48 protein-coding genes and 3 pseudogenes (1 of these 51 running past the window's edge) are annotated in these 57,671 nt (G+C 51.2%); 6 read left to right on the forward strand and 45 right to left on the reverse strand.

Annotation, left to right across the window (positions count from 1 at the left end; translation table 11 throughout):
* Nucleotides 1-110: 110 nt before the first annotated feature.
* From OCV69_RS08000 to OCV69_RS08090, 19 genes are all read right to left on the reverse strand, one after another.
* Complete coding sequence (locus tag OCV69_RS08000; RefSeq protein WP_158358584.1) at nt 111-1,127, reverse strand: ABC transporter ATP-binding protein; 1,017 nt, start codon at nt 1,125-1,127, stop codon at nt 111-113.
* Nucleotides 1,120-2,127 (reverse strand): ABC transporter ATP-binding protein, encoded by a 1,008-nt coding sequence (locus tag OCV69_RS08005; protein WP_158358583.1) that lies wholly within the window; start codon nt 2,125-2,127, stop codon nt 1,120-1,122. Before OCV69_RS08005 ends, OCV69_RS08000 begins: the two co-directional genes overlap by 8 nt.
* A gap of 10 nt (nt 2,128-2,137) precedes the next feature.
* On the reverse strand, nt 2,138-3,064 hold the full coding sequence (locus tag OCV69_RS08010; RefSeq protein ID WP_022273381.1) for an ABC transporter permease: 927 nt from the start codon (nt 3,062-3,064) through the stop codon (nt 2,138-2,140).
* A gap of 11 nt (nt 3,065-3,075) precedes the next feature.
* The gene (locus OCV69_RS08015; protein WP_022273380.1) at nt 3,076-3,999 is read right to left on the reverse strand and encodes an ABC transporter permease; all 924 of its coding nucleotides are present in this window, start codon (nt 3,997-3,999) and stop codon (nt 3,076-3,078) included.
* The gene (locus OCV69_RS08020) at nt 3,993-5,972 is read right to left on the reverse strand and encodes an alpha/beta hydrolase family protein (RefSeq protein WP_158358582.1); all 1,980 of its coding nucleotides are present in this window, start codon (nt 5,970-5,972) and stop codon (nt 3,993-3,995) included. Before OCV69_RS08020 ends, OCV69_RS08015 begins: the two co-directional genes overlap by 7 nt.
* Before the next feature lie 19 nt (nt 5,973-5,991).
* Nucleotides 5,992-7,698, reverse strand: coding sequence for a peptide ABC transporter substrate-binding protein (locus OCV69_RS08025; RefSeq protein WP_262563052.1), 1,707 nt, complete (start codon nt 7,696-7,698; stop codon nt 5,992-5,994).
* Nucleotides 7,699-7,859: 161 nt separating this feature from the next.
* A complete protein-coding gene (locus OCV69_RS08030; protein WP_022273377.1) occupies nt 7,860-8,300 on the reverse strand; it encodes an Lrp/AsnC family transcriptional regulator in 441 nt (146 codons plus the stop codon).
* The gene (gene dapF / locus OCV69_RS08035; protein ID WP_158358580.1) at nt 8,297-9,112 is read right to left on the reverse strand and encodes a diaminopimelate epimerase; all 816 of its coding nucleotides are present in this window, start codon (nt 9,110-9,112) and stop codon (nt 8,297-8,299) included. Before dapF ends, OCV69_RS08030 begins: the two co-directional genes overlap by 4 nt.
* Nucleotides 9,113-9,116: 4 nt before the next feature.
* Nucleotides 9,117-9,488: an ArsR/SmtB family transcription factor gene (locus tag OCV69_RS08040; protein ID WP_022273375.1), complete on the reverse strand. Its 372-nt coding sequence runs from the start codon at nt 9,486-9,488 to the stop codon at nt 9,117-9,119.
* Nucleotides 9,489-9,501: 13 nt separating this feature from the next.
* Nucleotides 9,502-10,479 carry a 6-phosphofructokinase gene (gene pfkA, locus OCV69_RS08045; protein ID WP_022273374.1) on the reverse strand — a complete coding sequence of 326 codons (978 nt, stop codon included), beginning with the start codon at nt 10,477-10,479 and terminating at the stop codon, nt 9,502-9,504.
* Nucleotides 10,480-10,530: 51 nt separating this feature from the next.
* On the reverse strand, nt 10,531-14,010 hold the full coding sequence (locus OCV69_RS08050; RefSeq protein WP_158358579.1) for a DNA polymerase III subunit alpha: 3,480 nt from the start codon (nt 14,008-14,010) through the stop codon (nt 10,531-10,533).
* A 57-nt stretch (nt 14,011-14,067) separates the two neighbouring features.
* Nucleotides 14,068-14,322, reverse strand: coding sequence for an HPr family phosphocarrier protein (locus OCV69_RS08055; RefSeq protein WP_022273372.1), 255 nt, complete (start codon nt 14,320-14,322; stop codon nt 14,068-14,070).
* 34 nt (nt 14,323-14,356) lie between these two features.
* Nucleotides 14,357-15,319, reverse strand: coding sequence for a DNA-binding protein WhiA (gene whiA / locus OCV69_RS08060; RefSeq protein ID WP_158358578.1), 963 nt, complete (start codon nt 15,317-15,319; stop codon nt 14,357-14,359).
* The gene (rapZ, locus tag OCV69_RS08065; protein ID WP_022273370.1) at nt 15,320-16,189 is read right to left on the reverse strand and encodes an RNase adapter RapZ; all 870 of its coding nucleotides are present in this window, start codon (nt 16,187-16,189) and stop codon (nt 15,320-15,322) included.
* Nucleotides 16,190-16,201: 12 nt separating this feature from the next.
* The gene (murB, locus tag OCV69_RS08070) at nt 16,202-17,065 is read right to left on the reverse strand and encodes a UDP-N-acetylmuramate dehydrogenase (protein ID WP_158358577.1); all 864 of its coding nucleotides are present in this window, start codon (nt 17,063-17,065) and stop codon (nt 16,202-16,204) included.
* 11 nt (nt 17,066-17,076) lie between these two features.
* A complete protein-coding gene (gene hprK / locus OCV69_RS08075) occupies nt 17,077-18,003 on the reverse strand; it encodes an HPr(Ser) kinase/phosphatase (RefSeq protein ID WP_022273368.1) in 927 nt (308 codons plus the stop codon).
* 1 nt (nt 18,004) lies between these two features.
* Nucleotides 18,005-19,966, reverse strand: a complete 1,962-nt coding sequence (uvrC, locus tag OCV69_RS08080) for an excinuclease ABC subunit UvrC (RefSeq protein ID WP_158358576.1) — start codon at nt 19,964-19,966, stop codon at nt 18,005-18,007.
* Entirely contained in the window at nt 19,963-20,493 is a 531-nt protein-coding gene (locus OCV69_RS08085; protein WP_158358575.1) for a DUF1653 domain-containing protein, read from the reverse strand. Before OCV69_RS08085 ends, uvrC begins: the two co-directional genes overlap by 4 nt.
* A gap of 10 nt (nt 20,494-20,503) precedes the next feature.
* The gene (locus tag OCV69_RS08090) at nt 20,504-21,754 is read right to left on the reverse strand and encodes a putative glycoside hydrolase (RefSeq protein ID WP_158358574.1); all 1,251 of its coding nucleotides are present in this window, start codon (nt 21,752-21,754) and stop codon (nt 20,504-20,506) included.
* 187 nt (nt 21,755-21,941) lie between these two features.
* On the opposite strand from OCV69_RS08090, the gene OCV69_RS08095 reads away from it, so the two are divergent.
* The 3 genes from OCV69_RS08095 (at nt 21,942) to OCV69_RS08105 (ending at nt 26,112) form a co-directional block, all read left to right on the forward strand.
* Nucleotides 21,942-23,414 (forward strand): DUF1846 domain-containing protein, encoded by a 1,473-nt coding sequence (locus OCV69_RS08095; RefSeq protein WP_158358573.1) that lies wholly within the window; start codon nt 21,942-21,944, stop codon nt 23,412-23,414.
* A 154-nt stretch (nt 23,415-23,568) separates the two neighbouring features.
* On the forward strand, nt 23,569-24,711 hold the full coding sequence (locus tag OCV69_RS08100) for a M20/M25/M40 family metallo-hydrolase (RefSeq protein ID WP_262563053.1): 1,143 nt from the start codon (nt 23,569-23,571) through the stop codon (nt 24,709-24,711).
* Nucleotides 24,712-24,726: 15 nt separating this feature from the next.
* Nucleotides 24,727-26,112, forward strand: a complete 1,386-nt coding sequence (locus OCV69_RS08105) for an NCS2 family permease (RefSeq protein ID WP_158358571.1) — start codon at nt 24,727-24,729, stop codon at nt 26,110-26,112.
* 267 nt (nt 26,113-26,379) lie between these two features.
* Here OCV69_RS08105 and OCV69_RS08110 read toward each other — a convergent pair whose 3' ends face one another.
* The 3 genes from OCV69_RS08110 to OCV69_RS08120 form a co-directional block, all read right to left on the reverse strand.
* Nucleotides 26,380-30,108 (reverse strand): AAA family ATPase, encoded by a 3,729-nt coding sequence (locus OCV69_RS08110; RefSeq protein ID WP_158358570.1) that lies wholly within the window; start codon nt 30,106-30,108, stop codon nt 26,380-26,382.
* Nucleotides 30,105-31,247 (reverse strand): exonuclease SbcCD subunit D, encoded by a 1,143-nt coding sequence (locus OCV69_RS08115; RefSeq protein ID WP_158358569.1) that lies wholly within the window; start codon nt 31,245-31,247, stop codon nt 30,105-30,107. Before OCV69_RS08115 ends, OCV69_RS08110 begins: the two co-directional genes overlap by 4 nt.
* A gap of 76 nt (nt 31,248-31,323) precedes the next feature.
* Complete coding sequence (locus tag OCV69_RS08120; RefSeq protein WP_022273358.1) at nt 31,324-31,800, reverse strand: low molecular weight protein-tyrosine-phosphatase; 477 nt, start codon at nt 31,798-31,800, stop codon at nt 31,324-31,326.
* 467 nt (nt 31,801-32,267) lie between these two features.
* Here OCV69_RS08120 and OCV69_RS08125 point away from each other — a divergent pair, with 467 nt between their 5' ends.
* Complete coding sequence (locus OCV69_RS08125; protein WP_262563054.1) at nt 32,268-33,368, forward strand: transposase; 1,101 nt, start codon at nt 32,268-32,270, stop codon at nt 33,366-33,368.
* Between the two features lie 45 nt (nt 33,369-33,413).
* Here OCV69_RS08125 and OCV69_RS08130 read toward each other — a convergent pair whose 3' ends face one another.
* The 4 genes and pseudogenes from OCV69_RS08130 to OCV69_RS08150 all read right to left on the reverse strand — a co-directional run bounded on the left by OCV69_RS08130 (nt 33,414) and on the right by OCV69_RS08150 (nt 37,375).
* Complete coding sequence (locus OCV69_RS08130; RefSeq protein ID WP_158358568.1) at nt 33,414-34,778, reverse strand: hypothetical protein; 1,365 nt, start codon at nt 34,776-34,778, stop codon at nt 33,414-33,416.
* 277 nt (nt 34,779-35,055) lie between these two features.
* Nucleotides 35,056-35,478, reverse strand: a complete 423-nt coding sequence (locus OCV69_RS08140; RefSeq protein ID WP_317258417.1) for a phage major capsid protein — start codon at nt 35,476-35,478, stop codon at nt 35,056-35,058.
* Nucleotides 35,479-35,564: 86 nt separating this feature from the next.
* Nucleotides 35,565-36,151, reverse strand: a pseudogene (locus OCV69_RS08145) (head maturation protease, ClpP-related); the annotation flags it as partial.
* A pseudogene (locus tag OCV69_RS08150) lies at nt 36,045-37,375 on the reverse strand (phage portal protein). The pseudogenes OCV69_RS08145 and OCV69_RS08150, both read right to left, overlap by 107 nt.
* A 335-nt stretch (nt 37,376-37,710) precedes the next feature.
* Between OCV69_RS08150 and OCV69_RS08155 the strand changes: the two are divergent.
* Nucleotides 37,711-38,322, forward strand: a complete 612-nt coding sequence (locus tag OCV69_RS08155; RefSeq protein ID WP_262563055.1) for a PBECR4 domain-containing protein — start codon at nt 37,711-37,713, stop codon at nt 38,320-38,322.
* A gap of 40 nt (nt 38,323-38,362) precedes the next feature.
* On the opposite strand, the pseudogene OCV69_RS08160 reads toward OCV69_RS08155, so the two are convergent.
* From OCV69_RS08160 to OCV69_RS08180, 5 genes and pseudogenes are all read right to left on the reverse strand, one after another.
* A pseudogene (locus OCV69_RS08160) lies at nt 38,363-38,938 on the reverse strand (terminase TerL endonuclease subunit); the annotation flags it as partial.
* Between the two features lie 274 nt (nt 38,939-39,212).
* Nucleotides 39,213-40,082 (reverse strand): SIR2 family NAD-dependent protein deacylase, encoded by an 870-nt coding sequence (locus tag OCV69_RS08165; RefSeq protein WP_158358567.1) that lies wholly within the window; start codon nt 40,080-40,082, stop codon nt 39,213-39,215.
* Nucleotides 40,033-40,812 (reverse strand): protein-ADP-ribose hydrolase, encoded by a 780-nt coding sequence (locus tag OCV69_RS08170; protein WP_158358566.1) that lies wholly within the window; start codon nt 40,810-40,812, stop codon nt 40,033-40,035. The genes OCV69_RS08165 and OCV69_RS08170 overlap by 50 nt, the downstream gene beginning before the upstream one ends.
* A complete protein-coding gene (locus tag OCV69_RS08175) occupies nt 40,809-41,441 on the reverse strand; it encodes a 4Fe-4S binding protein (protein ID WP_158358565.1) in 633 nt (210 codons plus the stop codon). Before OCV69_RS08175 ends, OCV69_RS08170 begins: the two co-directional genes overlap by 4 nt.
* 62 nt (nt 41,442-41,503) lie before the next feature.
* A complete protein-coding gene (locus tag OCV69_RS08180; protein ID WP_158358564.1) occupies nt 41,504-41,905 on the reverse strand; it encodes a pyridoxamine 5'-phosphate oxidase family protein in 402 nt (133 codons plus the stop codon).
* A 148-nt stretch (nt 41,906-42,053) separates the two neighbouring features.
* On the opposite strand from OCV69_RS08180, the gene OCV69_RS08185 reads away from it, so the two are divergent.
* Nucleotides 42,054-42,380, forward strand: a complete 327-nt coding sequence (locus OCV69_RS08185) for a winged helix-turn-helix transcriptional regulator (RefSeq protein ID WP_158358563.1) — start codon at nt 42,054-42,056, stop codon at nt 42,378-42,380.
* Between the two features lie 459 nt (nt 42,381-42,839).
* On the opposite strand, the gene OCV69_RS08190 is transcribed toward OCV69_RS08185, so the two are convergent.
* The 14 genes from OCV69_RS08190 to brxL all read right to left on the reverse strand — a co-directional run.
* Nucleotides 42,840-43,205, reverse strand: coding sequence for a VOC family protein (locus OCV69_RS08190; protein WP_262563057.1), 366 nt, complete (start codon nt 43,203-43,205; stop codon nt 42,840-42,842).
* A gap of 37 nt (nt 43,206-43,242) precedes the next feature.
* A complete protein-coding gene (locus tag OCV69_RS08195; RefSeq protein WP_158358561.1) occupies nt 43,243-43,953 on the reverse strand; it encodes a nucleotidyltransferase family protein in 711 nt (236 codons plus the stop codon).
* A complete protein-coding gene (locus tag OCV69_RS08200) occupies nt 43,950-46,292 on the reverse strand; it encodes a xanthine dehydrogenase family protein molybdopterin-binding subunit (RefSeq protein ID WP_158358560.1) in 2,343 nt (780 codons plus the stop codon). Before OCV69_RS08200 ends, OCV69_RS08195 begins: the two co-directional genes overlap by 4 nt.
* Nucleotides 46,289-46,756 (reverse strand): (2Fe-2S)-binding protein, encoded by a 468-nt coding sequence (locus OCV69_RS08205; protein WP_022272981.1) that lies wholly within the window; start codon nt 46,754-46,756, stop codon nt 46,289-46,291. The genes OCV69_RS08200 and OCV69_RS08205 overlap by 4 nt, the downstream gene beginning before the upstream one ends.
* The gene (locus OCV69_RS08210; protein ID WP_158358559.1) at nt 46,753-47,643 is read right to left on the reverse strand and encodes an FAD binding domain-containing protein; all 891 of its coding nucleotides are present in this window, start codon (nt 47,641-47,643) and stop codon (nt 46,753-46,755) included. Before OCV69_RS08210 ends, OCV69_RS08205 begins: the two co-directional genes overlap by 4 nt.
* A complete protein-coding gene (locus OCV69_RS08215; protein ID WP_262563058.1) occupies nt 47,636-47,791 on the reverse strand; it encodes a hypothetical protein in 156 nt (51 codons plus the stop codon). The genes OCV69_RS08210 and OCV69_RS08215 overlap by 8 nt, the downstream gene beginning before the upstream one ends.
* Nucleotides 47,792-47,946: 155 nt before the next feature.
* A complete protein-coding gene (locus OCV69_RS08220) occupies nt 47,947-49,344 on the reverse strand; it encodes a uracil-xanthine permease family protein (RefSeq protein WP_158358558.1) in 1,398 nt (465 codons plus the stop codon).
* Nucleotides 49,345-49,443: 99 nt separating this feature from the next.
* On the reverse strand, nt 49,444-50,595 hold the full coding sequence (locus OCV69_RS08225; RefSeq protein ID WP_158358557.1) for a glycosyl hydrolase family 18 protein: 1,152 nt from the start codon (nt 50,593-50,595) through the stop codon (nt 49,444-49,446).
* 268 nt (nt 50,596-50,863) lie between these two features.
* The gene (gene clpB / locus OCV69_RS08230) at nt 50,864-53,452 is read right to left on the reverse strand and encodes an ATP-dependent chaperone ClpB (protein WP_158358556.1); all 2,589 of its coding nucleotides are present in this window, start codon (nt 53,450-53,452) and stop codon (nt 50,864-50,866) included.
* A 310-nt stretch (nt 53,453-53,762) separates the two neighbouring features.
* A complete protein-coding gene (locus OCV69_RS17110; protein ID WP_262563060.1) occupies nt 53,763-53,873 on the reverse strand; it encodes a tyrosine-type recombinase/integrase in 111 nt (36 codons plus the stop codon).
* Complete coding sequence (locus tag OCV69_RS17115; protein ID WP_331485675.1) at nt 53,873-54,268, reverse strand: hypothetical protein; 396 nt, start codon at nt 54,266-54,268, stop codon at nt 53,873-53,875. The genes OCV69_RS17110 and OCV69_RS17115 overlap by 1 nt, the downstream gene beginning before the upstream one ends.
* Nucleotides 54,269-54,467: 199 nt before the next feature.
* On the reverse strand, nt 54,468-55,547 hold the full coding sequence (locus OCV69_RS08245; protein ID WP_158358555.1) for a UvrD-helicase domain-containing protein: 1,080 nt from the start codon (nt 55,545-55,547) through the stop codon (nt 54,468-54,470).
* Nucleotides 55,540-57,180: an ATP-dependent nuclease gene (locus tag OCV69_RS08250; protein ID WP_158358554.1), complete on the reverse strand. Its 1,641-nt coding sequence runs from the start codon at nt 57,178-57,180 to the stop codon at nt 55,540-55,542. Before OCV69_RS08250 ends, OCV69_RS08245 begins: the two co-directional genes overlap by 8 nt.
* Before the next feature lie 22 nt (nt 57,181-57,202).
* On the reverse strand, nt 57,203-57,671 hold the final stretch of the coding sequence (brxL, locus tag OCV69_RS08255; protein ID WP_158358553.1) for a protease Lon-related BREX system protein BrxL. The gene runs 1,649 nt beyond the window's last position; only the last 469 of its 2,118 coding nucleotides appear in the window; the start codon falls outside the window, past its right edge — the gene reads right to left on this strand; it ends in the stop codon at nt 57,203-57,205.

A 57,671-nucleotide genomic window follows, 5' to 3' on the forward strand; every position in this document is an offset into this window, starting at 1 on the left:
AGAAAACCATAGCCCTGAAAAAGCCAGGAGTTCTGCGGACTGTCTCATTCTTTTGTTATCCGGGGAAAAAATCGGTATTAACCGACAGCCCCATTTTTAACTATCTTTCTCTACTTCCCAGCCTCCGCATAAAAGCATGCCGCCTTATGTCCGCCAAAGTCCCGCATTTCCGGCCGGGACTTTCCGCACTCCTCTGTGGCCATGGGACAGCGCCCCTTGAAGGGACAGCCCGCCGGGGGATTGATGGGCGTGGGCAGCTCGCCCTCCAGCTTGATCCGGGACCGAGACTTGGCCACGTCAGGATCCGGAATGGGAATTGCCGACAGAAGGGCCTTTGTATACGGATGGATCGGATGCTCGTATACCTGGTCTGCCGGCCCCTCCTCCACCAGATGGCCCAGATACATGACGCCGATCCGATGGGAAATATAGTTGACCATGCTCAGATCATGGGCCACGAACAGGTAGGAGATCCCCAGCTCGTCCTGGATCTCCTTTAAGAGATTGATGATCTGGGCCTGGATGGAAACGTCCAGAGCCGAAATGGGCTCGTCACAGATGATGAATCTGGGATTCAGGGCCAGGGTCCTGGCAATGGAGATCCGCTGCCGTTGGCCTCCGGAAAACTCGTGGGGATACCGGCGGATATGGTCCGGCTTTAAGCCCACGGTTTTTAAAAGCTCCGCAGCCCGGTCCTCCCGGTCCTTGGAGGAATCTAAGATCCCGTGGATCTCCATGGGCTCTTTAATGATCTCGCCCACGGTCATTCTGGGATTTAAGGACGCGTAGGGATCCTGGAAGATCATCTGCACCTCTTTCCGGAAGTGCTTTTCCTCCTCCTTCCCCAGCCTTGCGATATCCTGGCCCTTATAAAGGACCTTCCCTCCGGTAGCCGGGTAGATCTTTACCAGGGTGCGGCCCAGGGTGGACTTTCCGCAGCCCGATTCTCCCACCAGGCCGTAGGTCTCTCCCTCGCCCACATAAAAGCTCACGTCGTCCACAGCCTTTACGATCTGCTTCGGGGAAAACAGGCCCTTGGTCACATCAAAATGCGTCTTTAAATGGTCAACCTGAAGAAGCGGGGCCTTCTCTCCTGCCGCTTCCTTTCTGATCTCTGCATCAGCCATGGTTCTCCCCCTTTCTCCTGTTGGCCTCCTCCAGCCAGCAGGCGCACTGGTGGGTGGCGGAATATGTAGTCACCTCCGGCATATAAAGCTTACATACCTTCATGGCCTCCGGGCACCGGTCCACAAAGGGACATCCGGCCGGCGGCTTTAAAAGATCCGGCGGAGAGCCTGCAATGGGCTTCAGCTTCTCCTTCTTTTCCGGATTGTGGACACACTGTAAAAGTCCCCTGGTATAGGGGTGCTTCGGATCGTAGAAGATCTCCCGGTCGCTGCCGGATTCCACGATCTTTCCTCCGTACATAATAAGGATCCGGTCACAGAGACTGGCCACCACACCCAGATCGTGGGTGATCATGATCACCGAGGAATTCATTTTTTCCTTCATATCCCGGATCAGATCCAGCACCTGGGCCTGGATAGTCACGTCCAGGGCCGTGGTGGGCTCGTCGGCAATGATGAGCTTCGGATTGTTGGCCAGGGCAATGGCAATGATGATCCTCTGGCGCATGCCGCCGGAAAATTCATGGGGATACTGGTTCAGCCGCTTTTCCGGAGACGGGATCCCCACCTGCCCCATAAGTTCAATGGCACGGGCACGGGCTTCGGCGTCCGTCACCTTCTGGTGGTTTTTAATGACCTCTGTGATCTGCTTTCCGATCTTCACCACAGGATTTAAAAAGGTCATGGGATCCTGGAAGATCATGGCCATCTGATTGCCGCGGATCTGATCCATGGCCGCCTCATAGGCCTTATGGTCCGGGAAGGCGCTTTCTGTGATCTCCTGTCCATTTAAGGAAACGCTGCCGCCAGTGATGGAGCCGTTTCCGGCCAGAAGGCCCATGACCGAATACATGGTCACGCTCTTTCCGCTTCCGGATTCACCTACAATGCCCACAGCCTCCGATTCTCCCACAGAGAAGCTGATGTCCCGCACCGCATGGACCGTACCCTGGTCGGTATGAAAGTCTACACACAAATTTTTTACGTCCAATAATGCCATGGTACACCTCCTAACGGTTCTTGGGATCCAGCGCTTCTCCCACGCCGTCGCCGATAAAGTTTAAGGAAAGCACGGTGAGGCAGATGGCAAGCACCGGCCACACGATCTGTAAGGGATAGCTCTGGATCACCGATCTGGCCTCGCTGGCCAGGGTTCCCCAGCTGGCCTGGGGCAGGGAGATGCCGATTCCGATGAAGGCCAGGAAGGACTCGGTGAAAATGGCCTCTGGCACCATTAAGGTGGTGGAAACGATGATGGGGCCCATACAGTTGATGATCAGATGCTTAAACAGGATCCGGAGCTTTCCGGCGCCGATGACATAGGCCGCCAGGGCAAACTCCTGCTGCTTTAAGGTCTGCACCTGGGTACGCACCTGCCTGGCCATTCCGATCCAGGAGGATACGCAGATGCCTAAAAGCACAGAGCCGATGTTGGAGCCGAATACCATCATGATAAGGATCACGTAGAGCATGGACGGGATGGAATAAATACAGTCGATGATCCGCATCATGACCATGTCCACCTTTCCTCCCACAAAGCCGGAGATGCCGCCGTATACCACGCCGATGATCAGGTTTAAAAATGCAGCCACAAAGCCCACAGCCAGGCTGATCCTGGCTCCGAACATCAGGCGTACCAGGATATCCCGGCCCAGCTTATCGGTCCCCAGAAGGTGGGACGCCGACGGAAGGGCGTTGCGCAGGTCCAGATCCTGGGCGTCATATGTATAAGGGGATACCATGGGTACAAAAATGGCCAGAAGGATCATGATGGATAAAAATACCAGACCTCCCAGGGCCAGCTTATTCTTTTTAAAGCACCGCCAGGCGTCCTGCAGATAGGTCTTGCTCTCCATGGCGATAAATTCCGTATTCTTCTCGCTGTCGTCCAGTTTTTCAAACATGGAATCGTCCAGGAGTACCTTTGTCTCTTCCATTTTACCGCCTCCTATCTGCCAAGCTTGATCCGCGGGTCGATCATCGCGTTGGCTATGTCTGTGATGATGTTTGCAATAATAATGAACGCTCCGTAAAGGATCGTCAGGGCCATGATCATGGTATAGTCACGGTTGGTGATGCTGGTGACGAACTCCGCGCCGATGCCGGGAATGGAATACAGGCTCTCAATAACGAAGCTGCCCGTAAGCAGGGTGGCGATCATGGGGCCCGCATAGGTGATAACCGGGAGCATGGCATTTTTTAAACCATGGCGCAGGATCACCAGCTTTTCCGGCGTGCCCTTGGACCGGGCCAGAACCATGTAGTCCTGCTTCATCACTTCACGCAGGCTGGAGCGCACCAGCCTGGCGATCATGGAGATGGGGGCAAAGGACATACCCACGGCCGGAAGGATATAGTGGAGGGGGCTGTCCAGGCCCACAAAGGGAAGCCACTGGAGCACCACGCCGAACAGAAGGAGCAGCAGCACCGACAGCAGGAAGCCGGGCATACTGACCCCCGCCGTGGCGATGACCAGTACCAGGTTCGCCAGCCATTTTTTCTTCGTAAACGCCGCCACGGTCCCCAGAAAGATCCCCGTCACCAGGGCAAAGGTGATGCTGACCGCGCCCAGGCGCATGGTATAGGGAAGGCCGTTTTTAATGATCTTATCGATGCTCTTTCCCTTTCTGTAAATGGATACGCCGAAATCGCCCTTGGCGGCATTTTTTAAATACATCACATACTGCTCGGACACAGGCTTATCCAGGCCGTATTTTTCATAAAGCCGCTCCTTCACCTTGGCCGGAAGCTTGCTGGTCTCTCCGGCAAAGGGAGAGCCGGGGATCACATGCATCAGGAAAAAGGTGACAGTGGCCAGAAGAAACAGGGTGAAAGCGCCCACTGCCAGGCGCTTTGCAATATACTTTAACATTCGCTTTTTTCTCCTTTAAGATACAGATCAAACCAGTCGTTCATCTCCTTCAGACGGTGCATCCGGTGCAGAGGCTTTCCGCTTCTGGAGAGCTCATGGTTCTCTCCCTCGAACAGCACGGCCTTCGAGGGTACTCCGTGATATTTGATGGCCGCGAACATCTGCATTCCCTCTGACAGGGGGCAGTTATAATCCTTTAAGGAATGGATGAACATGGTCGGAGTCTTTACCCGGTCTGCGTAAGCCACCGGAGAACGCTCCCACAGCTCCTTGGGAGCCGTCCACGGCGTCTTTCCTCCGTTTTCGTTGACGTCAAAGGAAAATCCGATCTCGCTGCAGCCAAAATCACTGAGCCAGTTGGAGAAGCTCCTCTGGCTTACAGCAGCCGCGAACCGGTCCGTGTGGCCGATGATCCAGTTGGTCATCCAGCCGCCGTAGCTGCCGCCGGTGACACCGATCCGGGCCGTATCGATGGCCGGATACTGTTCACATACGTGATCCACAAACTCCATGAAATCCTGGAAGTCGATGGTGCCGTATTTTTCTCTCAGGTCCGCGAACTCGTCGCCGCGGCCGTCGCCGCCCCTGGGGTTGCAGAGCATGACGAAATATCCATTGTTGGCGAATACCTGCATCTCATGGAACATGGTATTTCCAAAGGCCACTCTGGGGCCGCCGTGCATATCCAGGATCGCCGGGTACTTCTTTGAGGGATCGTAATCCTTGGGAAGGATCACCCAGCCGTCGATGTCCACGCCGTCGGAATCCGTAAAGCCCGCCGGATGGAGCTCACCCACATACCGGTCCTTTAAGGCCGCACCGTTAAGGTCAGAGATCTGGCGGTATGTATTGGAGGCAGAATCATAGAGGTAGATCTCCTGGAGCTTTCCGGGCGTTCTTCCCACCATGGCGAAACCGCCCTCCACCTGGCAGAAGCAGTCCACGGAACCGTCAAAATCCACTGCCGTGGAAACACAGCCGTCCTTTGCAGAAAGCACTGGTCCCCTGGTGCGGGCGCAGGAGGTAAAATACGGAACTCCTTCCTTCACCAGGAATTTTTTTCCTCCTCCCAGGGATATATCCCCAGTGGGAACAGAGCCCACGGAATTGCCGTGCTTTGCAAAAAGCGCTGCTTTTCCGTTTTCCCATACATAAAGATCCGGATACTGGCCGCTGCCGTATTTGTCCATGGTGCTTCCGGCAAAGAACACCTTCAAGTCCCGGCCTTCTCCGCAGCAGCCGAAAAGACCGATGTGCATGTCCCCGTCCTTCACGTATTCCGTAGTGGTCTTTGTCCGGCAGTCGTAGCCGTACATGCCGTTCTTCATGGGCAGCACCTGGTCGTAGGAAACGCCTGTGTACACAATGGTCTCCCCGGAAAGCTCAAAGCCGCTTACGGCAAACAGGGGAGCTGTCACCCGCTCACAGACTCCTTCTTCTTCCTGGTAAGTAAACAGGGTATTTCTGAACCTGGACACAAAATATGCGCCGTTCTCCCAGTAGGGAAGCTCCTCGATGATGTGGTAGTCCTGGTATTCCTTCAGGCCGTCCTCGTCCTCCGGCTTATTGAGATCCACTGTGGCGGAAAATACGTAGGAGCCGTCGGCCATTTTTTTCATGTCATTGACGGAATATGGGATCTCAAAGGCCCGTTCTGCCTCTCCTCCCTTTAAGGAAAGGCGGTAGAACACGGTCTTTTCCTTTCCGTCCTTTGCCTTGTCCTCGTGTTTTCTCACTGAGGAGAACAAAAGCGTATCCTCGCTGTCAAATAAAAGATGGGATTCCGCGCCAAAGGAAGTCAGTTTCCTGACTTCCCCTGTGCAAAAATCCGCGATATATGCCCATGAATCATAGCTGTTCTTTTCCTTATTGGCCTGCTTTGCCAGGAAAGCCGCCTTTTTCCCCGACGGGGATGCCACGATCCCCGACAGAAACTTATAATCCAGTAAATCGCTGATTTTTAACTTTTCCATGACCGTTTTTTAAGTCCTCCTATTCAAAATATCCGTAAGAGTAGACCGGAACATCGCCCGGCGTCATGTAAACGCCCTTCAGGTTCTCTTTCTTTAATGCCGGCTCGTTGAAATCAAATAACGGGATCACATATACCTGCTCCTCCACCAGATACGTTTCGATCTCATGGAGCTTGTTCATATATTCAGTCCTGTCAACGATCTTTGTCACGTCTGTCATCATCTGGTCGTAGGTATCGTCCGCCACGGCCGCCACCGGCTGCATGGCCTGGGTCCACTGGTTTAAGAACTCGGACGGATCGTTGGTGCACATAAGCGCATAACGGGCCATCTCAAAGTCGCCCTGGTCGATCTGGTCGTAGAACACGCCGGACTCAACCACTTCCAATTCCACATTGACGCCCACGGCCTTCCACATCTGCTCTAACATCTGGGCCACATCAGCGTGGATGGAGTTGTTGGAATATTTATACTTTAAAGTCAGAGGATTGGATTCGTCATAGCCGGCTTCCTTTAAGAGCTCCTTGGCCTTTTCCGGATCGTATGCCTGGTAAAGCTGCTTTGCATCTCCTTCTTTACGGAAATCGTCCTCTGCTCCCTTCATTCCAAAAGGAACGTATCCGTAAAGGGGCGTATAGAAGTTGCCGGCATTGATGGCCTTCACGATCTCATCCCGGTTAATGGAAATAGCCAGGGCGCGGCGCACATTCACATCCTTTAATGCCTCCGGTCCCTTTTCCCCGGAGTTTAAGTCGATGGAGTATACCGACTGCTGGGGACGGTTCCACAGCTCATTCTGATTTTCATAGGTGGAAACGATGGAGGCGCTGATGGCCAGGGCCGCATCCAGATCGCCGGTCTTGAAGGCTGCCGCCTGGGCATCCATATCGGGCATTACCTGGAAGGTGATCTCATCCACCGTCACATCCTCTGCATCGTAGAAGCTTTCATTTTTTGTAAGGACCACCTTCTCATTCTCATTGCAGTAGTCCAGCACATAGGCGCCAGTCACCGGGTATCCCGGCTCCACAGCCCACTCAGAAAATCCGGCCTCTGCCACATCCTCTCTTAAAGGAAGGAAGCCGCCGCCGCATAAAAGGCCTGTGAAGAATGCACAGGGTGTTTTTAAATGATACACCACTGTTGTATCATCCAGAGCCTCCACACCGGCAAAGGAGAAGGTCTCCAGATCCACCTCTGTATCTGCCAGATACTCCTCTGCGCCTTCCAGATAGCGGACCATCTTATCTGTAACGAAGCCGTTTTCTGCACCGTAGGTCAGGTTCCTGTTGATCCCAAAAACAAAATCGTGGGCTGTAATGGGCTCACCATCGCTCCATACCAGGCCGTCCTTTAATTTGATTGTATAGGTAAGGCCGTCCTCGCTGACCTCCGGCTCTCCGGCTGCCAGATCCGGCACCACGCTGCCGTCCTCTAATTTTTTATACAGACCGGCATACATATGAGCCAGGGCATACCGATTGACTGTCTCCGTGGAAAGGCCCGGATCCAGAGTCGTAAACTGCTGGCCAACGCCGACGGTAATGGAAACCGGCTCGCCGTCTCCCTTTTCTGCCGCAGAGGTATCTGCCTCTTTGGATGCTTCTTTTGATGTCTCTCCGGACTGGGAGCTTCCGGAATCACCGGAGCCGCTGTTTCCGCATCCGGCCAGAAAACTCATACACATGGAAGCCGCAAGAACGGCTGAAAGGACCTTCTTTTTCATATCTGCTCTCCTCCTTATGTCACTGTCTGAATGTTTATGCATGCTATTATACGACTATATGAATAAAAATGCAAGCACATTTTATAAATATAATAGCCCCGGAACAGTCTTTTCTGCATTTTCCTGCATAACTGACTGTTCCGGGGCTTAAAATATACGGATTATTCCTGGATCTGGATCCCTCTGGGACCTACATGAGTCGCAAATACGATCTGGGTACTGGTCTTTCCAAATTTCTGAAGCTGTCCCAGAAAGGTATCCAGCTTCATGGTACTTTCAAAGGCTGCTTTCATGATCACCGAATATTCACCGGTCACACTGCTGCATTCCAGTATATTCGGTATGGACTCTGCATATTTGTAAAATTTATTCTTGTCCTCCGGCTGGACGTTCAGATTGATGTACGCCAGGATATGGTATCCCATCCGGATAGGGCTCACCTTTGCCTCATAGCCCAGGATGATCCCGTCGTTCTCCATCCGCTCGATCCTGGCGGATACTGCCGGAGAGGATAAAAATGTTTTTTCTGCAATGGTCTTTAAGGAAAGCCGTCCATTCTGCTGCAGAAGCTTCAGGATCTCCTTATCTACACGGTCGATCATACGTTATTCTCCTTTAAACCGATCTCGCCATGGTACACCTCCACGGCCGGACCAGTCATATAGACCCGGTCGTTCTCCCGGTCCCAGCGGATATTTAAAACGCCTCCCAGAAGCTCCACATCCACCTGGCTTCCGGTCTTTCCGTTTAAGGCGCAGGCCACAGCCACGGCGCAGGCTCCGGTGCCGCAGGCCAGGGTCTCTCCCGAGCCCCGCTCCCAGACCCGCATGATCACATGGCCCTCATCCACTACCTGGACGAACTCTGTGTTAGTCCTTCCCGGAAAGCGCTCATGGGACTCAAAGGCCGGTCCGATCTCCTTCAGATCCATCTCCTTCACTCCGTCCATGAACACCACTGCGTGGGGATTTCCCATGGAAACTCCTGTAAACGCATATTCCTTTCCCAGGACCGTGATGGCTTCCCCGATCTCTGAGGTCTGCTCCGGACGGCCCATATCCACGGTCACCGTCTCCACTTTTCCGTCTCTGACATGAAGGCTTAAATGGCGGATCCCCGCCAGAGTTTCCACGTCGATCTCTGTTTTATCCACAATGCCATGATCGTAAACGTACTTCCCCACACAGCGGATGCCGTTGCCGCACATGGTCCCCTGGGAACCGTCCAGATTATACATATCCATCTGGCAGTCTGCCTTCTCTGACGGCTTTATGAGGATCAGTCCGTCAGAGCCGATCCCGAAATTCCGGCTGCTGACGAACCTGGCCGTCTCCTCCGGATGTTCCACTGTCTCCTCAAAGCAGTTTACATAGACATAGTCGTTTCCCAGTCCCTGCATTTTTGTAAATTTCATTTTTCTACTCTCCGATATGCTCCATCCCCTGGGCGAGGATTGTTTCTATGTGGCTGTCTGCCAGGGAATAAAGAACGCTCCGGCCATCCCTGCGGAATTTTACCAGACGCATCTGCTTCAGGATCCGGAGCTGGTGGGAGATCGCCGACTGGCCCATATTTAAAAGGCTGGCGATGTCGCAGACGCACAGCTCCGACTGGCTTAAGGCATAAAGGATCCGGATCCTGGTGGAATCCCCGAACACACGGAAAAATTCCGCCAGCTGCTGGAGCTCGTCTCCCTGGGGCATCACGTCCATGACCTGCTTTACCACCTGCTCGTGGACGTGGATAAAATCACAGTGGGGGGCTATTTTTTCGTCCTCTTTTCTTCCCATTCTCTTCCCTCTTTTAGCGGACCAGAAGCTTACTGATCTCGAACTGCTCCTCTGAGATATCCTTCGTCATGTTCAGCGCTTCCTGGATATCGTAATCCACAAACCGGCCGCCTCTGTACGCTACGATCCGGTTGCTCTTTCCTTCCCATAAAAGCTCCGCCGCCTTGGCTCCCATAATGGAGGCGTAGACACGATCCTTACAGGTAGGGGTGCCGCCCCGCTGGATGTGGCCGATGATGGTGGCCCGGGTCTCGATCCCTGTGGCCGCCTCGATCCGTCTTGCCATGGACGTGGAGTGGCCGATCCCCTCGGCGTTGATGATGATGTGGTGTTTTTTGCCGCGCTTTCTGTTTTCAATGATGCGGTTGATGAGATACTGCTCATTGCCATCATACCGCTCTGGAAGCAGGATATCCTCGGCTCCGTTGGCGATCCCGCACCACAAGGCAATGTATCCCGCACGGCGGCCCATTACCTCGATGATGCTGCACCGCTCATGGGAGGTGGACGTATCCCTTACCTTATCAATAGCCTCCATGGCTGTGTTGACAGCTGTATCAAAACCGATGGTATAATCGGTACATGCGATGTCAAGGTCAATGGTTCCCGGAAGTCCGATGGTATTGATCCCCAGGGCAGAAAGTTTTCCCGCTCCCCGGAAGGAACCGTCACCGCCGATGACAACGACTCCGTCGATGCCGTGCTTCCTGCAGATCTCTGCACCCATCTTCTGGCCTTCCTCCGTCTGGAACTCTTCACAACGCGCTGTATAAAGGATCGTGCCTCCCCGGTTGATGGTATCGGCAACGCTGACGCTGTCCATATCCACGATCTCTTCCTGGAGAAGTCCCGCATATCCTCTCATGATGCCCTTTACCTTGAGGCCTTTATTGATGGCCGTCCTTACGACTGCACGGATCGCCGCGTTCATTCCGGGCGCGTCGCCGCCGCTTGTCAGTACGCCGATGGTCTTAACCTCTTTTTTTGCCATATGTTCATTCCTCCAAATTACCTGCATGCTCATTGATGCCTAATCCCTAGTTTAATCTATTTTATCCCGCTTTTCAATGGTTTTTTGCACAACTTTGACATTTTTTTCACCAAGTAAAGTGTACAGTTCCTCCAAAAGCCTTCCCTGGGCGTTGATGGCCCAGCTGGGAGACAGCCGTCTGAGCTTTCTCTCCTTCTTCAGATACATGACCACCCGGTCCTTCCCCTCGGATTCCCGAAGGACCGCCATGACGCTGTCCACGGTCCTTTCATAAAACTCCTGGTCCTCAAACTGGAGCCACAGCTCGTTGGGAATGGCGGAAAACGGGATCACTTCCTCACATACCAGCTTTCCCACCGGATCGTCTCCAATGGAAGCCCGGCCCCGTAAAAAGACCTTGGAATCCTCCGTCAGATACTGCTTGTTTTTCTCATAGATCTTCGGAAAGACCAGGGCCTCCACGGTCCCCACCATGTCCTCCAGGGACACAAAGGCCATCAGCTGGCTGGTGCGGGTGGTCTTTACCTTTTTGGCCGTGATCATGCCTCCCACCACCACAATGGAATTATCCTCCACCACCGTATGGCCGTCCTCATCCACGATGAAATCTGAGGTCCGGGCCGTCACGTTCTTCTGCCACAGCTCCTGGTATGCCTCCATGGGATGGCCGCTGACGTAGATCCCCAGGGTCTCCTTTTCAAAGGCCAGAAGTGTCTCCTTATCAAATTCCCCCACATCCGGGAAGGACACCTGGAAATTGCCTTTGTCTTCCTCCGGCGCAATATCGAAGAAGCTCATCTGCCCCTCCATCACTGTCTTTTTCTCCCGTGCCTTGTTTTCCAGGAGCTCCGATGAAACGTACAGCTTCTGCTTCCTGGTGCCTGGAAGGGAATCCAGGGAACCGGATTTTATGAAGCTCTCCAGGGTCCTCTTATTGACCTCCCGGTTGGACATCCTGGATACAAAATCCTCCAGGGTGGAAAACGGCCCGCCCGTCTCCCGCTCGGAGATGATCACGTCCACCACAGCCCGGCCCACGCTCTTAATGGCCGAAAGCCCATAGCGGATGCTGTTCCCGGAAACGGAAAAGCCGCTCACGCCCTCGTTGATATCCGGAGGCAGGATCCCGATCCCCATGTTCCGGCAGGCCAGGATATATTCTGACACCTTTGTGACATTATCCATGATGGAGGTCATAAGGGCGGCCATGAATTCCCTGGGATAGTAGTATTTTAAATAGGCCGTCTGATAGGCCACCACGGCGTAGGCCGCCGCATGGGACTTATTGAAGGCGTATTTGGCGAAATCCGTCATGTCGTCAAAGATCTGGTTGGCCGTCTTTTCGTCAATGCCGTTGGCCGCACAGCCTTTTACTCCCTCTTCCTCATTGCCGTAAACGAAATTCTTCCGCTCCCTGGCCATGACATCCGCTTTTTTCTTGGACATGGCACGGCGCACCAGGTCGCTCCTTCCCAGGGTATACCCGGCCAGGTCTCGGACGATCTGCATGACCTGCTCCTGGTACACGATACAGCCGTAAGTGGGCTTTAAGATATGCTCCAGCTGGGGGCAGGTATAGGTGATGGCCGCCGGATCATTCTTTCCCTTTAAATATTTGGGGATGAAATCCATGGGGCCCGGGCGGTACAGGGAGATCCCGGCGATGATATCCTCAAGGCTCTCCGGCTTCAGCTCCTTCATGAAGCTCTTCATTCCGCCGCTCTCCAGCTGGAACACGCCGTCGTCCTTTCCTGTTCCGATGGACTCCATGACCTTTTTATCATTGAAATCAATGTGGTCCAGATCCAGCTTTACACCATGGTCCTTCTGGATCATGGCCACGGCATCCTGGAGCACGGTCAGGGTCCTGAGACCCAGGAAATCCATTTTCAAAAGTCCCAGCTCCTCCAGTGTGGTCATTGTAAACTGGGTGGTGATGGTGCCGTCGGAGCCTCGGGACAGGGGCACGTATTCGTCAATGTTCGTCCGGCTGATGACCACTCCGGCCGCATGCATGGACGTATGCCTGGGAAGCCCCTCCAGCCGTCTGGACATGTCGATGAGCTTATGGACCTGCTCGTCGGTATCGTAAAGGGCCTTGAGCTCCGGATTTTTCTTTAAGGCCAGGTCCAGGGTGATGTTCAACTCCGCCGGGACCATTTTGGAGACCTGGTCGCAGAGGCTGTACGGCAGGTCCATGACCCTTCCCACGTCCCGGATCACGCCCCGGGCCGCCAGGGTACCAAAGGTGACGATCTGGGCCACCTGGTCTTTTCCGTATTTCTCCACCACGTAGTCGATGACCTCCTGGCGGCGTTCATAGCAGAAATCCACGTCGATATCCGGCATGGACACCCGCTCCGGGTTCAGGAACCGCTCGAACAGAAGCTGGTAGCGGATGGGATCGATGTTGGTGATCTTTAAGCAGTAGGAAACGATGCTGCCGGCTGCGGAGCCGCGGCCAGGGCCCACGGCGATCCCATGGGATCTGGCAAAGTTTATGAAATCCCATACAATAAGGAAGTAATCCACATAGCCCATGCTCTTTATGACGCCCAGCTCATATTCCAGCCGCTCCTTTAAGGTCCCGTCGTCCTCCGGATACCGCTCCTTAAAGCCTTCGCTGCACAGATGGTTTAAATAGCCCCAGGAATCGTAGCCCTCCGGCACCTCATAGCGCGGCAGCTTTGTGACGCCGAACTCGATCTCCACGTTGCACCGCTCTGCGATCTTTGCCGTATTGTCAATGGCCTCGGGGATGTAGGAAAACAGCTCCCGCATCTCCTCCTCGGATTTCACATAATACTGGCCGCCCTCATACCGCATCCGGTTTTCATCGGCCACCTTTTTTCCCGTCTGGATACATAACAGGATATCGTGGGCCTCCCAGTCCTCGGCGTTGATATAGTGGCAGTCATTGGTGGCTGCCAGGGGGATATCCAGCTCTCTGGAAAGGCGGATGATCCCCTGGTTCACCTGGCGCTGCATGGGGATCCCGTGATCCTGGAGCTCCAGGAAATAATTTCCCCGGCCAAAGATCTCCTGGTATTTTAAGACGGCCTCCTTCGCCTCCTCGTAAAGCCCCCGTGCCAGGAACCTGGGCACCTCTCCGGCCAGACAGGCGCTTAAGGCAATGATCCCCTTATGGTACGTCTTAAGTACCTCCATATCCACCCGGGGCTTATAATAAAAGCCGTCCACATATCCCTTGGAAACGATCTTCATCAGATTCTGATAGCCTTCGTTATTTTCCGCAAGAAGCACCAGATGGTAATACCGGTCCTCGCCATGGACATTTTCCCGGTCAAACCTGGAGCCAGGGGCCACGTAGACCTCACAGCCTAAAATGGGCTTGATCCCCGCCTCCCTGGCTGCCCGGTAAAAATCAATGACGCCGTACATGGCCCCGTGGTCGGTGATGGCCATGCTGTCCATTCCCAGCTCCTTTGCCCTGACCGCCAGCTCTTTTATTTTACTGGAACCGTCCAGGAGACTGTACTCCGTATGGACGTGTAAGTGTGTAAAAGCCATCTGCTGCCTCCTCCGTTAAAAAGAGGCTGTTTCCTATGGGAAAACAGCCTCCTGGACTTAATTATTGCTCAGATATTTCTCAATATCGTTGATCGCCTTTTCTTCATCTGCTCCGTCAGCCGTAACGACCACCTGTTCACCAACCGGAAGGTCCAGTGTCATCATCCCCATGATGCTTTTGGCATTGACTTTTTTATTGTCGCTCTGAACATAAATCCTGCTTTCATAGCTGCTCGCAAGCTGAACCAGCATTGCAATCGGACGTGCCTCCAGACCGGAAGCCAATTCAATAGTAACGGTCCGTTTTGTCATAACAATCCTCCTCATAACACATGGACAGCAAACCTCACTGTCCAGCTCCCTGCTCCTCCCTCAGGCGTTCTGCCAGTTCGCAGAGCTTTCTCAGCCGGTGGTTGACCCCCGACTTTCCAACAGGCGGTTCCAGGTCTTCACCCAGTTCTTTCAGCGTCGCTTCTGGCTTTTCAAGCCGCGCCCTGGCGATCTGCGCCAGCCCTGGCGGCAGGCTCTCAAACCCGGCCGTATCCCGAATGAAAACAATATCGTTGATCTGCTTCACCGCAGCGGACACCGTTTTGTTGATGTTGGCCGTCTCACAGTTTACCTGGCGGTTGACGTTTCCTCTCATCTCCTTCAGGATCCGGATATTTTCCAGCTCCATAAGTGACAGGTGGGCTTCCATCACATTCAGCATGTCGACGATCTGACTTCCCTCTTTAATATATGCCACATAGTACCGTTTCCGCATGACAATTTTTGCCTCTATGTCAAAAGTCGCCATAATGGACTGGATCTGCCGGGCCTTGGGCTCCGTGGCACAGACGATCTCAAAGTGATAAAACTTTTCCGGATCGCTGATGGAGCCGGACGCCAGGAAGGCGCCTCTTAAAAACGCGCGGCGGCAGCATGGATTCTGTACCACCACGTTTCCCACCACCGACAGGTTTTCTCCGATCTCCCCATCTTCGGAAAGCAGCTTTGTGGCCTTCAATACCCGGAGCGCATCCTCGTGCTGTTTTACACAGACGGAATAGACCCGGTTCTTTCCCAGGTGCGCATTCCGGCGTATCGATATGTCAGTTTCTATATTAAATGTTTTTTTCAATAAAGTAAAGCACTTTCTTGCAACTGTTACATTTTCCGTATGGATCTTAATGGTATACCGGTCGTCCCCCGATATCTGGATCCCTCCGCAAAGGCTCAGGATCGCCGCGATCTCTGCGATCTGACAGTGCCTGGCAGGACTCATCTGCCGGGACAGCTCCTCCTTGATTCTGGCAGAAAATGACATCTATCTCACTCCATCCACATCTGCATCCCGGTGCTCCATGCGCACCTCGTACCGTTCCGCCTCTTTCAGGCGCTTAAATACCTCATGGGCAATGGCCACAGACCGGTGCTTCCCTCCGGTGCAGCCCACGGCGATCACTAACTGGTTCTTCCCCTCCTGCTCATACCTGGGGATCAGGAAGCGGAGAAGGTCCATGAGCTTTTCTAAAAATTCCGCGGCCGTACCGCCCTGCATCACATAGTCCCGCACCGGCTCCTCCATCCCCGTATGGAACCGCAGCTCCTCCACATAATAGGGGTTTGGCAGAAACCGCACGTCAAATACCAGGTCCGCGTCCGACGGGATCCCGTATTTAAAACCAAAGCTCAGGACTGTGATGAACAGGCTGCTCTTTTCCCGGTCCCTGGAAAAGAGCGTCCGGATCTCCTTTTTCAGCTCCTTTGTAAGGAGCTTGCTGGTATCCAGCACATAGTCAGCTTCGTCCTTTAAAAAGGCCAGCTTCTCCCTCTCCAGGCTGATGCCCTTTTCCACCCGGCCGGACCGGGACAGGGGATGGCTCCTCCTGGTCTCCTTATAGCGTTTTATGAGCACCTGGTCGCTGGACTCTAAAAACAGGATCTCAAAGGGATAGGAATTCTCCCGCCATTTATTGATGATGGTCTGCAGCTGGGGCAGCTCCCGCCCGCTGCGTATGTCGATGCCCAGGGCGATATCACTGGCGTTGTTCTCGTCCCTTAAGGTCAGCTCTGCAAATTTCTCTATGAGCAGGATGGGCAGGTTATCCACACAGTAGAACCCCATATCCTCAAAAAATTTCAGAGCCGTCGATTTGCCCGCGCCCGACATGCCTGTAACAATGATCAGTCTCACGGCCGTTTCCTCCTAAAATCCGCCCAGGAGCTTTACCTCCAGCTCCAGCTCCACTCCGGACTGCTCCTGCACCCGTCTTTTTACCTCCATGCAGAGTCCGTAGATCTCCGACGCCGTGGCCCCGTTCTGGTTGATGACAAAGCCCGCGTGCTTTTCTGACACGGCAGCTCCCCCCAGCGTGAAGCCCTTAAGACCGGCTTCCTGGATCAGCTGGCCCGCAAAATGGCCCTGGGGTCTTTTAAAGGTGCTTCCGGCGCTGGGATATTCCAGCGGCTGCTTTTCCCTGCGCTTTGCGGAAAGCTCGTCCATCCGGGCCTTTATGGCCTCTGGCTCTCCGCGCTTTAAGGCGTATTCTGCCTCCAGCACCACATAGCCGTTTCCCGGGATGCAGCTGGTGCGGTAGCCCAGCTCCAGCTCCTCTGCCGGGATCCTCTTTATCTGGCCCTCCGGCGTCAGCACCGCGGCGGACAGAAGCACATCCTTTGTTTCCGATCCATAGGCCCCGGCGTTCATGACACAGGCTCCTCCCACGGTCCCCGGGATCCCGGCGGCAAATTCCAGTCCTGTAAGGCCGCATTTTAAGGCCAGACTGGCAGCTTTTGAAAGCAGAACGCCGGAGCCGGCCCGCAGGATCTCCCCCTCGGTCTCCAGCCGGTCAAACCGGCTGGTGCTGATGATGAGGCCCGGATACCCCTGGTCGCTGACCAGAAGGTTGCTCCCGTTTCCCACGATGTACCAGGGCAGGCCGGCCTTTTGGAAGAGGGAGACCAGGGCCCCCAGCTCCTCTGCCGTTTCCGGCTCCGCATACCAGGCGGCCGGTCCCCCGGCCCGGAACGAGGTATGCATCTTCATTGGTTCATTGATCCTTATTTCCATGAAACCTCCTGTCAGCTCTTTCTGGCCAAATTCGCCTGGACCCGGTTATAAAGCTCTTTGGCCGCATTGTAGCCCATTTTTTTCTGGCGGTAATTGACAGCCGCCGACTCCACGATCACTGCCAGGTTTCTTCCCGGACGGATGGGGATGTCGTGGCAGATCACTTTATTGCCCAGGAACTCCGTATACTGGTCTTCCATGCCCAGACGGTCGTATTCCTTGCTCTTATCCCACTCCTCCAGACGGATCACCATGTTGATGGACTGGGTATCCTTGACGCTCTCCACGCCGAACAGGGTCTTCACGTCAATGATCCCGATGCCGCGGAGCTCAATGAAATATTTGGTGATATCGGGAGCGGAGCCCACCAGGGTCTCGTCGCTCACCTTCCGGATCTCCACCACGTCGTCGCTCACCAGCCGGTGGCCCCTTTTGATGAGCTCCAGGGCCGCCTCGCTCTTTCCGATGCCGCTTTCCCCCGTAATGAGAACGCCCTCACCGAACACGTCCACCAGAACGCCGTGGATGCTGATGCAGGGAGCCAGCTTGGCCTTTAACCAGCGGGTCACCTCCGCCATCACGTCCGAGGTGGGCTTTGCAGAGGACAGGCAGGGAACGCCGTAATGGCAGCAGAGCGCCAGCACGTCCTCACCCGGCTCCTGGCCGCGGCAGAATACGATACATGGGATCTTGCTGGACAAAAGCTTATCATACATGGCCTTGCGCCGCTCTGTGGTAAGTCCGGAAAGATAAGCCAGCTCCACATTTCCCAGCATCTGGACCCTCTCGTTATCGAAATGATCGTAAAAGCCTGTCAGCTGCAGGGCCGGACGGTTCACGTCCGGATGGGATAAAACGATCTTGTCGGCATCGATCTCCGGCGTAAGATTTCTGAAATCCATTTTTTTTATCAGTTCCGTAATAGTAACCCCGTACATATTATTCTCCTTCCTGGCGATTCATTCCCGGGCTTTCCGGACCGGATCCCTTTCCTTCCGGCTCCCCGTGGAAAAATCCATATACACTTTCTGCTGCCCGCCGGTTCATCCCCTCAGTGAAGGAAAGCTCCTCCAGGCTGGCGTCCCGGATGGCCTCCAGGGATTTAAACCGGCGCATCAGCGCCTTTCTCCTGGCTGGCCCGATGCCCTCAATATCATCCAGGACTGAGCGGACCTGGCCCTGGCTCCGGAGGCTCCTGTGGTATTCGATGGCAAACCGGTGGGCCTCGTCCTGGATCCTGGTGATCAGCTTAAAGCCCTCGCTGTACCGGTCAATGGGGATCTCCACATTCTGGTAATAGAGGCCCCGGGTCCTGTGGTTATCGTCCTTGACCATGCCGCAGACCGGGATGGAGAGCCCCAGACGCTCCAGAACCTTCAAGGCCACATTCACCTGCCCCCTTCCGCCGTCCATCATGATCAGATCCGGGAAGCGTGTGAAGCTCCCGAACCGTTCCATATTTCCCGGATCCCCGTCCGCCGTCTCCATGGCCATAAGCTCTTCCCGCTCTGAAAGACCGTGCTCAAACCGTCTGGTGAGCACCTCCTCCATGGAGGCATAGTCGTTGGGCCCCTGGACCGTTTTGATCTTAAATTTGCGGTAATCGTTGCGCCTGGGCCTTCCGTCCTCATAGACTACCATGGAGCCCACCGACTCAAAGCCGCTGATATTGGAAATATCGAAGGCCTCGATCCGCTTCACTCCAGAAAGCCCCAGCCATTCGCCCACCTGGTTCATGGCTCCGATGGTCTTAAGCTCTTCTCTTTTGATCTTTTCCTTATCCTGGGACAGGACAAGAAGGGCGTTCTTGGCCGCCAGCTCCACTAACCGTTCCTTCTGCCCCTTTTTGGGGATCACAAATTTTACGTTCTGGCCCCGGCGCTTTGTGAGCCACTGGCCCACCAGCCCCATTTCCTCAAATTCCTGCTGGACCCAGACCTCCCTGGGGATAAACGGCGTTCCGGCGTAAAACTGCTTTATGAAACTGCCGATGATCTGGCTGTCGTCTCCGGCCGTGGAGGCCGAAACGTGGAAATGCTCCCGGCCAATGAGCTTTCCGTCCCGGACAAAGAACACCTGGACCACCGCGTCCTCACTGTCCCTGGCCATGGCAATGATGTCCCGGTCCTCCATGCTCTGGCTGGTGATCTTCTGCTTCTGGGCCACCTGCTTTACGCTGTTTAAAAGCTCCCGGTATTCGATGGCCGTTTCAAAATCCATCTCATCCGAGGCCTGCATCATCTTTTCCTCCAGCATGGAGAGGACCGGCTCATATTTTCCGTTTAAAAAGTCCAGGGTCTGGGCCACAGCCTTTCCATATTCCTCCTGGGAAATATACCCCTGGCAGGGAGCCTGGCACTGCTTAATGTGGTAATTGAGGCAGGGCCTCTCCTTCCCTATATCCTGCGGGAGCCGCCTGGTGCAGGTACGGAGCTTCCACAGCTTATGGATCAGGTCGATGGTATCCTTCACCGCCCCGGCACTGGTATAGGGGCCGAAATACCGGCACTTATCCTTCTTCATGGTCCGGGAAAACAGGACCCTGGGGAAGGCCTCGTCCATGGTCACCTTGATATAAGGATACGTTTTGTCATCCTTTAACATGGTATTGTACCTGGGACGGTGCTCCTTGATCAGATTGCACTCCAGGACCAGGGCCTCCAGCTCTGAATCCGTAATGATATACTCGAACCGGGCGATCCGGGACACCATTTTTTCGATCTTGGCCGTCTTGCTCCGGCTTTCCTGGAAATACTGGCGCACCCGGTTTTTCAGGCTTATGGCCTTTCCCACGTAAATGATCTCGTCATGCCTGTCGTGCATGATATAAACTCCCGGCGAAGCTGGGAGTTTTTTCAGTTCCTCTTCTATATTAAAACCGTTCTCGTCTTTCTCTGTCAACGCAGCCGCTCCCCATCAAATTTTTTCAGCATCCGCACATGCTGGCGGATCCCGGAGATCTGCTCTGCCGCCGAATCCCCCTGGGGGCGGATATCCAGGACCATACAGATATCGTCCACTTCCTTCTGCCCCGCCTTCTGGGAAAGCCTGGCCAGAGCCTCCAGCATCTTATCGTAATCCCTCACATCCATGGCGTCAAAAAACTCCAGGAGATGGGGATTCATGGGCTTCTCCTCCTCAGGTTCTTCCCCGGCCTGGATCCCAGGTCCTTCCCCCATCCGGCTTCCCGGCTCCGTCACCCGCTCAAACCGGTATCTCTGGTCCGCATCCGGATATTTTTCCCGGTCCACCTCTTCCATGAACATGGACAGGGGCCGGACCCAGACCTTAAAATCCCCGTAAAGGGCCTGGTAGACCACCATGGCCTCTCCCGTTTCGGAGTGGGAGGCCACAGCCACGATCTGATACATCTTATTTTTAAAGTGCCGGTAAAACTCTCCCGGCGCTGGTAATCTTCTCTGCTCCATCTGCTCCTCCCTACTGGGCCTCTTCCTTAAAATGATACCGGTTGGCGGCGCTCCACAGCATCCACTCATCGTAGCCGGCGTCCTTTACGGCCTGGATCTGCCGCTGGACCTCATTATATCCATAGGGGATATAATTTCCTTCCCCCAGGTACGAGGCTGTGAAATCCTGGAGCCAGGGCCGGACAATGGCCTGGCTGCTCACATGGCCGTCGGCCTCCGCCGCCTGGTCCATGACCATCTGGGACTTTTTAAGCGCCTCCAGCACAGTTTCATAGGGCATGGTATCCGGATGCTCCAGGCCAAAATTCCCCGGCCCGTAATGGGACGGGTAGATCATGGGACAAATATAATCCAGATGCTTGGCCATCTCCGTATAGACCTGGCCCACGGCCTGGGCGTCGATGTCGCTGCCGATGATCGTTCCGAATACGTCGGCGGACACAAAAAGCCCCTGGGAAGCCAGGTTTTCATAGGCGTACTTTACAAATTCCGTGATCACGTCGGTCTTGCTGCGCCCTCCGGTCACCGCCTCGTCAAAGACCACATCCCTCATGGTCCCCTCGGTGGAAAACCGGATGTAATCGAACTGGACCTCGTCGAAGCCGGCCTCCTTTGCTTCCGTTCCCACCTCCACCAGGTAGTCCCAGACCTCCTTCCGGTAGGGATCCACCCAGGCCATCCCCTGCCGGTCCCTGTAAAGGCTCCCATCAGCCAGATGCAGGCTCCACTCCGGCTTTTTCTCCGCCAGCCAGGGATCCCTGAAGGCCACCACCCGGGCGATCACATACAGGCCCCGTTCCTTCAAAGATGCGATGAGTTCCTTCATATCCTGGACATAGGGACGGCAGGCGCCGATCTCCGATGCCACCGGCGAATCCACCGGACAGGTGATCCGGCCCTGGTCATCCTTAAAGTCAATGACCACCGTATTGATCTCCGTCCCGGCGGCGCTGTCTAAAATATTCTGGAACAGCTCCGTACTTCCAGCCATGGGGCCGGAAATATAGATCCCACGTACCTTCACAGCTTCCCTTCCAGGCAGCGCCGGATTGTTCTCATCCACGATCCTTAAGGATACAGTCCTGTTTTTATCCGGTCCCACATTTTCAATGACCTTGATCCCGCTGGTCTCCTCCTCAACAGGAGCCTCCTCCACGGTTTCTGTCTCCGCCGGACTGGTCTCTTCCTCCGGTGCAGGCCTGGAGCAGCCGGTCAGGGCCAGAAGACCGGCCATGGAAAATGCAAATAACCATTTTTTCATCGTATCGTTCCTTTTCACAAGCAGCTTTCTGCGTATTTTTTTCCGTTATCTCTATACTAACATAAGTATGGGCATTTAGGAAAGAAAAAAATTCAAAAAACCTCTGTTCAAAACCTCCTTTTTGTACGATAATAGGAATGTATGTGAAAATCTATGGCAGATCACAGGAGGAGGAGCATAAAGAAACATGAGAAAACTAGGATTTGACAACAACAAATATCTGGCCATGCAGTCCGATCACATCCGTGAGCGGATCAGCCAGTTTGGAGATAAACTGTACCTGGAATTCGGTGGAAAGCTTTTTGACGACTACCATGCCTCCCGGGTGCTTCCGGGTTTTGAGCCCGACAGTAAGCTGCGGATGCTGATGCAGCTTTCCGATCAGGCGGAGATCATCATTGCCGTCAGCGCCGCCGATATCACGAAAAACAAGATCCGCTACGATCTGGGCATCACCTACGATGTGGACGTTCTGCGGCTCATCCACGCCTTTACGGACCGGGGGCTCTATGTGGGAAGCGTAGTCATCACCCACTACTCCGACCAGCCGGCCATCCTCCAGTTTAAGACAAAGCTGGAAAAAATGGGGATCCGTGTATACCGCCACTACACCATCGACGGCTATCCCAGCAATATCCCCCTGATCGTCAGCGACGACGGCTTTGGAAAAAACGACTATATCGAGACAGAACGGCCTCTGGTGGTGGTAACGGCTCCCGGTCCTGGAAGCGGGAAAATGGCCACCTGCCTTTCCCAGCTCTATCATGAAAATAAGCGGGGCATCAAGGCCGGCTATGCGAAATTTGAGACCTTCCCTGTCTGGAACCTGCCCTTAAAGCATCCGGTGAACCTGGCCTATGAGGCGGCCACGGCCGATCTCAACGACGTAAACATGATCGATCCCTTCCATCTGGAGGCCTATGGTACCACCACGGTCAACTACAACCGGGATGTGGAGATCTTCCCGGTCTTAAGCGCCATCTTTGAGGGGATCTTCGGAGAGTGCCCCTATAAATCCCCCACGGATATGGGCGTCAACATGAACGGCTTCTGCATCATGGACGACGAGGCCTGCCGGGAGGCATCCCGCCAGGAGATCATCCGCCGCTATTACCAGGCCCTGGGAAAGATCGTGGACGATGAATCCGCCAGAAGCGAGGCTTACAAGATCGAATTGATCATGAAGCAGGCAAAGATCACCCCCAATGACCGTCCGGTGGTCCCGGCTGCCCTTTCTCTGGCCCAGACCATTGGAGCTCCAGCCGCGGCCCTGGAGCTGCCCGATGGAAAGATCGTCCTTGGAAAGACCAAGGAGCTCCTCGGGGCTTCCGCTGCCGTTCTTTTAAATGCCATCAAGGAACTGGGCGGCATTGACCATGACCTGGATCTCATCTCGCCCGAATCCATTGCGCCCATCCAGGAGCTGAAGGTCCGGTATCTTGGAAGCACCAATCCCAGGCTCCACACCGATGAGGTCCTCATCGCACTGTCCACCTGCGCCGCCACGGACCAGAATGCCAGAACAGCCCTGGAACAGCTTCCAAAGCTCAGAGGCTGCCAGGTCCATACCTCTGTCCTTTTATCGGATGTGGACACCAATATCTTTAAAAAACTGGGGATCGAGCTGACGTGCGAACCAGTCCAGGAGGATAAGAAATAGCAGTTTTCTGCGTTTTCTTATGACGGTCCGCCAGGCCCGCAGACCTGGCGGACCGTTTTATAGATCTCATGCCGCCGGACGGCAGGTGCAGAGCCGTCTGGAAGCAGAGGGGAAGATCCTTCCCCATATCAAATACAATCAGGAGGGTTACAACATGAACGAATTTCTGCCAAAGGAACTGAAGGACTACATCGCCCAGAACCAGGACACACTGGTAAAGCTTCTGGACACCTTATGCCGCATCCCGGCCCCATCCAATCATGAGGAGCTTCGGGCGGAGTTTATCCGGGACTGGTTTGAAAAAGAGGGCTGCAAAGGCTCTTACATCGACAACGCCTTAAATGTGATCTACCCGTTCCACTGCGAGTCCCAGAAGGACCTTCTGGCCTTCACTGCCCATTCCGATACGGTCTTCCCGGATATGGAGCCCTTTGATGTGGTCTATGACGGCGACATCATGCGGTGTCCCGGTGTGGGCGACAATACATCCAATCTGGCCATTATGATGCTTTTAGCCGCATGGTTCACCAAAAACAACTATGTTCCCAAATGCGGCATCCTCTTCGTTGCCAGCTCCGGAGAAGAGGGACTTGGGAATCTGAAGGGCGTACGCCAGTTAATGAAGGACTATGAGGGAAAGATCGCTGTCCATGTGGCTCTGGATGGCTCCTACGATTCCGTGGTCACCGGCGCTGTGGGCTCCCTGCGCTACCGTGTGGGCGTACATACTGAGGGCGGCCACTCTTATGGAAAATTCGGCAACCTGAACGCCATCCAGGTACTGTCCTCCATGATCGATACCCTTTATTCCTATAAGGTTCCGGCGCCGGGAAAAAGCACCTACAACGTGGGCACCATCACCGGAGGCACATCAATCAACACCATCGCCCAGTACGCAGAGATGCGGTTTGAATACCGTTCCGACGTGCGCGAAAGCCTGGCGGCCATGAACAAATACTTCCTGTCCGTTGTGGACGCATACAGAAACATGGATAAGGTTTCCGTGGATCTGGAGCTCCTTGGAGAGCGTCCCTGCACCGGAGACGTGGACCAGGAAAAACAGGATGCCCTGGTGAACAAAGCCTTAGACATCATCGAGGCCTTCACCGGAAAGCGCGTGGAATGCGAATCCGGCTCCACCGACTGCAACATCCCGCTTTCCACCGGCGTTCCCTCCCTCTGCTTTGGCGGACATATGGGAACTGGCGCTCACACCCGTGAGGAGTTCCTAAACGTAAAGGATCTTCATATGGGAATGGAGATCGTGGCTGCCTTTATGATGACGTATATGAATTAATGACCGGAGGATATCATGGATCTTGACAGAATCTTTCACTTAAAAGAAAATCACACTGACGTAAAAACGGAGGTCATGGCCGGAGTCACCTCGTTCATGACCATGGCCTACATCCTTGCTGTAAACCCCAACATCCTTTCCGCTGCCGGAATGGACCATGGGGCCGTCTTTTCCGCCACCGCCATCGCTTCCTTCCTGGGAACCCTGTGCATGGCCCTGTTTGCCAACTACCCCTTTGCCCTGGCACCCGGCATGGGCTTAAACGCTTACTTTGCCTATACGGTAGTCCTGGGCATGGGCTATTCCTGGCAGGTGGCTCTGGCAGCCGTCCTGGCAGAGGGGCTGATCTTCATCCTTCTGTCCCTGTTCAATATCCGGGAGGCTATCTTCAACGCCATCCCCTTCAACCTGAAAAAGGCCGTCAGCGTGGGCATCGGCCTGTTCATCGCCTTCATCGGCTTGCAGAACGCGAAGATCGTCATCGGCGGCTCCACCCTGGTGGGCCTGTTCTCCCTGAAGGGCTATAACGAGACCCTGGCAGAGGGACTGACCGCCTCCATGAGCGACGCCGGGATCACTGTCCTGCTGGCCATCATCGGCGTGATCATCACTGCTGTCCTGGTGGTAAAAAACATCAAGGGCAATATCCTCTGGGGGATCCTGATCACCTGGGGACTTGGCGTGATCTGCCAGTTTGCCGGACTTTACGTACCCAACCCGGACCTGGGCTTTTACAGCCTGCTTCCGGATTTCTCCAACGGGATCTCCATCCCCAGCCTGGCTCCGATCTTCTGTAAGTTCAGCCTGGACGGGGTGCCGCTCCTGGAATTTGCCGTAATTATCTTTGCATTCCTGTTTGTAGATATTTTTGATACGATAGGAACACTGATCGGCGTGGCCTCCAAGGCCGATATGCTGGACAAAGACGGAAAGCTCCCCCGGATCAAAGGCGCGCTCATGGCAGACGCCATCGGCACCACCGCCGGAGCCATTTTAGGTACCTCCACAGTCACCACCTTCGTAGAAAGCGCCTCCGGCGTATCCGAGGGCGGCCGCACCGGACTTACCTCCCTGACCACCGCTGTGCTGTTCCTCCTGTCCCTGCTGCTGTCCCCGGTCTTCCTGGCGATCCCGTCCTTCGCCACGGCCCCGGCCCTCATCGTCGTAGGCTTCTACATGGTGGGCGCGGTCAGCGACATCGACTTTAAGGATCCCGGCCAGGGCATCCCCGCCTTCATCTGCATCGCTGCCATGCCGTTCTTTTACAGCATCTCCGAAGGCATCTCCATGGGAGTTATCTCCTATGTGGCCGTCAACGCCGTCACCGGCAGGGCCAAAAAGATCAGCCCCATGATGTACGTCCTGGCGCTGCTCTTCATCCTGAAATACATCTTCATGTAAACCAAAAACCTCCCGGAAGCCCCAAACCCAAAGGCACCGGAAGCACGCCAAAAGCACACAACGAAAGCCGCAGAAAGCCCCGCCACACTGGCCCCTTCTGCGGCTTTTCTCTATCCCTTTTCCTTTCCCTCCCTCACACAGCCAGCGTCTCTGCTTCCCGGAACGGGCCAGGAAAGCCGGGCATTTGCAGGGGCCCTGGATGTACCCGGCCCCGAAACCAGCCCGGATTTCCTGACCCGTTCCGGGACCTGCACCCCCGCATGGCCTTCACCCCACCTCAATCCTGCTTCCACCCCCGCCTCCGGTCCGGTCCTTTTTCACAACGATCTTCCTGTCGATCCGTTCCTTTAGCTCCGCCACATGGGAAATGATCCCCACCATACGGTTTCCTCCGGCCAGACCGTTTAATACCTTCACCGCCTGGTTTAAGGCCTCCTCATCCAGGGAACCAAAGCCCTCGTCTACGAACATGGCATCCAGCTGGATCCCTCCGGCCCTGGCCTGGATCTCATCAGAAAGCCCCAGGGCCAGAGAAAGGGACGCCATGAACGACTCTCCGCCGGAAAGCGTCTTCACACTGCGCTGGCTTCCGTTATAATGATCAGTCACATTCAGATCCAGCCCCACCTTTCCCTGCCTGGTGTCCTGGTCCTTTTTCCGCACCAGCTCATACTGGCCGCCGGTCATGGTCATGAGCCGCACATTGGCCTTCCGGAGGATCCTGTCAAAGTACGCCATCTGCACATACGTCTCCAGCTCGATCTTATGCTTCTGGGCCAGATTCCCATTGGCCGTATCCGAAAGGGCTTTCACCCAGATGTAGCGTCTCTCTGCCTTCACCATGGCGTCCCGGCTTTTTAAAACAGCGTCGTAGATCCGGCGGTTGTTCTCATATTCCGCATACCGCCTGGTCCTTTCCTCCCGGGCTGTCTCTCTTTCCCTCTCCTTCTGTCCCAGTGCCTCTGCGGCGTCTGCCTCGCTCTCCGTGACCATGGGATCCGTCTGTCCCTCCAGGGCTGTTATTGCTTCCCGGAGGCCGGCATCCTTCTGCATACATTTCAGATATGCCCGTTCTGCCTCTGCGGTCTGTTCCGATACAGCCCGTTTCTTTTCCCGGGCCTCCTCTCCCTTTCTCCGGTTTTCCTCCCTGGTAAGAGCTCCCAGAACCGCCTTTTTCTCCTCTATGGAGCCCAGAAGACCGGCCCGCTCCGCATCCATCCGGGCCAGAAGGAGCCTCTTATCCCCGGCCTGCTTCTGGCAGTCTCCGGACAGCCGTTCCGTTTCCTCCGCTGCCTTTTCCAGCTGCTCTCTCCGCAGCAGCTTTCTCCGGTTCTCCTCCAGCTCCGCCTGGATCTTTGAAAGCGCCGCATCCAGATCCTCCAGCTCGTTTTCCATCGCTTTCCCAGATTTCAGACCGGCTTCGGTCCCCGGAAGCTCCAGCTCCGCCTGGATCTGATCCTCCAATGCCTCCAGCCGGCCCATGCCGGCAGACTCCTCCTGCTGTTTTTCTGCCAGCTCCCTCTGGACAGCCTCCAGCCGCTTCTGGAGCTCCAGGCGCTCCTCCCGAAGCCTCCGGTAACAGGCGGTTTCCTCCCGGGCCTTTAAAAGCGCATCCGTTTTCTCCCTGCACCGCCGGGACAGTTCCTCAAAAGCCTCCCCGTTGTCTGGAAGACCCAGCTCCTCCAGGAAGCTCTTTCGCTGGTCACGAAGGCCCGAAAGTGCCGTTTCCGCAGCCGTCACAGTCTCCCTGGCCCTTTCCTCTGCCTTCTGGAGCTCTGGAAGCGTGGTCTCCAGCCTGGCATTCTCCTGTTCCACCCTGGATTTCTGCTCCAGGAGCTGGATCATGGCTCCCGCCTGCTCCTTCCCTGCATCCAGCGCTGTCTCTGCAGCCTTGATCTCTGCGGCTGCCCGGCTCTGGAAAAACGTCCTCCATTCCCGGTCTTCGCAGGATATGGCCATGTCAAACAGCTCCCCTGCCTCTCCCCTCAGGCTCTCCTCCTCTTCCCGAAGCCGCAGGCCGCCCTGCATGGCCGCCGCGCTGGCCTCGATCATGGCCTGTCTGACCCGGTCCGCCTCCTTCTTTTTCCTGTCCAGCTCTGGCTTTTCGGGCGCTCCCGTTAAAAGCCTGGCCGGTTCCGGATGGTGGACAGAACCACAGACCGGACATTTCTCTCCCTCTGTCAGATTTCTGGCCAGAAGCCCTGCCTGGGCGTCATAAAAAAGCTGCTCCATGATCCCGAGATCCTCCTGGACTCTTCCATGAACGGCAGCCGCCTGCTCATACTCCTTCTGGGCCCGCTCCAGCTCCTGGAACATGGCATCCAGCTTTTCCATCCTTCCATAAAACTGCTTCACTGAAGCCAGCCTCTCCATCAGCCTCAGCTCCTCCTGCTTCCAGGCTGCCAGTGAAAGCTCCGTTTCATGGAGCCTTTTTCCCATCTCCTTTAGGGCAGACTGATCCGCCTGGGCAGCCTTCCACTGCTCCCCAGCCTGCTTCCAGGAATCCTCTGCCCGGCACAGCCTTTCCTTCCCGTCCCGGATGCCCCGGTCCAGAAGGTCCAGCTTCCGCCTCTGCTCTGTGCAGCGTTCTGCCTCATGGACCATGGCCTGCTCCCTGGTCTCTGCTCCCTCCATTTCCAGAAGGCTCTGCTCCAGGGCATCCTTTCTTTCCCGCTCTCCGGCCTCCTGCTCCAAAAGCCTTGAAAGCCGCTCCCGGTTCCCGGCAAGCTGCTCCCGGACCTCCTTCCACTGGGAAAATTTCCCCTCCAGTCCGTTCCTTCTGTTCTGGAGTCCTGTCTGACGTCCCAGCAGACGTTCCCGTTCTCCATCTGCTTCAGAGAGTGAACGGATCTCCCTTTTTTCAGCCAGAAGCTCCTGGTCCAGCTCCGCCTGCCTTTTCAGAAGGCGTTCCAGTCCCCCGGCTTCCTCCTCCCGTCTCCGGTCCAGACCGGCCAGACGGGACTGATCCTGTTCCAGGCCCCCATACTGCCTTTCCCATTCCGTACATTCCTGGATCATCCGGTCCAGCTCCGGCACTGCATCCCCGGAGCTTTTCGCCTCCTCCCAGGCGCCGGCCGCTACCTGGAGTACCGGAAGGAACTGTTCTCTCTCCTTTTTCCTCTCCTCCAGCCCCTTCCTTCTTTTTCCATTCTGGCGCACTTTCTCCAGGTATGCGGCCTGCTCCCGTATCTGGCCGTCCAGCTTCTCCAGACGGGCGTCCAGATTTTTCAGACGCCCACTTCCCCGGTCTGTCAGTGCCTTTAAAAGCTCCAGCCCTGCCTCCACCTGGCCCTCAAACTTCACCTTCCTCAGTTCCGACAGCCGTTCCTCCAGGTCTGGCTCCCCCGAGCAGTCCGCCCCATCCAGAGACTGGGCAATGCTCCGGCGGATCTCCCTGTATTCCGCATCGCAGGCATTTTTTTCCTCCCGGAGACGGTTCTGCAGGTCAGAAAAAAGCTCCGTATGGAACAGCTGGCGGAAAATCTTTCCCCGCTCTGCCGTATCTGCCAGAAGGAGCTTCTGAAAGTCCCCCTGGGCGATCATGGCGATCTGGGTGAACTGCCCATAATTAAAGCACAGGATCTGCTCCACAGCCCGGGTCACCTCACCCGTCTTTGTCACAGGCTGCCTGCCGTCATAAAAATACAGCTCCGCCCTGGCCGTCTGGGTCGTAACACCCTGGCCCCGTTCCTTGGGACGCACGTATTCGGGATTCCGGCGGACCCGGTAGCGCTTTCCATGGCTTAAAAACGTCAGCTCCACAAAAGTCGGTGTCCCGGCCTTTGCATACTTACTCTGGAACATACCGGCCTCCCGGACGGCCCCGCTGGCCTCTCCGAAGAGCGCAAAGGTGATAGCGTCAAAGATCGTCGTCTTGCCTGCACCGGTATCTCCGGTGATCAGATACAGGCCGCCGTCCCCCAGCTTTGTGAAATCCACCTCTGTTTCCGCCGCGTAAGGGCCAAAGGCACTGATGATCAGTTTTTCCGGCTTCATGCTCCCGCCTCCCCACTGAGTATTTTTTGTATCATATATTCTGCCAGCTCCTTCTGCTCATGGTTCATGGGCTGGTTATTCTGAAGCTCATAAAACTCTTCAAAAAGCTCCATGGGAGTCTTCTCCTTCTCATGATCCCCAGCTTCCATCTCCCGGTCCTCCCTAGTCCTCCGGTTGTCATACTCCAGCCGCATCAGGTTCGGATAAACTGCCCGCAGCTTCTGGATCCCTTCGGGAATGTCCTCCTCGTCCGTGAGCGTGATCTGGACATAGTCCTCTGTGTTCATCTCCCTGTAAAATTCCCGGCTGGCCACCTCCATATATGTCCCCCGGAGCTTCCTCATGTCCCGCAGCGGCTTTAAAGGGATCTGGGAGATCTTTATATTTCCCTTCTCAAAAAGCTCCACCACGGTCACTGACTTCTCCTGTGATGCCTCTGAGAATGAATATTTCAGCGGCGTTCCGCAGTAGCGCACCGTCTCCCGTCCCACATGCTGGGGACCATGGATATGGCCCAGGGCCACATAGTCGAAGGAATCGAACACCGATACGCCCACCTGGTCCAGGCCGCCCACCGAAACCTCTTCCGACTCACACCGGACGGCTCCCGTCACAAACTGATGGGCCACCAGTACGTTCCGCATTCCCGTATCCACATCCAGGTGATCCACCGCCGTCCGGACCGCCTCCTCATACGTCCCGATCTCCTGGTCCGGAAACACATGGCGGACCGCCGCCGGCTTCAGAAAAGGAAGGAGCCATATGGTCACCGGACCGTACTGGTCCTCCATAACAATGCTCCTTCCTGTTCCGTCGTACACCGGAGATACATACACCCGGCGGCCGCTCATGAGCTCTGCCCCAAAAGCGATCCGTTCCGGAGAGTCATGATTTCCGCTGATCAGAAAAACCGGGATCCCCCGGTCCGCCAGAGACGTCAGAAATCCGTCCAGCACCTGCACTGCCTCCCCGGACGGCACGGTCTTATCATAAATATCCCCGGCCAGGAGAACGCCGTCCGGCCTCTCCTGGTCCACGATCCCCAGAATCTCATCTAAAATATACCTCTGATCCTCCAGCATGGAAAACTCATACACCCGTTTTCCAATATGGAGATCCGAAAGATGCAGCAATTTCATACGCGCAAACCTCCTCAGCTGTTTTCTTTTCAATCAGGAAAGCAGGCCTTCCTCTGGTCAACAGCAGGATCTTCCATCAGATCCTGCCCTCTCTTTCCAGATATTCCAGGAATGCCGTACATCCAGTGACCACATCCCTGTACGTTTCATCAAACGCCCCGGAATACCAGGGATCCCGGCAATCTGCTGTGGAGCCTGCAAACTCAAGCAGCTTTCTGATCTTATCCCCGCTGCGGTGCCCAGTCATGCGTTCTATATTTCTGATGTTCATGGAATCCATGCCGATGAGATAATCATAATGATCATAATCCGCCGCCTTTAGCTGGACGGCCCGCTTGCCGTCGCAGCGGATCCCGTGCTTTGCCAGTTCCTCTCTTGCCGGCGGATAAACCGGATTTCCTACCCCATTCCATATTTCTTCTGTGCTAGTGGCCGCCGACGCGATCTCAAATTGATCGGCCATGCCCCGCCTGGATACCATATCCTTTAAAACGAACTCTGCCATGGGGGAGCGGCAGATGTTGCCATGACAAATGAAAAGTACTTTTATCATTATATTTTTCCTCCTGTAATGCCGTAAAATGCCCAGTTTTGCGGTCTTTTTTAGAATTTCCAGAACTACACACTTCTGTGTTGATTCTTGAAAACTACGCAAAATGTGGCAATTTACAACCTAGTGTAGTAGTCAAATGTAGTCACTTGGTAGTCAGTTAAGGGGGTGCAGACTACTCCGATTTTTGAACCTTTTAACGATTGCTTGGTTAAGGGGGTGCATTTTCGCAAAAATCTTTTAAATTAGTGTTTTGCTTATAATATCGCCTTTATACTATAAATGAGCAAGTTCGTGATTTTGCATAAAAGAAAGACACTTCGATTCCAGATGTTGTATAATGAAAGTGCTCAAACAAACATTTGCAACATTTACGAAAGAAGGTGCCTCTCGCAAATACTATACATCATTCTGCATTCATATACAACCAGCTTAAGAAATTAAACTTATGCAAATTCTATCCGAACCGAGTGATAAACCATCTTATCAGTATCCTGATCAGCATTTTTATTTCAGGATATCATGGAAAAACCACGGACTTTGCTAAAAACAGTTCCTGCCACAGAACTACGATTGCACATTTCCTTAATTCAGGAAAATGGGATGATTCCTTACTTTCAGATACCTTAAAACGTTCTGTTATAGAGATTATTTATTCAGAAGCAGCACGCACCGTAAAGCCTGTTTTCTGCATTGTAGACGATACAATAGCTTCAAAGACAAAGCCTTCGTCACGGGCTTTACATCCTATTGAAGATGCGTATTTTCACCAATCCCATTTAAAGGGGAAACAGGATTATGGACACCAGGCAGTTGCTGTTATGCTTTCCTGTAACGGCATTGTCCTGAACTATGCTTTTGTAATGTACAACAAATCGATTTCCAAAATTGATATTGTAGAAAACATTGCAAAAGAACTGCCGGTTCCACCAGTAATGTCCTATTTCCTTTGTGACTGCTGGTATACTTCTGAAAAAATAATCAATACTTTCGCTGGGAGGGGATTTCATACCATAGGTGCACTGAAAACAAACCGGATGCTTTATCCATTTGGATTCAAAAAGAAGCTTAATGAGTTTGCTGCTCTTTTATCGACCACACGCTCCCATTTTCACCTTGTGACAGTGAAAAAACAAAAATACTACGTGTATCGATATGAGGGAAATCTCAATGGTATTGAAAATGCCGTAGTTCTTTTAAGTTATCCGGAAAAAGCATTTGGAAATCCAAGAGCACTACGTGCTTTTCTCAGTACAGATGTTTCACTATCAGTGAACGAAACACTGTCTTATTATGTCTACCGGTGGTCAATAGAGATATTTTTTCGTCAGTGTAAGAATAAACTGGCACTGGACAGCTACCAGATACGTTCCGCACAGGGAATCCGAAGATACTGGCTTCTCATGTCAATGGCACATTTTATGTGTGTAACAAGGACTGGTGAATTCTGTTCTTTTGAAAAAGGCTACCAGCGAATCAGAAGCACGATCCAGACAGAAAAATATCAGTATCTCTTCCAATGTGCAAAAGAAAGTAATGATTTTCACGCATTTATGAAGTTAGCAGGATAATTTTGTGCAATTTTTCAAATTTGCTCATTTATAGCTTTATACCTTTTACATATTCGATACAATATTCGCTCCACACTTTATTATCTCAGCATAATCGTCATGCGCTAAGATCTCTTCTTGCATTTTTTCACACACATCAAACGATAGTCTAATTTCTCTCGCTCCAAATTTTTTTACAATTCGATTATTTAGTTCTTTGAAGCTATTGATTTCACCATTCGCTTGTCCCACCATAAATAATAAGTAAAATGGAAATAATGTCCTAGTTACAACTTGCCTTTCATTCAATTTTATTCCTGCTTCAATAACTTGTTCATACTCTTTCACAAATCTTTTGAGTCCGTGCCAAGTAAGTGATGACATTTTCAAAATGTAGTCAATATTCTTTTTTAAATTCTTACGTATCTCTATTTCATCTATATTGAAATCTACCCCATTATGTAACCGTTCACTTGTCATGTAAAACATTTTAGCAAGAATTGTATTATCCTTCATATTCTTTGGAATGGTGATTTGAATATTACTTATTGTATCTATTGGCTTCATTTGGCTATTTACTTCAAATAATAATTCTTCTTCTGTCCTTGCCTTAAATTCTGTCCGCTTTCCATCTAAATTAATGGATATGTAATTGACCTTATACTTACAATTATCTGGAACTGTTTCGCTTAACTTCACATTATACAAAGCTATACCAAAGAAACATATTAACACATTCAATGATCCGTCTTCCGGTACATATGAAATCAAAGTATGATTTCCAATATCCGCAACAATAGCATTAAAAACTTGTTCATCGCCATTACAAAGAATCCTAACTGGATTATCACCACTTCCATCCGTTATAAACTGAATAATCGATTCCAACTCATCACATTTATTCTGAATGTCATTACACAAACAATACCACTCAAATGCTATCTTTGCAATTAGACGATACATACTATCACTGAAAAACACAGATAAATCAACTGTTATACGTTTTTCTATTCCAATTTCATTGATATCGATTTTTGAAACATCTTCCATCTTAATATTTTTAAATTTAGACAATTTATCCATTGGTCCTAAAAAATGTTTTCCATCCTCACTTTTAAAAACTTTTTCCCCATGAAACAATTCTGTTTCAGCTGATATCTTTGTATTATAAGTAATCCCATCTACAATTATATCCGTAGAATATTTGGCATAATTCTTTCCTTTTGATGATTTCACATTTAATGCGTTTGTTATAGCTGCTAAGCCTTCAATAACCTCATATTCAAACGCATCACTAAATCTATTATTATGCTCTATTCTACAAACATTTCTGTTACATATTTTACCATTTGTCAAGGCATCTGGAATTATATCTGATACCGACAAGTCACTATCTGCACCACAATATATACAACCAATTTTATTACACATTATAATCACACCTACTATGCTACATTACTTCATTATTATCTTTTATGATTCTAAATCCAACCCAAAATCAAATCTATGCCTGTATCAATTATACTCTCTTTTGCATTCTCGCACAATTCCCCACACACAAATAACGCCCAAGGTCTCCCCTGAGCGTTTCCATTACCCTTATACCACCTTAAACATATTCTGCCTCATCGGCTTCTTACCTTCCGCCTTATCCACTTCTTTTCTTGCCTGCTCCAGTTCCTCCATGCGAATCATCTCGTTCTTCGCATCATCCAAACCGAGATGCGTGTAAGTATTCATGGTCACCCCGATATCCGAATGCCCCATCAGATACTGCAGCGTCTTTAGATTCATGCCAGCCTTTGTCATACAAAAGTTCCTCTGTAACCTTCACAGCTACATGGAGCTTATGGGCATCCAGATTGATCTGGCTGAATTTTGCATCACCAAAAGTAAGCTCTTCGCCCTCATCGATCCATGCCTCCGTAGGTTTTGCACCGGCAATGTTGATCTTACGTTCCCCGCTTGTAGTAATCGTGGTTCCAAGTTTACGGAAGATATTTTCCTCCTCCAGACCTTCAATCAATCTGGAATCGTATTCCTCCGGTACCAGATAGCCACCATCCGCATCAATCCCCTCAGAAAGCACGTTTCTGATGTTACGGAAGTTGTTGCGGATCGCATGAAGCATTACTTCCTTATATTCGTTGGAAGCACGACCAGTCTTTTTCTCCTGACCGCCGCGTTTTTTGAATACAGCATGGATACCTGTGGCACTTCCAACTCATCCACAGCACCATTTCTCTGGATGATTTCATCTGCAAAACCAAGCTCAATCGCCTTATTTGCATCCATCCATGTTTCCGCGTCCATGAGGTGTGCCAGTCTGGTTCTGGACATTCCAGTCTTCAGCTCATATGCATTGATAATGGAATCCTTCGCGCTTTTCAGCATGTCAATGGCTCTCTGCATTTCCCCGGAATCCCCAAAAGCAATGGTCATCGGATTATGGATCATCATCATGGATACTGGAGACATCAGCACCCTGTCACCTGCCATGGAAATGACCGAAGCTGCGGATGCCGCAATCCCGTCAATCTTGACTGTAACCTTGCCCTCATACTCACGGAGCATGTTATAAATCTGGGCGGCAGCCACACAGTCCCCGCCGGGCGAATTAATCCAGACCGTAATGTTTCCATTCCATCCATCAATTCTTCCTTGAACATCTGCGGTGTGACATCATCATCAAACCAGCTATCCTCTGCGATGGTGCCGTTTAGGAACAATGTTCTCTCCACTGTTTCCGTCTGTGTCTCCTGATTCAGAACCGTTTGGTTCTTCCACTTCCAAAACTTCTTCATTCGGTTCGCTCTCCTTTCCCGCAAATATTCCTGCGTCTTTTAATTTAGTCATATTCCCGTTGATAAGGTATAAATCTCCACCTTCCTCTTCCGGAATACGGTCAAGATTTTCAAGTTCCCTAATATCATTGGCGCTCATCCATCCATTCTGTCTGCCGATGGCATAACCATTCATACGGCTCTGATAATCGCCACGAAGCAGCCCATCCACATTGAACTTGACAAAGTATTGTGTTTTTTCATCCGCAGAAAATAAAGAACGGACAATGGCCTGTTCCCACCTTGCCACCCAAGGATCTAAGGTATATTTCACAAACTCTAAAGACTGCTGCTCTATATTAGAAAAGCTCGACTTCTCCAAATCCCCGACCATGTGTGGAGGAACCCGGAAAATTCGAGCGATTTCGTTTATCTGGAATTTTCTTGTTTCTAAAAACTGTGCCTGTTCCGGACTGATGGAAATGGGTGTGTACTTCATTCCCTCTTCCAAAACTGCCACTTTATTTGCATTGGAACTTCCACCAAAGGCAGATGTCCAACTCTCCCTTACCCTCTGTGGATCCTTTACGGTTCCCGGATGCTCCAAGATATCGCCCGGTGTGGCACCATTTGCAAAGAACTTTGCACCATACTCTTCACAGGCAATGGCCATGCCAATCGCATTCTTTGCCATTGCAATCGGAGAATACCCAACCAGTCCGTCAAATCCAAGACCAGGAATATGAAGAACATCCAATGGTTTCAGATTGACCATGCTTCCCTTCATGGTTGGTGCATCATCCTTACTGGTGTTGTACTGATAATAAAGCTGTCCTTTATCATCCCTATCCACGGTCATTCGGTTCGGCATCAGAGGATACAATGCAATGATTTCTCCCTTGCCATTACGGATAATCTGGGCATACGCATTTCCCCACAGGAGCAAATGTGTCATCAATGTCTCCCTGAATACAAAGGAAGTCATTTCCGGATTCGGCTCATCATGGAGCAAAAAAAAAGCGGGTGTTTCATCGCTTTTTCCTTACCTCCATCTCCGTTGTACTTGTAAACATGAAGCGGAAGACTTGCCACCGCCTCTGATAAGATACGTACACAGGAATACACCGCTGTCATCTGCATGGCAGAACGCTCATTGACATTCTTCCCACTGGAACTGCCACCGATAAAAAATCGGTATGCACTTCCAGATGTAGCATTTTGTGGTTTATCCCTTGCTTTAAAAATCCCATGATTATTTCACTCCTTGTTTGTTTCCAAATTTTTCATTGACATTTTTTCATCTGATTCCATATAATATATTAAATGCACAAATCCGTGCATCTCCCAAAATAAATTCAGGTTATTGACTTGAATCTATTTTATGCTATAATATTTATAGAGGATAGCGACGAGATCAGCTATCGTTGGTTATGAAGCAATTGACTGTGTCGGTATGCAGCCGGTTGTGGAGCCAGACCTTGGGTTATGCGATAACCTCAAGCCGAATAGGTTCTTCGGAACTGAAAGAAAACGCTTTTATGGGGCCTTGCTCACGCAAGGTCCTTTAATTTTTACCAAAGGTGGCTGTACAAAATGGACATTTTAAAACAATCCGCATTGGCGTGGAAGAGCTAACTGAATACCGTTACCAGTTCGTGTATGGCTACAAAAAGACTTTGTATCCTATCAACCTCACGTTTTCCAATGAGGACTATCCACATCTGGCCGGTTTTCAATACACGAAAGACATCTCCCTTCCAAACTATTCCTCTGCTAAAATTGCAGAGCGGATTCTTGAAGGGAAAATAACTTTTGAACAAATTCAAAAAGCAGCACAATATGAGGAAATGATTAAGCCCCGATTAGAAGCACTCATCCGTTTGAAACATTCCTTGGATCATGATTTTAATCTTTATTCCTTCATGCCTCGGATGTACCCTTTTATCACCAACATTAAGGCAGATTACCTGATCGCCAGTCATCTGGTGATTGATAGTTATGTTTTCATCATCCATACCACTCCAAAAGGAGATGCCAAATGCGATTTTCTTTGCTGTTCGGCTTTCGCTAAAGGTGAACGAGACTACGAAACAAATCAGAGGAAACGGGCATTACTCAAAAAGGAACGTGTACATATCGCATCAAACACAACAACTGTTTTACTCGATAAATTGAATAGCGAATCTTCATAGGGAACATTTTCAACAACAAACATCTTGAAATGTTCCCTACTTATATGAACAAAATGTCTCTGGAATCATAAACACTTTCTGTATTTGGATTTCCACAACGAATCGCCCTATCCAGTCCCATAATCGTTGCAATGGCACCATCAATCTTCTCTGTAGATTTTTCCTTATCTGCTTTAATGTTTCCTGCCGGATCTGTTCGAATAAAAATATTATCCATCATCCAACGAAGAACTGGATGTCCTCCATGAGCCAATCTCTTCTCTAATGTCAGCTTCATCAGCTCTTTAGTCGGCGGACTCATATCTTTAAATCCCTGACCAAACGGAACAACCGTAAATCCCATGCCTTCAAGGTTCTGTACCATCTGTACAGCTCCCCAACGGTCAAATGCAATCTCTCGGATATTGAAACGCTCTCCCAGCCTTTCTATGAATTTTTCAATAAATCCATAATGAACAACATTTCCCTCTGTGGTCATAAGATACCCCTGTTTTTCCCAGACATCATACGGAACATGGTCTCTTCTGACTCGAAACTCCAACGTATCTTCCGGAATCCAGAAATAAGGCAAGATAGCAAACTTGTCATTCTCATCCCTCGGCGGAAACACCAATACAAGCTGAATATGCCTCCCGATTGTGCTGCGTGTCCAGCCGTTTTGTTCTCCGATTTCTTTCTGCGTCAAGTGCTGGAAGTAATACAAAAAGATAGGCTTCGTATTCAGTCATGGAAAATCCCCCTTTCTTCGATTATGGGAAAGGGCGGCAGCACTTTTTTGCTGTCGCCCCTTGATTACCCACCAGCAAGGACAGGCGGGGCTGTCAACGGTGGGCGCAGTCCATTTACTTGCCGTTGACTGGCTCGGCTGGGTTTGCTATTCCAGCAAGATTTCAAGATACTGTTTTCAAAATAGTACCTATATCTCCGTCAAGACATACTGACTGTCGCTTAATTTCGGTTGGTGCATAAGCGTCAGATAAATTAACACAGGAATATATTGCATTAGGATTTTGCACTGTCATTTTCCAAAAAGAATATTTAATTATGACAGGTGTGTTATTGCCTACACCCAGTTCAAAAAGCAACAATTTTGAGCCTTTATGTCTGCGGACAAAATCCTCATATCGGATATTCGCCTGATACCAGCCTTCGTCTTGAACAAAAGAATTGTCACACCGTAAATTCATTGTCATTGGTGCGCCACAAACAGGACAATAGGGAATGAGTTCGGAAGGAATTTTCATGTTCTGTTGTTCGACAATCATTTTTCGGACTGCCGTTTCATTATCATACGTCTTTTGATGACACGCTTTTGAACACTGCCATAAGCCATAATCGCCCTGTGTGTAAAATAATCTCTTTTTATCAAAATGGTTGATTTGAAATAAATGGTCTACATTGGTCGTCAGAACAAAATAATCTTTGCCATGTATCAATTTCAGCAGCATTTGGTACACTTCGTTTTGCGGTTGGTCGTAACGGTTACAGTAAATATGCCTTGACCACCACGCCCAGTATTCTTCCAGCGTTTCGTATGGATAGAAACCGCCGGAATACATATCAGAAATCCCGTATTTCTGGTTGAAATCAGCAAAATATTTCTGAAAACATACACCGTCATAAGTGTAACCAGCTGATGCAGATAGTCCAGCTCCCGCACCTATTAGAATTGCATCAGCATTGTCGATTGCCTGTTTTAGTCTTTTTATATTATCCGAATAGTTTTCGGTAGATTTCATCGTCCATATCTTTGAAAACATTAAATACCACCTTGATTTTACTTTGCGTTTGAGATTTATAGTTCCTAACTGCCCGTACCGCAATTTCCGCAGCTTTCTCATTTGGAAAATGAAATTCTCCTGTTGAGATACAACAAAATGCTATACTGGTTACTCCATTCTTTTCTGCAAGTGACAGGCAAGAACGGTAGCAGTCTGCAAGCAGTTCACAGTCAGATTGTTTGAGTTTTCCTTGAATAATCGGTCCGACTGTATGAATTACAAACTCACTTGGCAAATTAAAGGCTGGCGTGATTTTTGCCTGTCCTGTCTGTTCCTCATGCCCTTGTTGTTTCATCAGATTATCACATTCAAGCCTGAGCTGTATTCCTGCAAAGGTATGAATTGCATTATCAATGCAGCCATGACAAGGGCAAAAGCACCCTAACATTTGACTGTTTGCTGCGTTAACAACCGCTCCGCATTTTAACGTTGTAATATCCCCTTGCCATAAATATAAATCTTCTGTAATGGCAGTCAAACTTTCAATATCGGTAATCCCTTTGCCCCTAAGCTCTGCTTGCAGATATTCGTCCTGTATCTTCAAAAATTGAAAAGACGCTGGCATTGGCGGGCGTACATTTACAAGTGACCGAAATAGCTGAAATTGATTTTTTTCATCTTTTCCAAAAGAGAGCGCCTGCTTTTTATATTGCGGCATTTCATTTAAGAGAAAAGAATTGAGTTGATATAGCCGTTCAAGCTGCGTCATAAGCTACCACCTCTTTTCTCTATTGCACGTACAGGGCAGATTTCATAACAGTTTCCACAATGCAAACAATGTTCCTGTTGAATCACAACAGGCTTTTTTTCTATGTCGATACATTTTTGAGGACAACGGGAATAACATAATTTACACCCAATACATTTATCCGTAACAAAATAACGTTCTTGATTATCTTTTCCGCCTCCAAATGTAAAACCAGCCCGTTCAATCGGTTTTTTGGATAAATCAAACCATTCCCCACTTCCTTCGTAGAGCTGAAATACCGTAAGGGCAGACATGGATTCCACACTGGGGTAGAGTTCATTCATATAAGGATTTTTTTGAAAAAGTGTTGGCAGGAGTGTTGTTCCAACTTCACGAACTTTTCCACGAACAGAAACAGCCACACAGGATAAGGTATCTTTTCCCCTCATTCCTGTTAAAGCTATGAAGCCCTGTTTTTTCAGTCTGTCATAAAATCCTTTTCCCTTTGCGGTTAAAAAATACAAACCATTTTCATCAAAATCCATAATGTCAATGGCACAAGTTACAGGCAGATCGTTATCGTCTACAGTAGCTATAACAGTGGAATGAATTTCATCCACAATAAAGGAAAAATATTCTCGGATAGTCATGATGTGTCCTCCATATAGGGCAGCCCTGCAACCTTATCGGCTCGCAGGGCTGCTCTTGCTATTTACAGGTCATATTCTTTCGGCGGGTTGCCGGAAAAGTCAGCGATTACTGCGTGTGCGTCCTCAAGATAGAATACCTCAAAAATCGGGTTGTCTGCGGTTTGATACTGTCCCTTTACAATCAGGTTATTCATGCAGCCTTCTTTTACTGCCATGTTGTTCTCAAAAACAACTTTCCCGTTCAAGCGAATCCACGCATACGCCGGAGAAGAAACACAAACTTCAATATAGGGGTTATTCTGAATATCCTTATAAACATCTTTCGTATTATTTGTGCAGAACCACAGCTTTCCGTCCTGCTCAAAGCAGAACATAAACGGACGGCATTTTGCTTTCCCGTCACGACCAACTGTGGCAAGATACTGTACGGGATTTTCCTGTAAAAATTTCACAACTTCATTCATGATAAATGACCTCCTGATATTAAATAAGTTTTTTCGTTTGCAATTTTTCGTTTGCAAGATTATAATAATTCCGTAAAGCCCTTTTGTAAAGTAAGCACATAATTGTGCTATAGTTACCAAAATGAAACTATAGAAAAGGAGAGATACCATGCCAAACGAAAAAAATTTGCCAGCCTGCCCAGTAGAAACCCCCCTTATGCTGATAGGCGATAAATGGAAAGTTCTCATATTGCGTGACTTAATGCCCGGAACAAAACGATTTGGAGAATTAAAAAAATCCATAGGGAATGTTTCTCAAAAAGTATTGACAGCACAGCTGCGTGATATGGAAGAAAAAGGGCTTGTCAATCGAAAGGTTTATGCAGAAGTTCCACCACGTGTTGAGTACAGTCTGACAGAATTAGGTAAGAGCCTTAAACCGATTTTGGACGCTATGTGGAATTGGGGAGAGGAATATAAAGCCCAAAACGTATAAAAAGTATCGGGACAGATTTCATTTTGTCCCGATACTTTTTTGGAATAGTAGGCGGCTGTCTGCTAAGTTCATGTTTGTTACTTTACCGCACATGAGCATTTGCTTAGGGTAGATATTCTATTATTAGTCCCTAACACAAGCGGCAGCAATCCATTCAAAGGACGCTGCCGCTAAATTTTTCCATTTACAATTTTGTCATTCAAGGCTCTTACTGAAAAAATGGTGTAGCAGTGGTGTAGTAAGTGCCTATTTGCTTTGTAAATCTATTGATTTTACAGGCTTTTTCAGGGCTTTTCAAGATATTGCCGTGGCAAATAAATAGCACTTAATCATCTTCTTATATCCCCATTTAAGTCTTGTATTTCTTCTCAAACGCTTGATTTTTCAAGGTTTTCCGGGACTCAAAAGCCTTTTTTAACTTATTCCCACCCGCTCATTCCCTATCCTGCTCCCAAAACCCTAGTCCGTCGTCCTCTGATACTCCAGCGTATATCCATTGGGATCAGAAAAGAAGAAGGAATACACCGGAAATTTCGGGTGGTGAGCCGGCGGGGCAGAAAGTCCCAGAGTCGGTCGGCTCTTTAAGGCTTCATACATGCGGTCCACATCCTCCAGGGACGGCAGATTAAAGGAAATGCACTGGCCTGTGGCCATGGGCCGGGCTGGACCATAATCGCAGAAGGCCAGATAGCCGTACCCGCAGTCAAACCACACGCTGGACCCCAGATCCTTATAAACGGGGAGCCCTAAAACAGTGGTATAATATTTTTTTGTTTCCTCCATATTTTTGCACGGAAAGAATATTACGCTGGATTCTGGTTTCATATGAGACTCCTTTCTTTTTTCCATGGATGTCCCTGGATTACCGGCCAGCCTGGTCCTCCAGGGTATCCACATCCCAAAGTTCTCTCTCTTCCTCTACTTCAAAAAAATGTACCTGGTCCATATGGGCTTTCATAACCCGTTTTCCTCCCCGGTCCCCGGACAGAGCCAGAAGCTCATCCTTATAAAATGCAGAAAACCACACCGGATTCCCCGGCTCCCCCAGGCAGGAAACGCAGCCGATCGGATGGCTTTCCCGGTCTCCTCCTGAGACCTTCTTCATGAATTCCAGAAAAGCTTCCACAGTCCTTTCCGAAAGCCACGGCTGATCGGCCACAAAAAACACATAGACATCCGGCTCTCTCCCGGCCTCCTGCCTGCACATTCCAGAGATCGGGCTGGATTCCGGCATTCCCGCCAGGATCCCGGCCCGGATGCTGTGGGATACTCCCTCCCGGCTCTGGGGGCTGTATACAGGATACAGACGGCCGGAGCCGGCAAGAAGGGCCCTCCGCTCCTTTTCCACAGAGGGATCGCAGACAGGCCCGGGGCCTTCTCCTACTGCCTCCTGCAAAAGCTCCTCATACTGGGACACTACCACGATCTCCAGCTCCTTATGCCTTTCTGCCACAGCCGCCAGCCGGTCCAGCAGATGCAGGTACATGGGATTCTGCCCGACCATATGAAAAAGCTTGTTTTTTCCAAACCGGCGGCTGTTTCCAGCCGCCAGATACACACATCTTATTTTCATTTCTTCAGCAGTCCCATGGCGATCTTCTCACTGGTGATGGGAAGCTCCTTAAACCACAGCCCTGTGGCGTTGGCAATGGCATGGGCAATGGCCGGGGACGGCGTGTTGATGACAATCTCTCCGATGGACTTGGCTCCGAAGGGGCCGGTGGGCTCATAGCTGCTTTCAAATTCTATCCGCAGCCTTCCCATATCCAGCCGGGTGGGGATCTTATACTGCATGAACGAGTTGTTCATCATATGACCCTTTTTGTCGTACTGGACATTCTCATATAAGGCCATTCCAATGCCCTGGACAATGCCGCCCTCGGTCTGGACCCGGGCCAGGTTGGGATTGATGACCGTTCCGCAGTCCACCACAGCCGCATAGTCCAGGATCTCCACATGGCCTGTCTCCTTATCCAGCTCGATCTCCACCGCGCCTGCCATGAACGGCGGCGGCGATACGGGAGAGCTGTGGGTCTCCGTCACCTGGAGGGCTTCCTGGCTGCCGCACATGGACGCCGTCCCCAGGTCTGTCAGAGTCACCGACTCTCCGGTAGCCGGATCCAGGAAGCGTGTCCCGTCAAACTCCAGTTCCGCGCCGGAAACATCCGGAGGCCCGGAAGCACAGGCGCCTGGAGCGCCCAGGCCGCAGCCATCCGCCGCATACCGCGCCCTCAGAAGCTCCGCCGCCTTGTCCTCCATCTTCTCCAGCAGCTTTCCGCAGGCTCTCTCCACGGCCTTTCCCGTCACATAGGTGGTGCTGGACGCATAGGATCCGGAGTCGTAGGGGGAAGCGTCCGTATCCGCCCCGTAAACGGTGATCTGGTCTGTGGAGCAGTCCAGGCACTCCGCAGCCATCTGGGCCAGGATGGTATCGCAGCCAGTTCCCATGTCTGCTGCTCCGATGGTCAGCGTATAGTATCCGTCCTCATTGAGCTTGATGGAAGCCGAGCCCACGTCCACGCCGGAGATCCCGGAGCCCTGCATGGCCATGGCGATGCCGACACTCCTCACCTTTCCATTTCCCATGTCCCGGCAGGGGAATTTTTCCTTCCAGCCGATCATCTCCGCTGTACGCATCAGACATTGATCCAGGGTACAGCTTGCCGCTGTCTCGCCGTAATAGGCCGGCATCACATCTCCCTGACGCACCACATTTTTGAGACGCAGCTCCACCGGATCCATGTGCAGCTTTTCCGCCAGCTGGTTGACTGCCGACTCCACGGCAAAGATCCCCTGGGTGGCTCCGTAGCCCCGGTAGGCTCCCGCCGACATCACGTTGGTATAGACCACGTCGTAGGCAAACCGGTAAGCCCTGGGAGTACCGTACAGCGGAATGGACTTATGGCCGGAAAGTCCCACAGTCGTGGGGCCGTGCTCGCCATATGCTCCAGTATTAGATAAGGTGTACACGTCGATGGCCTGGATGATCCCATCCTTAGTGGCTCCGACCCGCACAGAGACCTCCATCTCATGGCGGGGAGTGGAGGCCGTCTGGCTCTCCGTCCGGGAAAAGATCATTTTGGACGGCCGCCCCGTCTTCCAGGTGACAAAAGCCGGGAAGATCTCAGAAACCACCGTCTGCTTCGCTCCGAAGCTGCCGCCGATCCTGGGCTTCACGACCCGGATCTTCGACTTGGGGATCCCCAGGGCGTTGGAAATGATCCGCCGCACATGGAACACGATCTGGGTGGAGCTTAAAATGTTCAGCCGTCCGTAGGCGTCAAAATAGCAGCAGGTCCGGAAGGTCTCCATCATGGCCTGCTGGTCGGCCAGGGTATGGTATGTACCCTCTGCCACCACGTCGCACTCTGCCAGGACCGCATCCACATCTCCCTGTCCGGATACATCGCTGGCACACAGATTTCTCTTATTGTCCGCGCCCACAGGACAAAGGGATCTCCAGCTGTCCTCGGGATGGACCAGGATCTCGTTATCCTTGGCAGTCCGGAAGTCCAGAATGGCCGGAAGCACCTCATACTGCACCTTCACCAGCTTTAAGGCCCGGTCTACGGCGTCCTCGGTCTCCCCGGCCACAATGGCCACCGGATCTCCCACATACCGCACATGCCGGTCCAGGATCAGCCGGTCGTAGGGGCTGGGCTCCGGATACGTCTGCCCGGCCATGGTAAACCGCTCTGCAGGCACGTCCTCCCAGGTATAAACGGCTGCGATCCCCGGCACCTTCATGGCCGCATCCGTCTTTACAGACTGGATCATGGCATTGGCGTGGGGGCTCCTTAACACCTTAACGATCAGACAGTCCCTGGGGGCCAGATCGTCCATATACACCGGTTTTCCCATCAGAAGCGCCATGGCGTCCTTCTTACGGATCCCTTGATTTACATTCTTCATGACGCTCCTCCCTTCTTTTTATATTCAATAAACGCGCGGATCCCCCGGAGCTGTCCCTCGTAGCCGGAGCAGCGGCACAGGTTCCCGGCCAGATATTCCCGGATCTCATCGTCCGTGGGGTCCGGATTTTCCCGGAACATGGCAATGGCGTTCATGACCATGCCCGGATTGCAGAAGCCGCACTGTTCCGCTCCCTGGTCGGCGATGAACGCGCCGAACTCCTCGGCCTCCTTCTGGAGCCCCTCCAGGGTGTCGATCCTGTGGCCGTCGGCCCGGGCCGCCAGGACAGAACAGGAAAGGACCGGCTTATCATCCATAAACACGGTGCAGAGGCCGCAGTTGGACGACTCGCAGCCCCGCTTCACGCTGAGACAGCCGTGATCCCGTAAAAAATCAATGAGAAGCCTGTCGTCAGAGATCAGCGCCTCCACATTTTTCCCATTTAAGACCAGTGAAATCTTCATGCCCTCTGTCCCTCCTTCTCTTTTGTCAGGCAGGCCGGAGCGCCGGCTCCTGCGGCCTGTCCGCTTCCGCCGTACAATGCTTCCATCAGTCCCCGGTACAGGAGAACGCCCGCCAGGTGGCTGCGGAATTCCTTTCCCGCCCGGATATTGCTGCCCGTGGGGACCACAGATGCAAGCTCCGCAGCCAGAACCTTCCGCTCTTCCTCTCCGGAGCCCTGAAACCGCTCCAGCCATTCTGCCGGAAGCTCATAGGATCTGGCCCGGGCCGGAGTCGCCCCGAAAACAGCCCGTCCGGCAGCCCGTTCCCCTTCTCCGGATCTCCATCCTTCCCCAACGGCCACCGCACAGGCCATCACAGGAAAATCCGTCTTTGTGTTCCGGTGGGACAGGTAGGCGTACCGCCGTTTTTCCTTCTTTACGATGACCCTCACCAGAATATCATTTTCTGCTCCCTCTGCCGCAAACCGCTCCATGGGCACCAGACCTCCATGGTACAGCTCCACCCAGGAATCCAGGGCCAGGAACATGGTCAGCACGTCAGAAAATCCAAACCGTCCAAAAATACTGCCGCCCACGGTGGCCAGGTTCCGGAACTGGACGCCCACGATGTGACGCAGGCTCTCCCGGACGGCCCCGCCGGTCATGGCGTCAAGCCCCTTATGGAGCTCCAGATCCCTTAAGCTGGTCATGGCCCCGATCCTGTATTCCTCCTCCGTTTCTTCAATACCGGAAAGTCCCAGGTCCGACAGATCGATGACCGTCTGAACCGTTCGGTTCTGCATTTTCAGCCACAGCATGCCGCCGAGGATATGGGCCGATTTCTTCTGGTTCCGCACATAAGCGTCCTCCAGGCTCTCCGCCCGCACATATTCTCTGAATTTAAGCATCTGTTTCCCTCCTCCATATGATCATCTTTTCTCCCATGGCCTCTGCGGTCTGTGCCGTCATATGATACAGACCTCCGGCCATCCGGATAAAATTCACTTCAGCATTTACGCCCATCTGCCAGAAAAGCAGGGGCCTTTTCCGTTCCATGATCCTTTTCTTCTATGATATAAGCCGCAGGGCGGATATTTTCCACTTTTACTTTCTAAAAAGGGCCCTTCTGGATCTCTTCTGGTACGCCCTGGTATCCAGATACCTCCCGGCCTCCTTCCTGTTTTCAGTCCGGAAGCCAGCAGCCAGGCTCTTTAAGCCTTCTTCTCCCTGGGGATCACAATGTTCAGGACAATGGCCAGGATCGCTGCCGGAACGATACCGGAGCCTCCGAAGATCAGCTGTACTGCCTCGGGAAGTCCGGCGATCACTGCGCCATTGGCACCAATACCGTAGCCAAGTCCCAGGGCCGTGGATACGATGGTGATGTTCCTGGCTGTCAGCGGCTCCTTTGTGATCAGCTGGATGCCGCTGATGACGATGGATGAAAACATCATCACCGCCGCTCCGCCCAGAACGCTCTGGGGCATAATGGAGATCAGCGCCGCCAGCTTGGGGAGCAGGCCGCAGAACACCAGGAATACGGCTCCTGTGGCCAGGGCATGCCGGTTGACGATCTTTGTCATGGCCACCAGGCCCACGTTCTGACTGAAGGATGTGTTGGGCAGCACGCCGAACAGGGCTGCAAAGCTGGAACCCAGACCGTCGCAGATAACGCCGCCGGAAAGCTCAGAATCGGTCGCTTCCCGTCCCATGCCGCCTTCCATCACTCCGGAAATATCGCCCACGGTCTCCACTGCCGTTACGATGAACATGATCAGCACCGGGACGATGGCGCGCAGGTCAAAGACCAGGGGGACCGGCATCAGCTTCGGTATGGAAAACCAGGAAGCCTCCGCCACCTTGTCCCAGTTTAAAACCCATGCCTTGGTATACTCCACGCCATCGGCAGTGATGCCGGTGGGGGATAAAAACAGGCCCATGACAGCCGACGCAATATATCCGGCGATGATGCCGATCAGAATGGACGATGCGCTGGTCATGCCCTTTGTTCCGTGCTTGAACGCGATGATCACCACCGTCACAAGAGCGCCCAGAGCCAGGTTCTCAAGGGAACCAAAATCGGCTGCCGCGTTTCCGCCGCCAAAGGAGCCGACGCCCACGGATACCAGGGACAGGCCGATGGAAAGGACTACTGTTCCAGTGACCACTGCCGGGAAAAACCGTCTCAGGGGCTTTAATAAAAAGCCCAGGACCGTCTCAAACAGGCCGCCCAGGATGGAGGCCAGCATAATGGCCCCGTAGCCGGCAATGCCGCCGCCCATGACCTTTGCCACACTGTTGAATACGCCAATGAAGCCGGAACTGGTCCCCATGATAATGGGTACCTTTCCTCCCACAGGACCGATGGCATAAAGCTGCACCAGTGTCACGATCCCGGCCACCAGCATGGCGTTCTGCAGCAGATCCACCTGCAGCTCTGCAAATTCGCTGCCTGCTCCAATGCCGCAGGCGCCTGTGATGATGAGGATCGGAGTCAGATTTCCCACAAACATGGCCAGCACATGCTGAAGCCCCAGGGGAACTGCCTTTGTGAGCGGAAGCTTCCCATAAAAGTCAAACGCCGCTCCTTTTGTTTCTGCTTTTTCCACTTTTCTCTCTCCTTTTTAGCCTTTTTCTGCTTTTTTCAGCCCCTCTATCATGGGCGATAGGAGAAAAAAAGTCAATAACCCAATGAATATTCAGAAACTTTAATTATTTCTAATAATTCGGAATTTTTCTTCCATTAAAAGCCAGTTGGGACGGAAAAAATTCATCAGCTGCCAGTAACCGGCCCCCAGAAGGCCATATTCCCGGATCAGGTCAAACTTTCCCTGAATGCTCCGCACATCCTCAAACCAGATCCCATGCTGGATCCCGTACTGCCAGTAACGAAGGTATGGGGACCAGGCCGTCTCGTCGAACCGGATCGGGACTCCATGATCGATGGCCCGGGCCACCGCCTCCCGGTTGCTGATGGACTGGGCCTTTGTGGTCCCGCGCACATAGGGAAGGGGCCATTCATACCCATAATTGGGGATCCCCAGGCTGATCTTTTCCACCGGAATGGCTGAAACCGCGTACTCCACCACCCGGCGGACCATATTGAGGGGGGCTACGGCCATAGGCGGACCGTATGTATATCCCCATTCATACGTCATCAGCATCACCCGGTCCGCCGCCTCCCCTAACAGACGGTAATCGATTCCTTCATATAAAAGTCCCTTCTGGTCCGGCGAGGTTTTCGGAGCCAGGGCCACAGAGACCGGATAACCGAATACCTGGAGCACACGGCGCACACGGCCTGTAAATTCTGCAAAGGCCGGCCCGTCCTCTGCCCGGACATACTCAAAATCAATGTCCAGCCCCCGGTAGCCCTTTTCTGTCATCGTCCGTCCCAGCTCCCAGATCAGCCTCTCCTGGAGCCTTCTGTCCTCCATCAGCGCCGTCACCAGATTGTTGTTAAAGCGGCCGTCTGCACCCAGGGGCGTCAGGACCATCACGGGATCCACACCGGCATCCGCTGCCTGGCGGATCAGCCAGGTATCATCGGACGAAGGCGGGATCAGTGTTCCCTGTTCTGTAAAGCCGTAGGAAAAAATATAAAGATCTGTCAGAAACGGAAGCGTCTGCTCCGCCGTCTCCCTTGAAATAAACGGATATGCATAACCAAATGAGTATAGCTCCCGCCTGGACTGTTCCCGGTCCGCCGCCGGTCCTTCCGGAATCAGGAGCGACTGGCCCACAGCCAGGCGGTATGGATATTCTATCTGGTTGGCCCACAGAAGCTCTCCCACAGGGATACCGGCCGTCTCTGCGATCCGGTCCACATTGTCTCCTTCCTTTACCACGTAAACTGACACGTTCTCCCGCTCCCCATCCATTTCTTTCCTATTAATATATGAGCATGGGCTGTCCGGGGGAACGAAAAAACGCACCTGCGTGCTTTTCCGCCTGCGGACGGGCCGCTTTTTTGCTCCCTCTGCGGAAAAACTGCTTCCGGCCCATGGCTGTCCCTGCGGAGCGTTTTAATATCATGGGACGCATTTTCCCATGATATAAAAATACCCGGAAAAGAACGTTCCCATATGGAACCGTCCCTTCCGGGTGATTTCAGTCATATCCGTTCAGTTATCGTTCAGCCAGCGCCGTCAGCCGTCCGTCCACCACATCGATCAGGATGGTATCTCCTGTATGGACGCCGTCGGAAAGGATCAGCTTTGCCGCCAGGGTCTCCACATTTTTCTGCAGATACCGTTTCAGCGGTCTGGCTCCGTAAACCGGATCGTAGCCATTGTCCACGATGAACTGCTTTGCCTCATCGGACAGGGCGATGGTCAGCTCCTTATCGGCCAGACGCCGGTTGATGTCTGCCGCCAGAAGATCCACGATCCCTCCGATGTTGTCCTTTGTCAGAGGCTTAAAGAGGATGGTCTCATCCAGACGGTTTAAAAACTCTGGACGGAAATGGGCCCGAAGGTCGTTCATGACCATCTGCTCCGCCTCCGGCCGGATATTCCCGTTCTCATCGATGCCCTCTAGGAGATACTGGGAGCCGATGTTGGAGGTCAGGATGAGGATCGTATTCTTAAAGTCCACGGTCTTTCCCATGGAATCGGTGATCCGCCCGTCGTCCAGTACCTGTAAAAGCACGTTGAACACGTCCGGATGGGCCTTTTCCACCTCATCGAATAAGACCACACAATAGGGCTTTCTGCGGACTGCCTCGGTCAGCTGGCCGCCCTCATCGTAGCCCACATATCCTGGAGGAGCACCGATGAGACGGGACACGGAATGCTTTTCCATATATTCGCTCATATCGATCCGCACCATGTTGTTCTCGTCATCAAACAGGCTCTCCGCCAGGGCCTTGGCCAGCTCCGTCTTTCCGACGCCAGTGGGGCCTAAGAACAGGAAGGAGCCGATGGGCTTGGTGGGATCCTTGATCCCGGCCTTGGACCGGATAATGGCCTCTGTGACCTTCTCCACGCCTTCATCCTGGCCCACCACCCGCTTATGGAGCTGTTCATCCAGATGAAGTGTCTTATTCCGCTCACTTTCTGTAAGCTTTGCCACCGGGATCCCCGTCCACCGGGAAATGATCCTGGCGATCTCCTCTTCTGTAACGCTTTCATGGACCAGGCTCAGATCCTGGTTCTTTACCTTTTCCTCCTCGGCCTCCAGCTCCTTTTCCAGCTGCGGAAGCTTTCCGTACTGGAGCTCCGCTGCCTTATTCAGGTCATACTTCTGCTGGGCGTCCTGGATCTGGCGGTGCAGGCTCTCGATCTCCTCACGGAGGCTGGAAAGCCGGTCCACCGACGCCTTCTCGTTCTCCCACTGGGCCTTCTGGGAGGCAAAGGTGTCATGAAGCTCCGCCAGCTCCTTCTGGAGATCCGCCAGCCGCTCCTGGCTCAGATGGTCGGTTTCCTTCTTTAAGGCTGCCTCCTCGATCTCCAGCTGCATGATCTTCCTGGACAGCTCATCAAGCTCGGTGGGCATGGAGTCCAGCTCGGTCTTTATCATGGCACAGGCCTCGTCCACCAGGTCAATGGCCTTATCCGGAAGGAACCGGTCGCTGATATACCGGTTGGACAGGACCGCCGCCGAAACCAGGGCCGAATCGGTGATCTTTACTCCATGGAAGACCTCATACCGGTCCTTCAGTCCCCGGAGGATGGAGATGGTATCCTCCACCGTGGGCTCATCCACCGTCACCGGCTGGAACCGCCGCTCCAGGGCCGGATCCTTTTCAATATATTTCCGATATTCGTCCAGGGTCGTGGCGCCGATGCAGTGGAGCTCGCCCCTGGCCAGCATGGGCTTTAACATATTTCCGGCATCCATGGAACCCTCTGTCTTTCCCGCTCCCACAATGGTATGAAGCTCATCGATGAAGAGAATGATCTGCCCCTCGCTCTTTTTCACTTCCTCCAGAACAGCCTTTAACCGCTCCTCAAATTCGCCCCGGTATTTGGCTCCTGCCACCAGTGCTCCCATATCCAGGGAAAACAGCTTTTTATCCTTTAAGCCCTCCGGCACATCGCCGCGGACGATCCTCTGGGCAAGGCCCTCCACCACGGCCGTCTTTCCGACGCCTGGCTCGCCGATGAGCACCGGGTTATTCTTTGTCTTCCGGGACAGGATCCGGACCACATTCCGGATCTCCGCATCCCGGCCGATGACCGGGTCCAGCTTCTGGTCCCTGGCCCGCTCCACCAGATCGGCCCCATATTTATTTAAGGTATCATAAGTAGCCTCTGGATTGTCGCTGACCACCCGCTGGTTTCCGCGGACGGTGGAAAGAGCCTGTAAAAAATTGTTCCGGTCAATGGCATATAAGCGGAACAGCTCCTTTAAAGCCCGGTTGGGCTCCCTTAACAGGCATAAGAACAGGTGCTCCACGGAAACGTACTCGTCTCCCATGGCCTTTGCCTCATCCTCTGCGCTGATGAGGACCTTGTTCAGATCGTTGGTCAGATAGACCTGGCCGCCGCCGGAAACCTTCGGAAGCTTATTTAACGCCTGCTCCGCCTCGTTTAAAAACTGTCCGCCGGAGATTCCCATTTTCGTTACCAGCTTCATGATCAGGCTGTCCTCCAGCCGCAGGAGGCTCACCAGAAGATGCTCCTGGTCGATCTGCTGGTTTCCATATTCATAAGCCAGCTTCTCGCAGCCCTGGACGGCCTCCACTGACTTTTGTGTAAACTTACTGATATTCATATACAATCCTCCTTTTGAAAAGGAAATGGTCTTGTTTATTTGTTCTAGGCAGAATATAACACATGTTATTAGCACTGTCAAGAGGTGAGTGCTAATTTTTTTTTGAAGAATTTGTGAATCCTTGATTTTACTGGTCTCACAGGGATTTTTCACTTGCTTTTGCACTCGATTTTCTTGATTTGACCACATTTTTACGACAACGACTTATGGTTTATACCACAGCAGTCACAGTTTCTGGCAGGTTCATTTTAGACATCTCATTCTCCACATGAGACTTCTCTACAATATGATTATAGACATTCATTGTGATCTATGCATCTGAATGGCCCATGACATACTGCATAACTTTGGGGTTGACATTGTTCTCACCCAGCCTGGTACATCCCGTATGACGAAGGGTATGCGATGAAATAGGGGGCATCAGCTCTGTCTCTCGCTTCTCATCTTCTGCCAATTTACTTTCTTATTATAGGCATTGACGATATTTTTCAGAAAGCTGTTCACTCCCGCCGGCATGATCGGACGTTCATGCTTTGTATTGAAAATAAATCCACTACGTCCACCAATCTCCACATTACTCTGTAAACCGGGCATCAGGTTCAGTTCTCTCTGCTTACGGAACACATCATATACCATCTGTGTCATAGGAATATCTCTGATGCCTGCATCCGTTTTAGTTCCTAAGTCATGGAAGCAATAGCCTAAGTGTTCATCTATTTCAGCTTCCATCATTTCCTTGATGGTGCCGCCAAGCAGATCTTTAAGGGCATCTTGAATGTCCTGGGCAGACTCGATGTCATACTCCTGCAGGAGCATCTGAATGATATTTTCTTTTTCCTTCAGTCATTTGTACTTTGTGTACGGTTTTCTTTTCTCTTGCCATGATAAAAGGCCTCCTATGATTTATTATCTTATCATAGAAGACCTTTTAAATCTTTATTTACATAAAACTTTCATAGACTCTTCAACGATGGGGGGATTTTTCTGCCTTTTTCAGATAATTCTCTTCAGTTATTTATCCATCTATCCACATTTCTCCAATATCCTCAGAAGGAATCTTTTTTGTTTTATATACAAAAGCTACACTATACTTCGCTCTGGTAACGGCCACATAAAACTTTGAAAGACTTTCAGCTTTCATATCCTTCGATTTCCCTGACAGCCAATTTAACATTGGCTGTGTTGGATATATCAAAACTCTGTCGAAAGTAAGTCCCTTTGATGATCCAAAAGTCGTTACTTCAAATTTTGTATTTACCTTAGTTTTTTTGTCATATCTAAGCTGTATCGGATTATATGTTTCCATATAGCTATCAATATTTTTTTCGTTAATCCAAAATATTCCATCATGTCCCGTTTTTTCATTCATAGCAGAATCACATGGCTTCATATCAGGATACATATGATTTGCAAGATTACATATGATCTGATTATTTCGATGAGATGTAGATAATGTTGTGGTATCAATATTCATTCCGGTAATATTATCCTGCACAAAATCCACTATTTTCCCACCTGCATACTTTTTATGTTTTGCTTCGTAATGAGTTCGATATGTCGTCTGACGGGGATCTCCTACTAAAGTCATATTGCAGCCAACCTCGTATAGCTTTTTTATAACTTCTAAATCATATCCGGCAAAATCTTGTATTTCATCTACAAAAACATAAGAAAAAATTTTTCGTATTCTGCGAAATACACAGCCATTCGATAATCCATCCAAAACACATGGCAGTTTTGAAATCATATTTGAATATACATTACCGGAAGCCGTGACATATTTTTTCTCATTTGTATCCTTTAGTCTCAATAAATTTTTATCTGCCTTATTCACTAATAACACACCGGATACCCTGTTATTTATAAGATAGCTTTGGTAAGGTCGTATACCATGCTTGATTAGCAGCGAAAACCACGGCATAATAGTTACATTGGATGGAATACAACCATTTATTTCGTAAAATTTGTCTCTAATGCTTTGTTCATTAGCATCGGTATAAGTTGTTATCAAAACATTTTCAGAAATCTCCAATGCCTTCTTTACAAGAAATGTTGTTTTTCCTGCCCCTGCCGCCGCAATAATTAGACTACTCATTTTTTATTGCCCTCATTATATACTCAGGATATTTAATTTTCGTAGCCGATTCAAAAATTGCTATGGCACAATCCGTCTTATGAGCGTGCATATATTTGTGCATCTCATCATCCGTATCGTAGTTAGTTCCAAATATATTATTCATTGCTTCTCGCCCATTTTCTTTCAATATTTTCGGCTCTAAGGTATTATAATTAAAATCCTTATCTGACAGTTTCAAGTCACCTGTATCCACTACCTCATCAACGCATATATGGATACATGGTATTTCTTCGTATTCTCTGTACTTTTTCTTAACAGCTTCAATATTTCCATCGTTGTCCGTAACAACAACCGTTTCTTTGTTTAATATCTGTGCAATTTCAAGATACCGCTTAAATGTCACCCCACCTACGGTCATTACATCTATTCCGTCTTGGATAGGAAGCCGCCCCTCATGAGTGTCCATATATGCCCGCTGAACAACCAGCTCATCTGAATCGCCCTCTACTAAGATTGATTTTTTACAAAGAATCAGTCGCAGTGTATCATAACCTGCCACTTTTTTGAAAAATTCAAAAGTTTCTTTTTTGAGCGATTGCATCGAGCAACAATTATCGTCTGAAAGTAAAATTAAATTTTCCAGTCCGAGTTTATTAGCGACAAAGCTACTATGCGTTGATGCTATAATCTGTCTACCAGATGCAGCCTTTTCTATAACTCCCATCAATTCGCTTAATCGAGAAAAAGACAAATGACTTTCAGGTTCTTCAATCAAAATAATACTTGCTTTTTCTGCCTGTTTATGACTTAAAGCTAATTGTGTTTTTATAATACATTGTGCACCTTTTCCAGCATGAGCAAATGGGATTCCATCCACCTGCGTAACCAAACTTGACTCCCAGGAATTTTGAACTCCCTGATCAGCACTCAATGATAATTTCCCATTCATAACCGTAGACGCTGCACTAATTTTCTCATTGATTGACTGAATTGCTTCATTTTGTGCAAACTCATCTATCATATTTCTATGGGCTTGTGTTATTGCTGTTATGTCCTCTGGTTCAAGGAAATCCTTTACTACTCTGGAAATATATACATCAGACCCATTTTGGTATCTGTAATTTGACGAATCAATCATTACAGATTTTATTGGTATAAATCTGGGCATTTTCTCATCTCGGCTAAAAGAGAACCATTTAGCTTCATAAAATTCAATAGGCAAACTTGTAAGTTTTTCTGCTTTCAACAAACTTTCATATTCTGAATTAAATTTATCGGAAAAACTAATCGTGAATCTGATTCCCTCTATACCATCACTTTTTTCAGAATTACCATTTCCCTCATATTCAGGCAATGTTCCACTTTTGAAATATAACTCAATCATTATTTCTGGGGGTGCAATCGGATGTCCATTTTCCACTGATGTCAGGTATTCCTCAACTGCTTCTCTATTAAATAAATATGTTGACAGCTGATTTCTAATATTTCGCCCAGCATACATACCAGTTAAAGCCACATGAATGGCTTCAAGAATAGTAGATTTTCCAGATTCGTTATCCCCAACCAGAAGATTGATATTTTCATTAAATTTTATTTCAAACGGATTTTTAAACTTCTTAAAATTTTGAATGATTACCTTCTCAATAGCCATTCATAGCCTCCTATCTTCGATTTTACTCTACCCCCAACGCCTTAAACACCGCATCTTCCGCACTCTGATACGGAATCAGCTGAAATGCACTCATCAGATCAGCCGGAACACTTGCGAAATCAACAAACGAGGTACTCGGAATCAGCACCTTCCTTGCACCGCTGTCCAGGCATACCTGAAGCGTGTTTGCAAGTTCATCCACCTTTATCATTGTGCCGCTGATTGTTATATCTCCCAACACTGCCAAGTTGCTGACAACAGGCTTTCCAATGGCAATCGAACAAAGTGCAATCAATGTTGGAAGTGCCAGTTTATCTGTCATGCCGATACCCTGCAAATCCTGATAATTGATGATGTAGTCTTTGGTCGATGTGCTGATAGAGCCACTGATCCGATTGCCGTTGGCTTTCAGATAATTAAATGCCGTGTTCACCGCTTCCTTGCATTTAGAATCACTGCCTAAGCCAGTCCGTTCAATTTTGCCATTGCCT

It is taken from the genome of Alitiscatomonas aceti (assembly GCF_025567195.1).
In the GTDB taxonomy this organism is placed as follows: Bacteria; Bacillota; Clostridia; order Lachnospirales; family Lachnospiraceae; genus Alitiscatomonas; species Alitiscatomonas aceti.

Bases quoted from the DNA above. Each gene is read 5' to 3' on its own strand.
- OCV69_RS08000 (WP_158358584.1), bottom strand. From the start codon at position 1,127: ATGGCTGATGCAGAGATCAGAAAGGAAGCGGCAGGAGAGAAGGCCCCG.
- OCV69_RS08005 (WP_158358583.1), bottom strand. From the start codon at position 2,127: ATGGCATTATTGGACGTAAAAAATTTGTGTGTAGACTTTCATACCGAC.
- OCV69_RS08010 (WP_022273381.1), bottom strand. From the start codon at position 3,064: ATGGAAGAGACAAAGGTACTCCTGGACGATTCCATGTTTGAAAAACTG.
- OCV69_RS08015 (WP_022273380.1), bottom strand. From the start codon at position 3,999: ATGTTAAAGTATATTGCAAAGCGCCTGGCAGTGGGCGCTTTCACCCTG.
- OCV69_RS08020 (WP_158358582.1), bottom strand. From the start codon at position 5,972: ATGGAAAAGTTAAAAATCAGCGATTTACTGGATTATAAGTTTCTGTCG.
- OCV69_RS08025 (WP_262563052.1), bottom strand. From the start codon at position 7,698: ATGAAAAAGAAGGTCCTTTCAGCCGTTCTTGCGGCTTCCATGTGTATG.
- OCV69_RS08030 (WP_022273377.1), bottom strand. From the start codon at position 8,300: ATGATCGACCGTGTAGATAAGGAGATCCTGAAGCTTCTGCAGCAGAAT.
- dapF (WP_158358580.1), bottom strand. From the start codon at position 9,112: ATGAAATTTACAAAAATGCAGGGACTGGGAAACGACTATGTCTATGTA.
- OCV69_RS08040 (WP_022273375.1), bottom strand. From the start codon at position 9,488: ATGGGAAGAAAAGAGGACGAAAAAATAGCCCCCCACTGTGATTTTATC.
- pfkA (WP_022273374.1), bottom strand. From the start codon at position 10,479: ATGGCAAAAAAAGAGGTTAAGACCATCGGCGTACTGACAAGCGGCGGC.
- OCV69_RS08050 (WP_158358579.1), bottom strand. From the start codon at position 14,010: ATGGCTTTTACACACTTACACGTCCATACGGAGTACAGTCTCCTGGAC.
- OCV69_RS08055 (WP_022273372.1), bottom strand. From the start codon at position 14,322: ATGACAAAACGGACCGTTACTATTGAATTGGCTTCCGGTCTGGAGGCA.
- whiA (WP_158358578.1), bottom strand. From the start codon at position 15,319: ATGTCATTTTCTGCCAGAATCAAGGAGGAGCTGTCCCGGCAGATGAGT.
- murB (WP_158358577.1), bottom strand. From the start codon at position 17,065: ATGGAAATAAGGATCAATGAACCAATGAAGATGCATACCTCGTTCCGG.
- hprK (WP_022273368.1), bottom strand. From the start codon at position 18,003: ATGTACGGGGTTACTATTACGGAACTGATAAAAAAAATGGATTTCAGA.
- OCV69_RS08085 (WP_158358575.1), bottom strand. From the start codon at position 20,493: ATGGAGCAGAGAAGATTACCAGCGCCGGGAGAGTTTTACCGGCACTTT.
- OCV69_RS08090 (WP_158358574.1), bottom strand. From the start codon at position 21,754: ATGAAAAAATGGTTATTTGCATTTTCCATGGCCGGTCTTCTGGCCCTG.
- OCV69_RS08095 (WP_158358573.1), top strand. From the start codon at position 21,942: ATGAGAAAACTAGGATTTGACAACAACAAATATCTGGCCATGCAGTCC.
- OCV69_RS08100 (WP_262563053.1), top strand. From the start codon at position 23,569: ATGAACGAATTTCTGCCAAAGGAACTGAAGGACTACATCGCCCAGAAC.
- OCV69_RS08105 (WP_158358571.1), top strand. From the start codon at position 24,727: ATGGATCTTGACAGAATCTTTCACTTAAAAGAAAATCACACTGACGTA.
- OCV69_RS08110 (WP_158358570.1), bottom strand. From the start codon at position 30,108: ATGAAGCCGGAAAAACTGATCATCAGTGCCTTTGGCCCTTACGCGGCG.
- OCV69_RS08115 (WP_158358569.1), bottom strand. From the start codon at position 31,247: ATGAAATTGCTGCATCTTTCGGATCTCCATATTGGAAAACGGGTGTAT.
- OCV69_RS08120 (WP_022273358.1), bottom strand. From the start codon at position 31,800: ATGATAAAAGTACTTTTCATTTGTCATGGCAACATCTGCCGCTCCCCC.
- OCV69_RS08130 (WP_158358568.1), bottom strand. From the start codon at position 34,778: ATGTGTAATAAAATTGGTTGTATATATTGTGGTGCAGATAGTGACTTG.
- OCV69_RS08140 (WP_317258417.1), bottom strand. From the start codon at position 35,478: ATGCTTCATGCGATCCGCAACAACTTCCGTAACATCAGAAACGTGCTT.
- OCV69_RS08165 (WP_158358567.1), bottom strand. From the start codon at position 40,082: ATGTTTTCAAAGATATGGACGATGAAATCTACCGAAAACTATTCGGAT.
- OCV69_RS08170 (WP_158358566.1), bottom strand. From the start codon at position 40,812: ATGACGCAGCTTGAACGGCTATATCAACTCAATTCTTTTCTCTTAAAT.
- OCV69_RS08175 (WP_158358565.1), bottom strand. From the start codon at position 41,441: ATGACTATCCGAGAATATTTTTCCTTTATTGTGGATGAAATTCATTCC.
- OCV69_RS08180 (WP_158358564.1), bottom strand. From the start codon at position 41,905: ATGAATGAAGTTGTGAAATTTTTACAGGAAAATCCCGTACAGTATCTT.
- OCV69_RS08185 (WP_158358563.1), top strand. From the start codon at position 42,054: ATGCCAAACGAAAAAAATTTGCCAGCCTGCCCAGTAGAAACCCCCCTT.
- OCV69_RS08190 (WP_262563057.1), bottom strand. From the start codon at position 43,205: ATGAAACCAGAATCCAGCGTAATATTCTTTCCGTGCAAAAATATGGAG.
- OCV69_RS08195 (WP_158358561.1), bottom strand. From the start codon at position 43,953: ATGAAAATAAGATGTGTGTATCTGGCGGCTGGAAACAGCCGCCGGTTT.
- OCV69_RS08200 (WP_158358560.1), bottom strand. From the start codon at position 46,292: ATGAAGAATGTAAATCAAGGGATCCGTAAGAAGGACGCCATGGCGCTT.
- OCV69_RS08205 (WP_022272981.1), bottom strand. From the start codon at position 46,756: ATGAAGATTTCACTGGTCTTAAATGGGAAAAATGTGGAGGCGCTGATC.
- OCV69_RS08210 (WP_158358559.1), bottom strand. From the start codon at position 47,643: ATGCTTAAATTCAGAGAATATGTGCGGGCGGAGAGCCTGGAGGACGCT.
- OCV69_RS08215 (WP_262563058.1), bottom strand. From the start codon at position 47,791: ATGGAACGGAAAAGGCCCCTGCTTTTCTGGCAGATGGGCGTAAATGCT.
- clpB (WP_158358556.1), bottom strand. From the start codon at position 53,452: ATGAATATCAGTAAGTTTACACAAAAGTCAGTGGAGGCCGTCCAGGGC.
- OCV69_RS17110 (WP_262563060.1), bottom strand. From the start codon at position 53,873: ATGCCCCCTATTTCATCGCATACCCTTCGTCATACGGGATGTACCAGG.
- OCV69_RS17115 (WP_331485675.1), bottom strand. From the start codon at position 54,268: ATGCTCCTGCAGGAGTATGACATCGAGTCTGCCCAGGACATTCAAGAT.
- OCV69_RS08245 (WP_158358555.1), bottom strand. From the start codon at position 55,547: ATGAGTAGTCTAATTATTGCGGCGGCAGGGGCAGGAAAAACAACATTT.
- OCV69_RS08250 (WP_158358554.1), bottom strand. From the start codon at position 57,180: ATGGCTATTGAGAAGGTAATCATTCAAAATTTTAAGAAGTTTAAAAAT.